The 57054-nt window shown below is 66.2% G+C and carries 55 protein-coding genes (2 of these 55 running past the window's edge); 27 read left to right on the top strand and 28 right to left on the bottom strand.

What is annotated here, in order from left to right:
* The 4 genes from fabF to fabD all read right to left on the bottom strand — a co-directional run.
* Window positions 1-683 carry the 5' portion of a beta-ketoacyl-ACP synthase II gene (gene fabF, locus QW861_RS02155; RefSeq protein ID WP_316192648.1) on the bottom strand. 583 nt of this gene lie to the left of the window's left edge, so 683 of the gene's 1266 nt are visible here — the first part of the coding sequence; the start codon lies at window positions 681-683; the stop codon falls past the left edge of the window.
* Window positions 684-904: 221 nt separating this feature from the next.
* Entirely contained in the window at window positions 905-1144 is a 240-nt protein-coding gene (locus tag QW861_RS02160; protein WP_006610957.1) for an acyl carrier protein, read from the bottom strand.
* A gap of 437 nt (window positions 1145-1581) precedes the next feature.
* Entirely contained in the window at window positions 1582-2319 is a 738-nt protein-coding gene (fabG, locus tag QW861_RS02165) for a 3-oxoacyl-[acyl-carrier-protein] reductase (RefSeq protein WP_172109347.1), read from the bottom strand.
* Window positions 2320-2353: 34 nt separating this feature from the next.
* Complete coding sequence (gene fabD / locus QW861_RS02170; RefSeq protein WP_315712421.1) at window positions 2354-3313, bottom strand: ACP S-malonyltransferase; 960 nt, start codon at window positions 3311-3313, stop codon at window positions 2354-2356.
* 372 nt (window positions 3314-3685) lie between these two features.
* Between fabD and rpsF the strand changes: the two genes are divergently transcribed.
* The 4 genes from rpsF to rplI all read left to right on the top strand — a co-directional run bounded on the left by rpsF (window position 3686) and on the right by rplI (window position 6118).
* A complete protein-coding gene (gene rpsF, locus QW861_RS02175) occupies window positions 3686-4147 on the top strand; it encodes a 30S ribosomal protein S6 (protein WP_315712423.1) in 462 nt (153 codons plus the stop codon).
* A 5-nt stretch (window positions 4148-4152) separates the two neighbouring features.
* Window positions 4153-4392: a 30S ribosomal protein S18 gene (rpsR, locus tag QW861_RS02180; protein WP_008963441.1), complete on the top strand. Its 240-nt coding sequence runs from the start codon at window positions 4153-4155 to the stop codon at window positions 4390-4392.
* Between the two features lie 132 nt (window positions 4393-4524).
* Entirely contained in the window at window positions 4525-5475 is a 951-nt protein-coding gene (locus QW861_RS02185) for a hypothetical protein (protein ID WP_315749948.1), read from the top strand.
* Between the two features lie 49 nt (window positions 5476-5524).
* Complete coding sequence (gene rplI, locus QW861_RS02190; protein ID WP_315826786.1) at window positions 5525-6118, top strand: 50S ribosomal protein L9; 594 nt, start codon at window positions 5525-5527, stop codon at window positions 6116-6118.
* Between the two features lie 60 nt (window positions 6119-6178).
* Here rplI and QW861_RS02195 read toward each other — a convergent pair whose 3' ends face one another.
* On the bottom strand, window positions 6179-6955 hold the full coding sequence (locus QW861_RS02195; RefSeq protein ID WP_316192649.1) for a hypothetical protein: 777 nt from the start codon (window positions 6953-6955) through the stop codon (window positions 6179-6181).
* 422 nt (window positions 6956-7377) lie between these two features.
* On the opposite strand from QW861_RS02195, the gene QW861_RS02200 reads away from it, so the two are divergent.
* The 4 genes from QW861_RS02200 to QW861_RS02215 all read left to right on the top strand — a co-directional run bounded on the left by QW861_RS02200 (window position 7378) and on the right by QW861_RS02215 (window position 13263).
* Entirely contained in the window at window positions 7378-8628 is a 1251-nt protein-coding gene (locus tag QW861_RS02200; RefSeq protein ID WP_316192650.1) for a cyclopropane-fatty-acyl-phospholipid synthase family protein, read from the top strand.
* Between the two features lie 641 nt (window positions 8629-9269).
* Complete coding sequence (locus tag QW861_RS02205; protein WP_315712432.1) at window positions 9270-10778, top strand: replicative DNA helicase; 1509 nt, start codon at window positions 9270-9272, stop codon at window positions 10776-10778.
* Window positions 10779-10823: 45 nt separating this feature from the next.
* A complete protein-coding gene (gene alr, locus QW861_RS02210; RefSeq protein ID WP_316192651.1) occupies window positions 10824-12008 on the top strand; it encodes an alanine racemase in 1185 nt (394 codons plus the stop codon).
* Window positions 12009-12735: 727 nt separating this feature from the next.
* Window positions 12736-13263, top strand: a complete 528-nt coding sequence (locus QW861_RS02215) for a hypothetical protein (protein ID WP_315712435.1) — start codon at window positions 12736-12738, stop codon at window positions 13261-13263.
* A 373-nt stretch (window positions 13264-13636) separates the two neighbouring features.
* Here QW861_RS02215 and QW861_RS02220 read toward each other — a convergent pair whose 3' ends face one another.
* Window positions 13637-14527, bottom strand: coding sequence for an SDR family oxidoreductase (locus QW861_RS02220; protein ID WP_316192652.1), 891 nt, complete (start codon window positions 14525-14527; stop codon window positions 13637-13639).
* 91 nt (window positions 14528-14618) lie between these two features.
* On the opposite strand from QW861_RS02220, the gene QW861_RS02225 reads away from it, so the two are divergent.
* Together QW861_RS02225 and xth are read left to right on the top strand one after the other, a co-directional pair.
* Complete coding sequence (locus QW861_RS02225; protein WP_315749944.1) at window positions 14619-15446, top strand: helix-turn-helix transcriptional regulator; 828 nt, start codon at window positions 14619-14621, stop codon at window positions 15444-15446.
* Window positions 15447-15602: 156 nt separating this feature from the next.
* Entirely contained in the window at window positions 15603-16373 is a 771-nt protein-coding gene (gene xth / locus QW861_RS02230; RefSeq protein ID WP_315749942.1) for an exodeoxyribonuclease III, read from the top strand.
* Between the two features lie 28 nt (window positions 16374-16401).
* On the opposite strand, the gene QW861_RS02235 is transcribed toward xth, so the two are convergent.
* Together QW861_RS02235 and QW861_RS02240 are read right to left on the bottom strand one after the other, a co-directional pair.
* The gene (locus tag QW861_RS02235) at window positions 16402-16905 is read right to left on the bottom strand and encodes a hypothetical protein (RefSeq protein WP_315749941.1); all 504 of its coding nucleotides are present in this window, start codon (window positions 16903-16905) and stop codon (window positions 16402-16404) included.
* 160 nt (window positions 16906-17065) lie between these two features.
* Entirely contained in the window at window positions 17066-17791 is a 726-nt protein-coding gene (locus tag QW861_RS02240) for an alpha/beta hydrolase (RefSeq protein WP_315749940.1), read from the bottom strand.
* Window positions 17792-17895: 104 nt separating this feature from the next.
* Between QW861_RS02240 and QW861_RS02245 the strand changes: the two genes are divergently transcribed.
* Window positions 17896-18882 carry a helix-turn-helix domain-containing protein gene (locus QW861_RS02245; RefSeq protein WP_315749939.1) on the top strand — a complete coding sequence of 329 codons (987 nt, stop codon included), beginning with the start codon at window positions 17896-17898 and terminating at the stop codon, window positions 18880-18882.
* Between the two features lie 13 nt (window positions 18883-18895).
* Here QW861_RS02245 and QW861_RS02250 read toward each other — a convergent pair whose 3' ends face one another.
* Complete coding sequence (locus QW861_RS02250) at window positions 18896-19189, bottom strand: GlsB/YeaQ/YmgE family stress response membrane protein (protein ID WP_315749938.1); 294 nt, start codon at window positions 19187-19189, stop codon at window positions 18896-18898.
* A 606-nt stretch (window positions 19190-19795) separates the two neighbouring features.
* Between QW861_RS02250 and QW861_RS02255 the strand changes: the two genes are divergently transcribed.
* The 5 genes from QW861_RS02255 to QW861_RS02275 all read left to right on the top strand — a co-directional run bounded on the left by QW861_RS02255 (window position 19796) and on the right by QW861_RS02275 (window position 27590).
* Complete coding sequence (locus QW861_RS02255) at window positions 19796-21481, top strand: amidohydrolase (protein ID WP_315749936.1); 1686 nt, start codon at window positions 19796-19798, stop codon at window positions 21479-21481.
* A gap of 79 nt (window positions 21482-21560) precedes the next feature.
* Window positions 21561-23057: an amidase gene (locus QW861_RS02260; protein WP_315749935.1), complete on the top strand. Its 1497-nt coding sequence runs from the start codon at window positions 21561-21563 to the stop codon at window positions 23055-23057.
* 95 nt (window positions 23058-23152) lie between these two features.
* Window positions 23153-23953, top strand: a complete 801-nt coding sequence (locus QW861_RS02265) for a hypothetical protein (protein WP_315749934.1) — start codon at window positions 23153-23155, stop codon at window positions 23951-23953.
* 247 nt (window positions 23954-24200) lie between these two features.
* On the top strand, window positions 24201-26012 hold the full coding sequence (locus QW861_RS02270; RefSeq protein WP_315749932.1) for an amidohydrolase: 1812 nt from the start codon (window positions 24201-24203) through the stop codon (window positions 26010-26012).
* Between the two features lie 72 nt (window positions 26013-26084).
* Window positions 26085-27590, top strand: coding sequence for an MFS transporter (locus QW861_RS02275; RefSeq protein ID WP_315749931.1), 1506 nt, complete (start codon window positions 26085-26087; stop codon window positions 27588-27590).
* A 14-nt stretch (window positions 27591-27604) separates the two neighbouring features.
* Here QW861_RS02275 and QW861_RS02280 read toward each other — a convergent pair whose 3' ends face one another.
* Window positions 27605-28423 (bottom strand): LssY C-terminal domain-containing protein, encoded by an 819-nt coding sequence (locus QW861_RS02280; RefSeq protein ID WP_315749930.1) that lies wholly within the window; start codon window positions 28421-28423, stop codon window positions 27605-27607.
* 199 nt (window positions 28424-28622) lie between these two features.
* A complete protein-coding gene (locus QW861_RS02285) occupies window positions 28623-28910 on the bottom strand; it encodes a hypothetical protein (RefSeq protein ID WP_409998620.1) in 288 nt (95 codons plus the stop codon).
* A gap of 270 nt (window positions 28911-29180) precedes the next feature.
* On the opposite strand from QW861_RS02285, the gene QW861_RS02290 reads away from it, so the two are divergent.
* The 5 genes from QW861_RS02290 (at window position 29181) to QW861_RS02310 (ending at window position 34799) form a co-directional block, all read left to right on the top strand.
* Window positions 29181-29906 carry a sulfite exporter TauE/SafE family protein gene (locus tag QW861_RS02290; RefSeq protein ID WP_315712457.1) on the top strand — a complete coding sequence of 242 codons (726 nt, stop codon included), beginning with the start codon at window positions 29181-29183 and terminating at the stop codon, window positions 29904-29906.
* A 19-nt stretch (window positions 29907-29925) separates the two neighbouring features.
* A complete protein-coding gene (gene radA / locus QW861_RS02295) occupies window positions 29926-31416 on the top strand; it encodes a DNA repair protein RadA (RefSeq protein ID WP_315749927.1) in 1491 nt (496 codons plus the stop codon).
* 174 nt (window positions 31417-31590) lie between these two features.
* Window positions 31591-32217 (top strand): CvpA family protein, encoded by a 627-nt coding sequence (locus tag QW861_RS02300; protein WP_315712460.1) that lies wholly within the window; start codon window positions 31591-31593, stop codon window positions 32215-32217.
* A gap of 23 nt (window positions 32218-32240) precedes the next feature.
* The gene (gene purF / locus QW861_RS02305; protein ID WP_315712462.1) at window positions 32241-33773 is read left to right on the top strand and encodes an amidophosphoribosyltransferase; all 1533 of its coding nucleotides are present in this window, start codon (window positions 32241-32243) and stop codon (window positions 33771-33773) included.
* A gap of 282 nt (window positions 33774-34055) precedes the next feature.
* Window positions 34056-34799: an SDR family NAD(P)-dependent oxidoreductase gene (locus tag QW861_RS02310; RefSeq protein WP_315750040.1), complete on the top strand. Its 744-nt coding sequence runs from the start codon at window positions 34056-34058 to the stop codon at window positions 34797-34799.
* Between the two features lie 42 nt (window positions 34800-34841).
* Here QW861_RS02310 and QW861_RS02315 read toward each other — a convergent pair whose 3' ends face one another.
* The 5 genes from QW861_RS02315 to QW861_RS02335 all read right to left on the bottom strand — a co-directional run bounded on the left by QW861_RS02315 (window position 34842) and on the right by QW861_RS02335 (window position 38784).
* On the bottom strand, window positions 34842-35231 hold the full coding sequence (locus QW861_RS02315) for a 4Fe-4S binding protein (RefSeq protein WP_316192653.1): 390 nt from the start codon (window positions 35229-35231) through the stop codon (window positions 34842-34844).
* 24 nt (window positions 35232-35255) lie between these two features.
* Entirely contained in the window at window positions 35256-36149 is an 894-nt protein-coding gene (locus QW861_RS02320; protein ID WP_316192654.1) for a VOC family protein, read from the bottom strand.
* A gap of 159 nt (window positions 36150-36308) precedes the next feature.
* Entirely contained in the window at window positions 36309-36605 is a 297-nt protein-coding gene (locus QW861_RS02325; protein ID WP_315749924.1) for a hypothetical protein, read from the bottom strand.
* 23 nt (window positions 36606-36628) lie between these two features.
* Window positions 36629-37870 (bottom strand): patatin-like phospholipase family protein, encoded by a 1242-nt coding sequence (locus tag QW861_RS02330; protein WP_316192655.1) that lies wholly within the window; start codon window positions 37868-37870, stop codon window positions 36629-36631.
* Window positions 37867-38784 (bottom strand): DUF3313 family protein, encoded by a 918-nt coding sequence (locus tag QW861_RS02335; protein WP_315712471.1) that lies wholly within the window; start codon window positions 38782-38784, stop codon window positions 37867-37869. The genes QW861_RS02330 and QW861_RS02335 overlap by 4 nt, the downstream gene beginning before the upstream one ends.
* A gap of 161 nt (window positions 38785-38945) precedes the next feature.
* On the opposite strand from QW861_RS02335, the gene QW861_RS02340 reads away from it, so the two are divergent.
* From QW861_RS02340 to QW861_RS02350, 3 genes are all read left to right on the top strand, one after another.
* Window positions 38946-39584, top strand: coding sequence for a TetR/AcrR family transcriptional regulator (locus QW861_RS02340; RefSeq protein WP_316192656.1), 639 nt, complete (start codon window positions 38946-38948; stop codon window positions 39582-39584).
* Window positions 39585-39685: 101 nt separating this feature from the next.
* On the top strand, window positions 39686-40825 hold the full coding sequence (locus QW861_RS02345; protein WP_316192657.1) for a hypothetical protein: 1140 nt from the start codon (window positions 39686-39688) through the stop codon (window positions 40823-40825).
* Between the two features lie 144 nt (window positions 40826-40969).
* The gene (locus QW861_RS02350) at window positions 40970-42196 is read left to right on the top strand and encodes an ABC transporter substrate-binding protein (protein WP_315712474.1); all 1227 of its coding nucleotides are present in this window, start codon (window positions 40970-40972) and stop codon (window positions 42194-42196) included.
* Between the two features lie 99 nt (window positions 42197-42295).
* Here the strand turns inward: QW861_RS02350 and QW861_RS02355 are convergent, their stop codons facing one another.
* The 9 genes from QW861_RS02355 to QW861_RS02395 all read right to left on the bottom strand — a co-directional run bounded on the left by QW861_RS02355 (window position 42296) and on the right by QW861_RS02395 (window position 51754).
* Window positions 42296-43516 (bottom strand): PLP-dependent aminotransferase family protein, encoded by a 1221-nt coding sequence (locus tag QW861_RS02355; protein WP_316192658.1) that lies wholly within the window; start codon window positions 43514-43516, stop codon window positions 42296-42298.
* A gap of 137 nt (window positions 43517-43653) precedes the next feature.
* On the bottom strand, window positions 43654-44907 hold the full coding sequence (locus tag QW861_RS02360; RefSeq protein WP_316192659.1) for a TCR/Tet family MFS transporter: 1254 nt from the start codon (window positions 44905-44907) through the stop codon (window positions 43654-43656).
* Window positions 44908-44936: 29 nt separating this feature from the next.
* The gene (gene der / locus QW861_RS02365) at window positions 44937-46307 is read right to left on the bottom strand and encodes a ribosome biogenesis GTPase Der (RefSeq protein WP_316192660.1); all 1371 of its coding nucleotides are present in this window, start codon (window positions 46305-46307) and stop codon (window positions 44937-44939) included.
* A gap of 82 nt (window positions 46308-46389) precedes the next feature.
* Complete coding sequence (locus QW861_RS02370) at window positions 46390-46920, bottom strand: hypothetical protein (protein WP_316173844.1); 531 nt, start codon at window positions 46918-46920, stop codon at window positions 46390-46392.
* A 45-nt stretch (window positions 46921-46965) separates the two neighbouring features.
* Entirely contained in the window at window positions 46966-47619 is a 654-nt protein-coding gene (locus tag QW861_RS02375; protein WP_316192661.1) for a tetratricopeptide repeat protein, read from the bottom strand.
* 177 nt (window positions 47620-47796) lie between these two features.
* Window positions 47797-49389, bottom strand: coding sequence for a class I adenylate-forming enzyme family protein (locus tag QW861_RS02380; RefSeq protein WP_315749909.1), 1593 nt, complete (start codon window positions 49387-49389; stop codon window positions 47797-47799).
* Window positions 49390-49556: 167 nt separating this feature from the next.
* The gene (panB, locus tag QW861_RS02385) at window positions 49557-50381 is read right to left on the bottom strand and encodes a 3-methyl-2-oxobutanoate hydroxymethyltransferase (protein WP_315749907.1); all 825 of its coding nucleotides are present in this window, start codon (window positions 50379-50381) and stop codon (window positions 49557-49559) included.
* Window positions 50382-50383: 2 nt separating this feature from the next.
* On the bottom strand, window positions 50384-50971 hold the full coding sequence (locus QW861_RS02390) for an NnrU family protein (RefSeq protein ID WP_315712484.1): 588 nt from the start codon (window positions 50969-50971) through the stop codon (window positions 50384-50386).
* A 189-nt stretch (window positions 50972-51160) separates the two neighbouring features.
* A complete protein-coding gene (locus QW861_RS02395) occupies window positions 51161-51754 on the bottom strand; it encodes a hypothetical protein (RefSeq protein WP_316192662.1) in 594 nt (197 codons plus the stop codon).
* A 161-nt stretch (window positions 51755-51915) separates the two neighbouring features.
* Between QW861_RS02395 and QW861_RS02400 the strand changes: the two genes are divergently transcribed.
* The 3 genes from QW861_RS02400 to QW861_RS02410 all read left to right on the top strand — a co-directional run bounded on the left by QW861_RS02400 (window position 51916) and on the right by QW861_RS02410 (window position 54015).
* Window positions 51916-52647: an aspartate/glutamate racemase family protein gene (locus QW861_RS02400; RefSeq protein ID WP_316173850.1), complete on the top strand. Its 732-nt coding sequence runs from the start codon at window positions 51916-51918 to the stop codon at window positions 52645-52647.
* Between the two features lie 97 nt (window positions 52648-52744).
* On the top strand, window positions 52745-53611 hold the full coding sequence (locus tag QW861_RS02405; protein ID WP_315712488.1) for a S1C family serine protease: 867 nt from the start codon (window positions 52745-52747) through the stop codon (window positions 53609-53611).
* Window positions 53608-54015, top strand: a complete 408-nt coding sequence (locus QW861_RS02410) for a helix-turn-helix transcriptional regulator (RefSeq protein ID WP_316173852.1) — start codon at window positions 53608-53610, stop codon at window positions 54013-54015. Before QW861_RS02405 ends, QW861_RS02410 begins: the two co-directional genes overlap by 4 nt.
* A gap of 42 nt (window positions 54016-54057) precedes the next feature.
* Here the strand turns inward: QW861_RS02410 and QW861_RS02415 are convergent, their stop codons facing one another.
* The 3 genes from QW861_RS02415 to QW861_RS02425 all read right to left on the bottom strand — a co-directional run.
* Window positions 54058-54525 carry a GDSL-type esterase/lipase family protein gene (locus QW861_RS02415; protein WP_316192663.1) on the bottom strand — a complete coding sequence of 156 codons (468 nt, stop codon included), beginning with the start codon at window positions 54523-54525 and terminating at the stop codon, window positions 54058-54060.
* Window positions 54526-54840: 315 nt separating this feature from the next.
* Window positions 54841-56460: a peptide chain release factor 3 gene (locus QW861_RS02420; protein WP_315749901.1), complete on the bottom strand. Its 1620-nt coding sequence runs from the start codon at window positions 56458-56460 to the stop codon at window positions 54841-54843.
* Between the two features lie 140 nt (window positions 56461-56600).
* Window positions 56601-57054: the 3' portion of an anion permease gene (locus QW861_RS02425; RefSeq protein ID WP_315749899.1), read on the bottom strand. Its footprint extends 554 nt past the window's final position; only the last 454 of its 1008 coding nucleotides appear in the window; its start codon lies beyond the right edge, outside the window; the stop codon is at window positions 56601-56603.

A 57054-nucleotide genomic window follows, 5' to 3' on the forward strand; every position in this document is an offset into this window, starting at 1 on the left:
CGCGACGCGCGCTCGGGCGTCTCGTTGAATCCGGTCGACAGCGCGCGCGCCGCGCAGAACCCGGCCATGCCAATTCGGCAAATCGGCGATTCGGTGCCGCCGGCGACCATGACATCGGCATCGCCGAGCGCGATCAGGCGGCTGGCGTCGCCGATCGCATGCGCGCCGGTCGAGCACGCAGTGACGACCGAATGATTGGGACCCTTGAGCCCGTGCTCGATCGAGACATAGCCCGAGGCGAGATTGATCAGACGTCCGGGAATGAAGAAGGGCGACACTTTGCGCGGACCGCGCTCCTTCAGGAGGATCGCAGTGTCGGCAATGCCCGAGAGGCCCCCGATGCCGGACCCGATCAGCGTGCCGGTGGCACAGCGGTCCTCTTCCGTCGCAGGATGCCAGTTGGCGTCATCGAGCGCCTGACGCGCCGCAGACATCGCGAAAATGATGAAATCGTCGACCTTGCGCTGGTCCTTCGGCTCCATCCACTGGTCGGCATTGAAGGTGCCGTCGGAGCCATCGCCGCGCGGCACCTGACAGGCCACCTTGGCGGGAAGATCGGAGACCTCGAACGACTCGATCAAGCGCGCACCGCTCTTGCCCTGAAGGATGCGCTGCCAGGTCGTTTCCACACCACAGCCAAGCGGCGAAACCATGCCAAGGCCAGTGACGACAACCCGCCTCATGTTCGTTTCTCCAGACCCGACCTTGAGCGCTTGTGCATCGGCTGACGGCCGTCGCCGCACCTCGGGTCAATTGTTCGAGTAACATGTTCTGGCCGGGCAGCGCGTCCGAATCGTCCATCGCCAGCCGCCAGATGACGGCTCATCACGACGCCGCCAACAGCAAGAAACCGGTCGACCGCACAAGACGGATCGGCCGGTTTCGCGCAACTCTCGCCGGAGCGTCAGCTCTTGGCGTTCTTCTCGAGGAACTTGGTGGCGTCGCCGACGGTCAGGATCGTCTCCGCGGCGTCGTCCGGAATCTCGCACCCGAACTCTTCCTCGAAGGCCATGACGAGCTCGACCGTATCGAGGCTGTCAGCACCGAGGTCGTCAATGAAGCTCGCGTTGTCGACCACTTTCTCGGGCTCGACACCAAGGTGTTCGACCACGATCTTCTTAACCCGCTCGCCAATCTCACTCATCGTTCAAACCTCGTGCTTGTTCCTTTAAGACCCGACCCCCGGATGATCCGCATCACCCCGGCCGCTAAACTTCCTTCGCGATCGCGCAAAACCAGATTTGCCCCGCAGCGCCCCTTTACCGAAATTTGGCGGACGACTTGCGGTCCGAAAACTTCGGAAACGGGGCCACTCACAAACTCCAATCCACACTCTCCATGAGGCCGGTACGCCTCCGATCCAGAGCGCTCAAACAGGAACCCGGATCAGCAGCACCAGCCGACGGAGGCCCGGCGAACGATGGCAGCTCGCCCCGCCAATATACAGGGTTTGGAAATCCTGCAATGGCGTTCTTCGTGCCCCGATCAGCTGCCCGGTTACCATACACGCGAATCATTGACCACACGGCCCGGTATAGTGGTCGCGACGTCTTTTCGCCGCATTCCGAGCCACGGCAGAGCCTAGATCATGGCCATGCCGCCATTGACGTGGATGGTCTGCCCCGTGACATACGCCGCCTCGTTGGAGGCGAGGTACACCGCAGCTGCAGCAATGTCCTCCGGCGTGCCCAACCGCGCCGCCGGCACCTTGGCGAGGATCGACTCGCGCTGCTTCTCGTTCAGAGCGTCGGTCATCGGTGTCTTGATGAAGCCGGGTGCGATGCAGTTGGCGGTCACGCCGCGTTTGGCATATTCGGCGCCGAGCGTCTTGATCATGCCGATGATGCCGGCCTTGGACGCCGTGTAATTGCCCTGCCCCGGATTGCCGGTGACGCCGACGATCGAGGTGATCGCGATGATGCGGCCGAAGCGCTTGCGCATCATCAGCTTGGTGGCGGCACGCGAGAGACGGAATGTCGCGGTCAGGTTGACCTTGATCACCTCGTCCCAATCCTCGTCGCGGAGCTGCACGAACAGGTTGTCGCGGGTGATGCCGGCGTTGGCGACGAGAATGTCGACCTGCCCCATCGCCTGCTCGGCGGCCGGCACCAGCGCCTCGACCTCGGCCGCGTCGGACAGGTTGCAAGGCAGCACATGCACACGGCTGCCCAGCTCGCCGGCGAGGGTCTCGAGCACCTCGCGCCGGGTGCCGGAAACGGCAACGGTCGCCCCCTGGGCATGCAAGGCCTTCGCGATCGCGTTGCCGATGCCGCCGGTCGCGCCGGTCACCAGCGCGGTCCTGCCACTCAGATCGAACATCCAACTCTCCTCAATGCCGCTTCCAAGCGGCCACTTACGACGTTTTCGCCGCGGCCAGCGCATCCTTCGCGGCCACGATATCCGACGGGCCGCCGACGGCGACGCCGACCGCACCATCCGCGATCCGCTTGACCAGGCCGCTGAGCACCTTGCCGGCGCCGATCTCGAAGAACCGTGTCACGCCCTGGCCCGCCATATATGCGATCGATTCGCGCCAGCGCACCGTACCCGTGACCTGCTCGACCAGGCGACGGCGAATCTCGTTGGGATCGCTGATCGGCGCCGCGAGTACGTTCGAGACCAGGGGCGAGGCCGGAGCCTTGATCGTGACCTTGGACAGCGCCTCCGCCATGACGTCCGCCGCCGGCTGCATCAGCTTGCAGTGGAACGGCGCGGAGACCGGCAGCAGCATGGCGCGCTTCGCGCCCTTGGCGCGGGCGATCTCGACGGCGCGATCGACGGCGGCCTTGTTGCCGGACACCACCACCTGGCCGCCGCCATTGTCGTTGGCGGCCTGGCAGACCTCGCCCTGGGCCGCCTCTTCGGCGACCGCTACAGCCGCCTCATAATCCATCCCCAGCAGCGCGGCCATGGCGCCGACGCCCACCGGAACGGCCTTCTGCATGGCAAGCCCACGGGTGCGCAGCAGGCGGGCAGTATCCGCAATCGTCAGGCTGCCGGCGGCGGCCAGCGCCGAGTATTCGCCCAATGAGTGACCTGCGACAAAGGCGGCGTCGCGTCCGACCGAGAATCCGGCTTCGGTTTCCAGCACCCGCAAGGTTGCCATCGAGACCGCCATCAGAGCGGGTTGGGCATTTTCGGTCAGCTGCAGGGTCTCGGCCGGACCTTCCCAAATGATGGTCGTCAGCTTCTCACCGAGGGCGGCATCGACCTCCTCGAACACCGAACGAGCCACCGGGAAGGAGTCGGCGAGCGCCTTGCCCATGCCGACGGCTTGGGACCCCTGCCCCGGAAAAGTGAATGCTGCCGTCATGGCCGCCCCCTGAACGTTCCAAAATCCCTGGAATTGAGTAACTTTGGCCGGAAAGACACTGGCCGGCCCTGTGATGTCAAGCACGTGACGGGCGCAATTCGACCACTTTCCCTTGCCTTGGCCCCGAAAATCGGTATAAGGCGCGCCATCCGTGGATCCCGAGCCGGGAGCTGAACGGACGGTCCCAGCAAACTCACCTTGCTCAACCTTGGGGATTTAACCTCTCCAAGCTGTCCTGGTGACTTTGATGTGGCAGGGCCAGTCGGCCCGTCGTCCCGTGTTCCCGCCTTCTGAGCTGACGTCTGCGAGTCCTTTCCACAAGGTCTCGAAGGGCTTGACGCCGGGATTTGCGCCAACTTGGAAAGGACAGCCATGCCGCTTTACGAGCATGTATTCCTCGCGCGTCAGGACGCGAGCACCCAGCAGGTGGAAGAACTGACGGCTCAGATGACCGGTATCGTCGAAGGTCTCGGCGGTAAGGTCACGAAGTCCGAGAATTGGGGCGTTCGCTCCCTCACCTACCGCATGAACAAGAACCGCAAGGCCCACTTCGTGCTGCTCAACATCGACGCGCCGTCCGCGGCGATCGCCGAGATCGAGCGCCAGGAGCGGATCAGCGAAGACGTGATCCGCTACCTCAGCGTCCGCGTCGACGAGCTCGAGGAAGGCCCGTCGGCGATGATGCGCAAGGCCGATCGCGACCGTGAGCGCGACGACCGCGGCGGTGGCTTCCGTGGTGAGCGCGATGGCGGCGGCTTCCGTGGCGATCGCGGTGACCGTGGCGATCGCGGCCCGCGCCGGCCCCGTGACGAAGAAACTGCGGACGAGGAGTAAGATCAATGGCTGAAGCCCCCGCACGTCGCCCGTTCTTCCGCCGCCGCAAGACCTGCCCGTTCTCCGGGCCGAACGCGCCGAAGATCGACTACAAGGACTCCAAGCTGCTGATGCGCTACGTCTCCGAGCGCGGCAAGATCGTGCCGAGCCGCATCACGGCCGTGTCCGCCAAGAAGCAGCGCGAACTCGCGCGCGCCATCAAGCGCGCCCGCTTCCTCGGCCTGCTGCCTTACGTCATCCGCTGATTGCGGACCTCGGACCGGCGGCCCCGCGCCGCCGGCTCCTTCCGTTGAATTCTCATAAGGCTTCCGGGTCGTCCGGTCGCCGATGGTTGGGGCGAAGGCGCCTCTAACCGCTCGAAGGGAGCGGGACAGCTGATGATCGGAACGCTTCTCATCGCGCTCGCGGCAGGCGCTGCCTCCGCGGTCATGTTCGCCTCGACCGGATCGGGCGTGATGACGGCGCTCGTGCTTGCGCTGCTCGCGCCCGTGCCGCTGCTCGTCGCTGCAATCGCCTGGGGCCGGCTTTGCGCCGTCATCGGCGGTCTCGTAGCAACCGCTTGCGTGCTGGCCATCTTCGGCTTCGATCGCGCTCTCGCCTTTGCCGTCTCCGTGACGCTGCCGGCCTGGTGGCTCGGCCACCTCGTCCTGCTCGGCCGTCCGACGACCAGCCCGTCCGGCCAGGATGGCATCGAATGGTATCCGCCCGGCAACATCCTGCTGTGGATCGCGGTGATCGCAGCGCTGATTGCCGCGTTCTCCTTCGGCACCGACATGACGGCCACCAATCAGGGTCTCAGGCGGCTGCTGTCGCGCGTGCTCAGCAATACCGTCACGTCGACCGATGCGGTCGACATTCCCCGGCTGGTCGAGATCCTGGTCTTCATGGCGCCGCCGATGGCCGCGGTGATCATGACCACGATCCTGTCGCTCAACGTCCTGGCGGCCGCAAAGATCACGGCGATCTCCGGCCGGCTGATGCGCCCATGGCCGCGCCTGCGCGACACCAAGCTGCCGCTGATGACGCTGCCGGCGCTGTTTGCGATCATCGCGTTCTGCTTCCCGGGCGGGCTGATCGGCATGCTGGCGCGAATCGCCGCCGCAGCGCTGCTGACCGCCTATGCGCTCACCGGCTTCGCGGTCCTGCATACGCTGACCTTGCCGCTGCGCACCCGGCCGCTTTGGCTCGGTCTCGCCTACGCGCTGATGCTGACCTTCATCTGGCCGATCCCCATGCTGGCGATGATCGTCCTCGGCCTCGCCGACGCCGCCTTCGACCTCCGTCACCGTTACGGCCCGCGGCAGCCGCCGCCTTTGCCGGTGCCGTAAAAGTTCAATCTCACACCAACCGCTTCCGAACATCACAAGGAGAACATCGATGGAAGTCATTCTGCTGGAACGTGTCGCCAAGCTCGGCCAGATGGGCGAGATCGTGAAGGTCAAGGACGGGTTCGCCCGCAACTTCCTGCTGAAGCGCAAGAAGGCGCTGCGGGCCACCGCCGAGAACAAGGCCAAGTATGAGGGCATGAAGGCCGAGCTCGAGGCCAACAACATCAAGGCCAAGGGCGAGGCGGCCAAGGTCGCCGAGAAGATCGACGGCCGCGACATCGTCATCATCCGCCAGGCCTCCGAATCCGGCCAGCTGTTCGGCTCGGTCTCGGTGCGCGACATCGTCGCCGCCCTCGCCGCCGACGGCATCACCGTGAGCCGGCCGCAGGTCTGGCTCGACGCCCCGATCAAGACGATCGGCAAGCAGACGATCACCATCGCGATCCACCCGGAGGTCGAGACCTCGGTGACCGTGACGGTCGCCCGCAGCGCCGACGAGGCCGAGCGCATCAAGCGCGGCGAGGACATCTCGACCCGCCAGGAGGACCGCGACGCCGCCGCCGAAGCGATTGCCGCCGCCGGCGAGTTCTTCGATCCGGAGGCCCAGGACGAGGGCGCTGCCGGCGAGCCTGCGCAGCAGTAAGCGCGCCAGCCCATTTGCGGAAAAGCCCGGCTCAACGAGCCGGGCTTTTTCATTGTCGTCTCACCGCGAGGGCGAGGACGGAACCGAGGGATCCGACGGCACCGACTGGGTCGTGGCCGGCGCCGGCGTCACCGGCGGGACCGGGTCGGCGCGCAGCGCCGGCGCGGCCTCGCTCGATCTTGCCGGCTCGACCCGCGGCGGCTCGGAGCCGGCAGCGCTGTCCTCGCGCGACGCCGACGGGCGGGTCGCACCGGTCGGCTCGCCGCGCGTCTCCTCCGCAGCCGAGCCCTCCTGGGCCGGCTTCTTGCGCTTGCCGAGCCGGCCCTTCTTCGCGGGCGCGCTGCCCTCGCCGTCGGCCGGCGCAGCGGCTGGATCTGCTGCCGCGTCGGGCTTCGCCTCGGCCGGCGCGGAGCGCTTGGAGTGATGACCCGAACGGCGGCGCGGCTCGCCTGGGCTCGCAGCAGCATCCGCGGCGGCCGGTTTCGCCTCGGGCGGCTCGGTGGCGGCCGACCGGGCGCGGCGCTCGGATCGCGTCTCCTTGCCGGAATGGCCCGTTGATCGCGCATCCGCAGCGCCGTTCGCAATCAGGTAGTTGGCGAGCACGCCGGCCATCTCGGGGCTCGTCGTGTAATGCTGGCGCAGAAACCCGGGCAGCGAGCTGGCCGAGGTGTTCTTGGCCAGGCCGCGCGGCGACTTGTGGCAGACCACGCAGGTCCCGTTGTAGATTTGCGCAGGACTCTTGCCCGCATCGAGATTTTCCTGCGCAACGGCGGCCCCCGCGAAGCCCATGCAGAACACCGCCACCACCGTCGCCAAATTGAGCGCTCGGCCCACCATTCTCATTCTCCAGCTATGGTTTCGCCCACACGGCGCCGCCCCGCGCGACATCCGCTGCCGTGTTTCCTCTCGCTATCAGCCGAACGTGACAGCGGACGTTGCGGTCGCTCCACGCCTTCGACGGCGATCCCTTCAGACCTCGTCCGGCGGTCAGATGCCGGACACCGGCCAAAAGGCCGGCGGCCGCGGCCTTTTTAACGGATTGCGGAGCGAATGAAAGCGCACAGATGTTCCTGCGCCGAGATGTCCATCGATCAATGACGGTTCGGAATATCGGCGTTGTGTTCATGGCAGTGGCGTCGGCTTGTGCCCGCTGGGTAACATAACAACGTGATGATAGGGAACCAATCGGTTCTCAAAGCGTCGAGTGCGACGGCCGGGAAAGTCAGCAACTCACGGGAATAGCTCGTTGGGTGGTGTGGATGGACCGTTTGCTGCGAAGTCTGTTGAGTAGCTTCATTCGCCGTGGGTCGATCAGCTTTACGACCGCCAGCGGCACGTCGTTCAGCTGCGGGGATGGAACCGGCGTCCCCGTGGCGGCACGATTTCTGACTCGTGAAGCCGAGCGCCGGATTCTGGCCAACCCCGAGCTCGCGCTCGGCGAGGTCTATATGGACGGCTCGTTCGTGGTCGAACGAGGAAAGATCGCGGACCTGCTGTCGATCGTGATGAGCCAGCCGGCCGTGGTGCCCGACTGGGCCAGGCCGCAATGGTGGCTGCGCTATCTGATCCGGCACCTGCGCCAGCTCAATATCCGGGCACGCGCTCGCCGCAACGTCGCCCATCATTACGATCTCGATGGGCGGCTGTATTCGCTGTTCCTCGATGCCGACCGGCAATATTCCTGCGCCTATTTCGAGACGCCGGACGCGACGCTGGACGATGCCCAGCTCGCCAAGAAACGTCATCTCGCGGCCAAGCTGCTGATCGGCCGCCGCCATCGCGTCCTCGACATCGGCTGCGGCTGGGGCGGGCTTGGACTTTACCTGGCCGAGATGTGTGATGCCGACGTGACCGGCGTGACCTTGTCGGCCGAGCAGTTGCAGGTTGCCGAGGCCCGCGCGGCCGAACGGCACCTCTCCGCCTCCGCCCGCTTCCTGCTGCAGGATTATCGCGACGTGCCCGGCACGTTCGATCGCATCGTCTCGGTCGGCATGTTCGAGCATGTCGGGGTCGCCTTCTACGACTCCTTCTTTCGCCGCAGCGCCGAGCTGCTCGCGGACGACGGCGTCATGCTGCTGCATTCGATCGCACGCTCCGTGGGCCCTGATGCGACCAATCCCTGGATCGCCAAATACATCTTCCCCGGCGGCTACGTCCCAGCCCTCTCGGAGGTTCTGCCGGCGATCGAGCGCGCCGGGCTCCTCGTCTGCGACATCGAGATCCTGCGCCTGCACTACGCGGAGACCCTGAAGGCGTGGCGCGAACGCTTCATGGCCCGGCGCGACGAGGCCGTGCAGCTCTATGACGAGCGCTTCGCGCGGATGTGGGAGTTCTACCTGGCGGCCGCGGAAATGGGGTTCCGCAAGCAGAACCTGATGAATGTCCAGATCCAGCTGACGAAGCGCCAGGGCGTCGTGCCGATGACGCGCGACTACGTCCACCGTGAGGAGACGCGGCTGCGGGCGCGCGAGCGCGGCAGCCGCCCGGCGCTGCAGATGGCGGGTGAGTAGCGCGCGCGGCCCGCGACGACAGCGGAGGGCGGCGCCAGTGCAATGGTCCTGCAGAGACGGACGGCCGCATTCCCTCGGCTGCGCCGCGCCGGTCTCGACTTCAATTCTGAGATGCTCGGTGGACGACTTACATCCCAAACGCGAGATTATGCCCATCCGACTCAAATTTTCAAACAAATCGTGCGGTCTGTGAACTGGCTCACAGACCCCGGGGAAGCCCGGCCGTAGTGTCCTGGCATGTCCCCGAGCCCCGCCAGAGCCATGTTGGAACCCCAGACCGACTTCAGCACCGACTACGCGCTGATCGCCGCGGGCGTGGGAGCATCCCTGATCGCCCTCCTGTATCTGCTGCTGGTCTGACGCCGGGCGCGGATCCACGCGCGGCCCTGGCACGCCCTGCCGTACCGGCTCTCGTTCCCGCCTCGCCGACGTGTCGAACGATCGCGCCGGTTGATTGCACCGGCGTGTCGCTCGCGCTCGCGCGGCGTTGAGTCCTGTCGGTTCCGTCAAGCGCGGCATCTGGCGAGTCCGGATTCATCCACCAGATTTACCAGACGGTGAATTGCGCTCAGCTTTCGCTTCCGCTTCGCGCGCGACTGGCGCTTTATCCCCTCCCCTTCAAAGCTGCTAAACACGCGGTCATGGCACTTACCGATTCGAACGTTCACAAGCTGGCGTCGGCTGACGCAGCAACGCCGGCCTATCGCAGCGCTCCTCACAACATCGAGGCGGAACAGGGTCTGCTCGGCGCGATCCTGGTCAACAACGACGCGTTCTATCGCGTGTCGGACTTCCTCGAGCCGAAGCATTTCTTCGAGCCGCTGCACCAGACCGTGTTCGAGACCGCGTCCAGCCTGATCCGGATGGGCAAGGTCGCGACGCCCGTGACCTTGAAGACGTTCCTGCCGGCCGACGTCGACATCGGCGGCATGACCGTCGGGCAGTATCTGGCACGGCTCGCGGCCGAAGCGACCACGATCATCAACGCCCAGGACTATGGCCGCACCATCTACGACCTGTCGTTGCGCCGCGACCTGATCGGCATCGGCGAGGACATGGTCAACGTCGCCTATGACGCGCCGGTGGACTTCGCGCCGCGCAACCAGATCGAGGACGCCGAGCGCCGGCTGTACGAGCTCGCGGAGTCCGGCCGCTATGACGGCGGGTTCCAGAAATTCTCCCAGGCGCTGACGACCGCGCTCGACATGGCCGCCAAGGCCTTTCAGCGCGACGGCAAGCTGTCCGGTATCTCCACTGGCCTGCGCGATCTCGACGCCAAGATGGGCGGCCTGCAGCACTCGGACTTGATCATCCTCGCCGGCCGTCCCGGCATGGGCAAGACCTCGCTCGCCACCAACATCGCCTACAACGTCGCCCAGGCCTATGTTCCCGAATTGCAGCCCGATGGCACCTATCGCGCCGCGCAGGGCGGCGTGGTCGGGTTCTTCTCCTGCGAAATGAGCGGCGAGCAGCTCGCCACCCGTATCATCGCCGAGCGCTCCGGCATTCCCTCCAGCCACATCCGCCGTGGCGGCATCACGGAGGCCGATTTCGAGAAGCTGCGCGAATGCTCGATCGAGCTGCAGTCGCTGCCGTTCTATGTCGACGAAACCGGCGGCATCTCGATCGCGCAGGTGATGGCGCGCGCCCGCCGGCTGAAGCGCCAGAAGGGCCTCGACCTGCTGGTGATCGACTACATCCAGCTGCTGTCGGGCTCGGGCAAGCGCGGCAACGACAACCGCGTCCAGGAAATCACCGAGATCACCACCAGCCTGAAGGCGCTGGCGAAGGAGCTCAGCGTTCCGATCATCGCGCTGTCGCAGCTGTCGCGCCAGGTCGAGAACCGCGAGGACAAGCGGCCGCAACTGTCGGACCTGCGTGAATCCGGCTCGATCGAGCAGGACGCCGACGTGGTGCTGTTCGTGTATCGCGGCGAGTATTATCTGGCCGCCAAGGAGCCGCGTCCCGGCACCGAGGAGCACCAGAAGTGGCAGATGGAAATGGATCTGGCGCTCGGCAAGGCCGAGGTGATCATCGGCAAGCAGCGCCACGGCCCGACCGGCACGGTCGAGCTGCACTTCGACGCCTCGGTCACCCGCTTCGGCGACCTCGCCCATGACGGCCTGCCGCCGCAGCACCACGACTATTGACCTGACGCGGTTGAACCGTGACGCCGCGGCGCGTAAAAGCGCCACATGAGTGTTCCCGAACAGAAACCCGCCGAGCAACCTGTCTCGGCGGTCGACGACGCTGTCCCGGCCAGCGCCACCGGCGTGCTGACCATCGATCTCGACGCGCTCGCCGCCAATTGGCGCAAGCTGGAAAAGACCGCAGTGCCGGCCGAATGCGCCGGGGTGATCAAGGCCGACGCCTATGGCTGCGGCATTCCCCAGGTGGCGCGCACGCTCGCCGCGGCCGGCTGCAAGACCTTCTTCGTCGCGACGCTCGCCGAGGCCAAGATCGCCCGCGCGGCCCTGCCCGACACGGCCGCGCTCTACGTGCTCGACGGCTTCTTCCAGAACACCGGCGACGACTACGCCGCGATCAACTGCCGCCCGGTCATCGGCGAGCTCAACGAGCTCGCCGAATGGGACATGTTCTGCCGCCGCACCGGCTGGAAGGGCGGCGCCGCCATCCATGTCGACACCGGCATGAACCGGCTCGGCCTCAGCCCGATCGATGCGCAGGGCATGATCCCGCGCATCCAGACCGGCGACCATGGCATCACGCTGGTGATGAGCCATCTGGCCTCCGCCGAGCAGATCAACAGCCCGACGAACGCGCGCCAGCTCACTGCGTTCCGCGAGGTCGCCAGCGTGTTCATCGGCGTGCCTGCCGCGCTTGCCGCCTCCTCCGGCATCTTCCTCGGCGCCGCCTTCCAGTTCGACATGGTGCGGCCCGGTGCCGCGCTCTACGGCGTCAATCCGACGCCGGAGGCCGACAATCCGATGCAGCCGGTGGCCGAGATCAAGGCGCGCATCGTGCAACTGCGCGATCTCGCGCGCGGCGACACGGTCGGCTATGGCGGCACCTGGACGGCGCGCCGCCCGACAAAGATCGCGATCCTCTCCGCCGGCTATGCCGACGGCTACTTCCGCGCCGCCTCTTCCAACGACGGCACCCGCGGCGCCGACGTCATCATCGCCGGCCAGCGCTGCCCGATCGCAGGGCGCATCTCGATGGACCTGATCGCCGTCGACGTCACCGACCTGCCGCCGAAGGCCGCCCGCCGCGGCCACTTCGCAACCCTGCTCGGCGAAGGCATCACCGTCGACGAGCTCGCGCATCATTTCGGCACCATCGGCTACGAAGTCCTGACCAATCTCGGCCGGCGCTATCATCGCATCTACAAGGGCGGTGCGGCGGCCGCGGAAAGCTGATCGCGCGCAGCAACGCTCTCTGTCTGACGTGCATACAGCTGCTTCCACATCGTCATTGCGAGCGCAGCAATCCAGAGTCCCGCACACCACCCTGAATTGCTTCCGCCTTCGCTCTTCGAGCTACGGCGGACAAGTCGCTGCGCTCGCAATGATGGTGAACTGACATGAGCCATCGGTCTCGCGGCATACAACGCCCGAGGCTTGCATCTCTTTTTCACCCTCTTCGAAAGACGAGGGCGCAGGGAATGCCGGGTGAAGGCCTCACCCATGGCCCGCCTGCAGAAAAAAAGCAGGCGGCAGTCACCACAGGTTCAGCCGGTCAACCGGCATTCCCCGCGCGATGGCTTTACGCCTTATGCGTACTCTCCCCGGGGATCGGCTGTCTTGCCCCCGTGACCGGCGGATCATCACCGCCAGCGTAGCATCAGCGTCGAGATGCCAGGACCATACGTCTTCGACGTGCGTCTCGTGCCGTTCGTCCGCACGGCCTCAAGCCATGCTGCGACCCCAAGCGCCCACCACATCCCACCCCGCGTGTCATGACGATCGCGATACGCCCCTCGTGCCGAGGCGGGACGGAGGGAGTGAAGCATGTTTTTCTGATAAACGGAAGTACAATATTTTTCGCCGAAGGACTGGACAGGGTGAGTCGCGTTGAGATCGTTGATGAATTCCGCGTTTCGGCGCGCCCGTTAGGGCCAAGCTACGCTGGCTAGGGTGCCTGGTCATGACGGATGTCGTTGGCGCGCTTCATCTCTCGCGCCAGATCGTCGACAACCTGCGCCAGGGAGCGGCCATCACTCGCAGTGAGCGACTTCCGCAGCTGCCGCGAACTCCAGAGAATTGCGGCAACGAATATGATGAAGGGAAGCCAGGAGACAATCAGGCTTACATACCATGGAACATCATTAGTCATACCCAGCTTCTTCCCTGCAAATATCTACGAGACCGCCCGGCTCGTTCAGATGAGTCGCGCGACCGGCTACAATCTTCTGTCATTCGCCCGCTTCATCTCATCCGCCAGATCACCGACGATCTGCGCCAGCGAGCGACCATCGCCGGCCGTCAGAGACGTCTGAATCCGACGGGTGCTCCATGCAACGGCCAAGACGAACATGATCAGTGGCAACCAGGCTATGATCAGACTTACGTACCAAGGCACATCGTCATTCACACCCAACCTCCACGCATGGTCTCCGCTCGGCGGACCAGGGGCGAGGCTATGATCTTAATCATTAAAAAGTCGGCTGGATGACAACGAGAATCTGCACAATGAGCACATGTAGCTAGGGGCCATACTTTGGTGAGAGGAAGCGCCTCCGCCTCAGGCGCCCGAGCGCGCGCCACATCGTCATTACGAGCGCAGCGGCGAATCGACGCAATCCAGAATCCCACATGCCACCCTGGATTGCTTCGCTGCGCTCGCAATGACGGGCTGATGGATATCGGCACACGGCTGCGACAGCGCCCGCTGCTGTAGCCCGGATGAGCGCAGCGATATCCGGGGGTCTCACGTGCCGTATCGGAAAACCCGGATGTCGCCGCGCTCATCCGGGCTGCGGGGCTGGTCGCGCAAGAGCGCCATCATTCGATCAAGATGGGCGCTGCGGGTCGGTCGCGGCCGGCGCTCACGCCTTGAAGTAGTCCGGCTGGCCAATGTCGGCGATCAAACCGATCCCGTCCGGTCTCCAGCCCAGGCGCTGCTGTGTCAGGACGCTGGAGGCCGGCATGTCCAGCCCTGCGAACATCGCCAGTGGACCGTAGTAGTCGCCCGCCTCCTCCTTGCTGATCGACACGACCGGCACGTTCAGCGCGCGGCCGATCACCTCGATGACCTCGCGCATGGGGACGCCCTCCTCGCCGACGGCGTGGTAGATCGCGTCTGCAATGCCCTTCTCCAGGGCGAGCCGGTAGAGGCGGGCGACATCCGATCGATGCGCCGCGGCCCAGCGCTCGGTGCCTTCGCCGACATAGGCGGCGCGGCCCTTCTGTCGCGCGAGCTCCACCAGATAGGAGATCAGCCCGGCCCTTCCGGGGGCGCCGTGAACCTGCGGCAGGCGGATCACCATTGCGCGCACGCCGCGCGACGCATAGGCGAGACCCGTCTGCTCGCACACGCGCGGGACATGCGCTGACGACTCGCGCCGCATGTCTTCGGTGACCACCACATTGGCCGCAACGAGCCCCGTTCCGGAGGTGACGATGAACGGCTTGTTCGTGCCCACCAGCACCTCGCCCATGGCGTCGATGGCGGCCTTGTCGATGGCGCCGTTCTCCGCGAATTTCGCGAAGTCGTGGATGAAGGCGAGATGGATCACGCCGTCGGCATCCCTCGCGCCGCGCTTCAGGCTGTCGAGGTCCTGCAGCGAGCCGCGATGAACCTGCGCGCCCAGTTGCTCGAGCGTGCGGACGTTCTCGGCGGAGCGCGCGAGGCCGATGACCTGATGCCCGGCGGCGATCAGCTCCCTGGTGGTTTCAGAGCCGATGAATCCGGCGGCGCCGGTGACGAATACGCGCATGAGACACACTCCCTGTTCAGACCGCCGGGATATTGCTAGGCTGCTCATGCGGGTAAAGTTGTGACTTTATACGGGTATAATCGCTAACAGGATGACGGACGCCAACCCTCTCGGGACCTATCTCAGGGATCGCCGCGCCAAGCTCGATCCGACCACCTTCGGCCTGCCGCTGCAGCGGCGGCGAACGCCGGGGCTTCGGCGCGAAGAGGTGGCGCAACGCGCCAATGTGAGCGCCACCTGGTACACCTGGCTCGAGCAAGGGCGCGGCGGCGCGCCCTCCGCCGACGTGCTGGACCGCATCGCTCGCGCCATGATGCTGACCGACGCCGAGCGCGAGCATCTGTTCCTGCTCGGTCTCGGCCGGCCACCCGAAGCCCGCTATCACGCGATCGACGGCATCTCACCCCGTCTCCAACGCGTGCTCGATACGCTGGAATACAGTCCCGCCTTCGTTCGCACGGCGACATGGGACATCCTCGCCTGGAACAGGGCGGCTGCGGCTGTCCTCACCGACTACAGCACCCTGCCGGAGGGCCAGCGCAATGTTCTGCGCATGATGTTCCACGACAGCCGTGTCCGCGCAGCACAGCCCAACTGGCAGGCCGTGGCGCGCTATGTGGTCGCGTCCTTCCGCGCCGACGTGGCCCGCGCCGGCGCGGCCCGCAATGTCCAATCGCTGGTCGACGAGCTCTGCGCGACGAGCCCGGAATTCGCGGCGATGTGGCGCGACAACGATGTGCAAGGGCGGCACGGTGACGGCGTGAAGGCTCTGGAGCATCCCGTCGCCGGATCGCTCTCGATAGAATTTTCGGGCTTCGCCGTCGATGGCCGGCCCGACCTCACCATGGTGATCTACAATCCCGCGACGCCGGAGGATGCCGACAAGATCCGTGCGCTGGTGACGTCGCGACCGAAGTAGATGCGTGCGCCTCTCGACTCGCGCCGCCGAGAAGCGCGTGGGTTGCCTGACAGGCCGGGCTTTCGTAGGCAGCCTTGGCTGCATCGACGCTGCCGCGTGAACAAAAAGCCGATTGCGAGCTTGGTCATCCGGACCATCCCCACGGCGACGGGCCTCATGAAGATCGCGACCTTCAACATCAACAATGTCCGGCGGCGGCTCCCCAATCTGCTGCGCTGGCTGCGCGCGGCCAAGCCCGACATCGTCTGCCTGCAGGAGCTGAAATGCACCCAGGCCGATTTCCCCGTCGATGCGATCGCCAAGGCCGGCTATGGCGCGGTGTGGCAGGGTCAGAAGACCTGGAACGGCGTCGCGATCCTTGCGCGCAAGGCCGAGCCGGTGCTGACCCGCACCGCCCTGCCCGGCAATCCCAGAGACGAGGAGGCGCGCTACATCGAGGCCGCGGTGCGCGGCCTCGTCGTCGGCTGCCTCTATTTGCCGAACGGCAATCCGCAGCCGGGGCCGAAATTCGACTATAAGCTCGCCTGGTTCAAACGCCTGCAGAAGCACGCGGCTGATTTCATCAAGGACGACCTGCCGGCCGTGCTCGCCGGCGACTACAATGTGGCGCCTGCTACGCTCGACATCTATCCGACGCGATCCTGGGACAAGGACGCGCTGATCCAGCCGAAGAGCCGCGCCGCCTTCAAGGCGCTGGTCGATCAAGGCTGGTGCGACGCGATCCGGATGCTGCATCCGGACGCGCCGATGTTCACGTTCTGGGACTACAAGCGCAACCGCTGGCCGCGCGATGCCGGCCTGCGGCTCGACCACCTGCTGCTGAGCCCGCAACTCGCGCCGCGCCTTGCCAAGGCCGGCGTCGACCGCGCCATCCGCGGCGAGGACGGCGCCAGCGACCACGCGCCGGCCTGGATCGTGCTGAAATAATCCGAAGTCGCGTGTCCGCGTCGGAGCCTCAGCCGCGGTCGGGCCAGGTCTGCTGCAGATTGGTCGCGCGCTCGGGCAGGCCCTCAGTCAGCACCGCCATGCCGCCGCACACCGGCAGATGCACGACGAGGCTCGCGGCATCCGGCACGTTCGGGCGCGGCGTCACGTTCCACAGCATGATCTCCTGGCGCGTGCGGCGGATCTCCTTGAACTCGTAACTATACGTCTCCGAGCCGCGCGGATATTCGCGCCAGAGCTGGCCTTCCTTGCGGAAGCTGCTCTGCGTGCCGTCATAGCGATCGGAATAGGACAGGCAGGCCGGCACGTTCAGCGCCTCGAGCACGGCCGCGCCGACGTTCGACGCCGCGGGAAGGACGCTGTTCACCGCGCCGATCGCGGCGAACACGGTCGTGATCGCGCCGGCGGCCATCGCGAGCCAGCCGGCCTTGGTCGCGGCCGGGCGCGCGGGCGCATTCGCGGCGGACACCTTGGATGCAAGTCCGCGAGGGGACGTCAGATGGAGCTGGGCCATGACGCGTTCTCCGATGGTGCGGCGAGGATGGATGCCCCGCCGGGCTGCATTCATCGGAGATCAGTCTGGCCGATCGCGCTCCCGGCGAATGTGACGCCGATCACAACCTGGAATGATGACCGCCCGGCGCCACACCGGGAGCGCGTGGCGACACGCGCCGTCAATCGCGTCCCGCATCCATGATCGCCTGCGCGAGCCGGCCGGGATCGGAGAAGCACAGCTCATGGCTGCCGGGCACCTGGACCAGCCGGAACAGGCCGAGCTTGCCGGACAGCCGCGGATGCCATGGCAGGCTGTGCGGCAGCGCCGTGTCCTCGGTGCAGTTGATGTAGGATTTCGCGATTGCCATCTCGGCGGGATTGGCGCGCAGCTTGATCTTGTCGGTGAAGGTCTTGTTGGGATGCGGATTGAGCATCTCATAGGTGCGCGTCGCGGTGGCGAGATCGGCGTCGTTGATGAAGGCCTCGCGCCAGACCGGGAACGGCAGCACCACCGAACCGTCGCCGCGCTCCGCAGCGACCGCGTCGAACAGCGCAACATAGTGCGGTGGCACCATGTCGTTGAGGCACTCGCCGTCGTTGGGCACGAACGCATTCCAGTAGACCAGGCGGCGGATGCGCTGAGCGATGCGGTCGGCGACGCCGGTGATGACCATGCCGCCATAGGAGTGCCCCATCAGCACGGCGTCGGTGATGTCATGCTCGGTGAAGTAGTCGCAGATCGAGGCGATCGCCTCGTCGAGTCCGGTGGTCCTTGCGTCGCCGGGGCGGTTGCCGCGGATGGTCGGCAGATGGACGGTGTGGCCGGCGGAGCGAATATGCGCGGCGACCGGCTCGAGCTCGGCGCCGGTATGCCAGGCGCCATGGACCAGGACGTAGGTTGACATGATCACGTTCCTTTGCACGATGGAAGGCGGTGCAAGGACTATGGGCCGGACCGCGCCCGCGGCGCTTGGCTGCAACTGAACCCGATTGGTCTCGGAGTGAACCGATGGGCGCCGAGCCGGAACGGCAGCGGAGCTGGAATACGGCGGCGGTGCGGCCGGAGGAGCAGTTCTCGTATTACCGCGAGGCGATCTGCCAGGCCTTCATGAACTTGACGCCGGAGCCGGCGCGCGGCATCGGATTCGCTGCGGAGGTGCAAAGCATCAGCCTTGGGAGCGGCGCCATCAACCGCGTCAGCTTTCCCGAGCACATCGTACGCCGCTCGCGCACGGACATCGCCGCTTCCACCCAGCGCTGCTTCTATCTCAACCTCAAGCTGGCCGGCCGCTGCACCATCCTGCAGGACGAATGCGATGTCAGCCTGTCCGCCGGTCAGGTCGGCATCTTCGACAGCGATCGCACCTTCGTGCTGCAGCACGATCGCGGGCCGTCGCTCGGCGTGATCTCGTTCCGCGTCCCCGCCGATGCGCTGTGCAGCCGCCTGCCGGCCGAGCCGGACATCGCGCCGACGCGGCTGTCCGACGATCCATGCGTCGGCGCACTGATCGTGGAGACGGCGCGCTCCCTCAACGCCAATGCGCTGCGGCTCGCGCCCGACGATGCGTCGGCGCTGTTCGGCGTGCTGCTCGATCTGGTGGCGCTGAGCCTGGCGCGCCGCGGCCGCCGCGAGACGCATGCGACCACCTCATTTGCCGATGCGACGACCTTGGCGCTACGCCGCGCCATTCACGAGCGGGTGCGCGAGCCCGGCCTGACGGTGGCGACCATCGCATCTGTCGTCGGGATCAGCGAGCGCTATGTGCACAAGCTGCTGGCCCGCGCCGGGACCAGCTTCTCCGACCTGGTGATGGAGCGCCGGCTCGATGGCGCAGCGCGCGATCTGCGCGATCCCGCCCGATGCGGCCGCGACATCGGCCGCATCGCCTTCGACTGGGGCTTTTCGGATCTGTCGCACTTCACGCGCCGCTTCAAGCAGCGCTTCGGCATGCGCCCGCGCGACTGGCGCGCGGAGACCGCGCGTCACTCCGGCTGACCACCGCCTGCGGTCAGCGCGGACTCGGTTCGCGGGCTGCGCCCCACAACCAGATTGCCGCCAGCAGGACCAGCGAGCCGACGAACGCCGCGACGACATCGCGCAGCGAAATGACGATGCTGCCCATGCCTGGAAACAACCCGAACAGGTTGAACAAGACACCACCGATGAGGGCGCCGACGCATCCCAATCCGATGTTGGTGAGGAGCCCGAAACCGGCTCGGCGGCGCTTCACCAGGATTCCGGCAAGGCCGCCACCAATCAAGCCGACGACGAGCCAAGTCCCTGCATGTGCCAGTGTGAACATTCTTCACTCCGTCGGTCTGCCGTCACCCCTCAGCTGGAGCATCACGGCCAGCAAGCAAGATCATGAGAACACATTGCCGAGCGAAGCGAGACCGCCAGTTGCTACACGAAAGCAGCCAGATCAGGGGTCTTGCTCGCAGAGCCACACGAATCGCACGCTTGCAGGTTACATCGATTTCGTTGCCATGAGCTGAACTCTGCACATCGGATGAGTTCGCAACCCACTCGCAAACTGGCGCAGGCCGGCGTCCATGACAAGGTGATGCGGCCCCTGCTTGCTTCGAATTGGCCATTCCGCTTCGGACGTCGCGTACTTCCTCCCGAAATGACAGTCATTCGAATCTAATCGTCTCGAACACGTACGGCTCATGCGAACGCTTCGCACGCGAAGGGCTACGTAGTTCCCCCGAGTTCATATGATCCGCGGAATCAAGAAGAATGCGTTTCCCGCAGAGCGTGTAAGGATGAATGCATGTGCATCGCATGCAACTGGGCAAGATTCCGTGGTTTGCTCCAGCTTGATTTTGGCTCCGTCAACGAGGCCGAGCCGTCACGACGCAGGCTCCTGCAGGCAGGCGCGGCGTTCGCCGCAGCCGGCGTTGCTTCGGTGTCCGCTCCGACGAACGCCGAGGCGCGAACCGGCGGCGGCAAGGCCGACATCGTGTTTCGCAACGGCCCGGTCTACACCGTGAACGGCGGCCGGGAATGGGCCCGCGCGGTCGCCGTCAAGCAAAAGCACATCGTCTATGTCGGCGATGACGCGGGCGTCCGGTCCTTCATCGGCCCGAAGACCCGCGTCGTCGATCTCGCCGGCAGGATGCTGCTGCCCGGCTTCGTGGAAGGACACATCCATCCGATAGCGGGCGCTGTCGTGACTCGGGGTGTCGATCTTCAGTACGACACAAGGGAGGAGATGCTCGACGCCCTGAAGGCCTATCGCGCCAAGCTGGGCCAGGCCGGCATCGTCCGCGGCTTCGGCTGGCGCTATAACGCTTTTCCGCCGACCGGCCCTCGCAAGGAGGATCTCGATCAGATCTGGCCGGACACGCCCGTCTTTCTCGTCGGGATCGATGGCCATTCCGCCTGGGTCAATTCCAAGACGCTGGCGATTGCCAAGGTGACCAAGGCGACCAAGGATCCGTTGCCCGGCTACAGCTACTTCGAGCGGGACCCGGCCTCGGGAGAGCCGACCGGCTATCTGGTCGAGCCACCGGCGATGTTTCCGGTCCTCAACGCGATCTCGCCGTTCACGACCGGCTATATTGCGGACTCGCTCGCACAGTGGCTGCCGAAGGCGTCGGCGGCCGGCATCACCAGCGTGTTCGATGCCGGACTGCTCGTTCTGCCCGAGGAGACAGGCTACGAACTCTATCAGGATCTGGAGCGCAAAGGAAAACTGCCGTTCCGTGTGGTCGGATCGACCTACCACAACAATCCGGCGATCGACCCCGTGCCGATCGCGATGGCCCTGCGTCGACGCTTCAATTCCGAACTGGTGCAGGCGCCCGTTCTCAAGCTCAACATCGACGGCGGCGAAGCCCAACGGACCGCCGCATTGCTGGCCCCCTATAGCGACGATCCGAGCACGAGCGGCGAGACGCTGGTCCCGCCGGAGCAGTTCAAGGACATCGTCCGCCGCGCCGACAGGGCGGGCCTCAATATTCACATCCATTCCTACGGTGATCGCGCCAACCGCCTGTCGCTGGACGCGTTCGAAGCCGCGATCAAGGCCAATCCGCCGCGCGATCGCCGGCACACGCTGGCGCATCTCATATTTGTTTCACCTGACGATCTGCCGCGCTTCGCCAAGCTCGGCGTCACCGCGCAGTTCTCCGCCCAATGGTCGGTGGCGGATGCCTATTGGCAGGGCGTGATGCGGCCGCGCGTCGGCGCGCGCGCCGAGCAGGCGTTTCGCACCGGCTCGATCCTGCGTCACGGCGCCAACATCTCGCTCGGCACCGATTGGCCGGCCGCCGGCTATTACAGCACCTACAAGCCGCTGGATGCGATCGAGATCGCGACCACGCGGCGGGAGTTGAACAAGCCGGATCAGCCGGCTTTGGTGCCGCTCGACGAGCGGATCAGCCTCGAAGAGGCGATCCGCGCCGCCACCATGGGCCCGGCCTATCAGCTCGGGCTCGACCAGAAGGTCGGTTCGATCGAGGTCGGCAAGCTCGCCGATCTGATCGTGCTTGAAAGAAACCTGTTCGAAGTCGCCCCGCACGACATCCACAACACAAAGGTGCTGATGACCGTCATGAACGGTCAGGTCAGGCACGAACAGCGAAGCTGACTCCGGCGACGTCTCGGACCGACACCTTCAGGACCACATCGACATACTCAGACCGATTCCCGGACATGCGGAGGCGTATATGATCAACAGAAGAATGCTCATCAAAGGCGCGGGAGCGGCGTTGGTCGCGTCCGAACTCGGTTTGCCGGCCGCGCGGGCCGAGTCTGCCGATCCGCTCTGCTACGCGTCGGTCGCCGATCTCATCGCCATGTTCCGGGCCCGCAAGGCGTCGCCGGTCGATCTCTTGAAGGCGCAGATCAAGCGGATCGAAGCCTACAACACGAAGGTCAATTGCATCACCTACGAGCATTTCGATCAGGCGCTCAAGGAGGCCAAGCTGTCCGAGGACCGCTATCGGCGCGGCAACCAGAGGCCGCTCGAAGGGATCACGGTAGCCATCAAGGACGAATTCTCCAGGCCGGGCTGGCGGACCACACAGGGCTCGCTCATCTACAAGGACTCGCCGCCGGCAACGGAAAACTCGGCCATCACCGACTTGCTCGAGGCAGCCGGCGCCGTCATGCCGTTCCAGACGACCGTGCCGGAATTCTACCTCTTCCTCGGCGCGTCCACCCGCGCCTGGGGCACGACACGCAATCCATGGAATCTCGAATACTCTCCGGGCGGGTCGTCGGCGGGATCGGGCGCGGCGCTGGCCGCAGGCTTCACGACGCTCGCCATGGGCTCGGACATGGGCGGCTCGATCCGAATTCCCGCCTCGCAATGTGGTCTCTATGGCTTCAGGCCGCCGTTCGGACGCGTGGCCGGTGGGGAAATCCCGTTCGCGACCTCGGGCCCGATGGCGCGGCGCTTCGACGACCTCGTCCGCCTCCAGAACGCGATCGTCGGTCCGTCCGAGCGGATGATGGCCGCGATGCGCCCTCGCCTCGACTATCCCACCCGTTATCCGCGCCTTTCCGGGTGGCGCATCGCCGTGGATTGGGGCGCCGGCATTGCGGACGTCATACCGTCCGTGAAGGCTGCGATGCTGAGAGGCATCGAGGCTCTGCGCGCCGCGGGTTGCACGGTGGACGAAGTCGATTGCGGCTTCACGAAGGCCCACAAGATGGTCTTCATCCGCGGGCTGATGTCGACGTCCATCGGCACTGCGATCGAGATCTCGAATGCGCATCGCGATCAGCTCTCGCCCTACATGACCGAAATGCTCGACCAGGTCGGCCCGGTCGGACCGCGCCAGGCCGAAGAAGCCGAAGAGCTGCTGCAGCGGCTGCACCGCCAGGTCCAGCAGCGCGTGTTCGGCAAGGGGTACCGCATCCTGCTCATGCCGACCATGGCAACGCCTCTTGTCGGGGCCGACATGTTCAAGAGCAAGGAAAACAAGGTGGACCCGTGGGTAGGCACCGGTCTGGGCTTGGCGCTGACGTGGCACTGGAATCTGCTCAACCGCTATCCGGTCGTCGATGTCCCGCTCGGCTTGGTCGAGGACCGCATGCCCTCGGGCATGCAGGTGATCGGCCAGACCTACACCGATCTCGACACGTTCCAGTTCGCGTCCAACTGGTCTCGTCTCCGGCGGTCCCTGTTCGCGGGCGAGCGTTTTCCGACCTTCACGTGATGCAGCGGGGCCACACGGTGCGGGCGCGAGACAGTGGCTGCAAGAGCGGCGCTTCGACAGCGAGGTCGACAAGGACGCCGAGAGCCTTCCGACACGTGGTTCTGTTGCTCCTGATCTCGGCACTCTGCCATGACTCCGGCGCCCTGGCACAGCAGGCCAAGACGCCGTCGCTCGAAGATCTGGCCAAGGCGGCGCAGAACCCGATCGCGGACACGATCAGCGTCGGCCTTGAGAATATCGCTATGCCGAATACGGGCCCGTACCGGCAGACGGCCGACGTCTTCAAGATCGAGCCGGTCATCCCGTTCCAGCTCAATGCCGACTGGAATCTGGTGACGCGCACGACCATTCCCGGCATCGCCCAGATCCGCTTTTCCCCCGAGCAAGGCCGGATCGGCGGGGTCGGCGACATCAACCAGATCTTCGCGCTCACCCCGTCCCATTCGGGCGCCCTCATCTGGGGTGTCGGCCCGACCTTTTCCTATCCGTCGGCGACCGATCCCGCCCTCGGTTCGGGAAAATGGAGCGCAGGTCCGACCATTGTCGCGCTGACCATGCCGGGTCCATGGGTGCTGGGGGTGCTCGCCAGCAACATCTGGTCGTTTGCAGGTCCGAGCGACCGCGCGCCGGTGAACCAGATGATGCTGCAGTACTTCGTGACCTACAACTTCTCCGACGGATCCTACATCAGCTCGAGTCCCATCATCACGGCGAACTGGCTCGCGAAGGGCAATGATCGCTGGGTCGTCCCGATCGGCGTCGGCGTGGGCAAGCTCTTCATGGTCGACAAGCAGCCGATCAATGCCGAGGTGGGCGCGTACTACAATCTGCTGAAACCGGACCAGGCATCGCATTGGCAGTTTCGGGCCAGCCTGGCTTTCCTGTTTCCAAAATGACGCTGCTTGGAACGAGCGGCCTCCGTGGCCGTGAGCAGCAATCCGGTCTGCAATCCTGTCTGAAGGCATTCGATTTGAATTTTCACCATCAGCAAGCATCCAGAGCATCAGTCTGCGTGCGTACGCTCGACGCCTTTGAGGCCGATTTGATCGCGGTCAATCCTGGCGGCCGCGGAGGAACGTAGTTTAGCGTTCGATCAGGGAAGGATGCGGCTCACGCGGAACGCGGGCTTTTCGGAGCAGGACAATGTGCATCGCATGCGGCTCAGCCATCGGTTCGCTGTTCGCGGCGTCGAAGCCGGAGGGCGGCGGACTGACCCGTCGCCAGATGGTTGCAACAACGGCTGCCGCCGCAGCATTCGCGGCCGCGGGCTCGGCTCCGGCTTTTGCCGCCCCCAATCGCACGACCGTGTTTCGCGGCGGGCGCGTCTACACGGTGGAAGACTCGCAGCCCTGGGCGGCGGCCGTCGTCGTCAAGGGCGACAAGATCGTCTATGTCGGCGACGATGCCGGAGCGATGAAGTTTGCCGGACGGGGGGCTGAGGTCATCGACCTCAAGGGCCGCATGCTGATGCCGGGCTTCGTCGAGGCGCATTGGCATCTTTGCACTCTGGCATTTGCCCGCGGCGCCTGGGTCAACGAGGAAGATCCTGAGCGCATCTCCGAGATCCTGCGCGATTACGCCAAGACGCATTCCGACGAGAAGTTCATTCTCGGCTTCGGATGGATCGCGGGCGCGTTTCCCGCCTCGGGTCCCCGCAAGGAACCGCTGGACGCGATCTTCCCCGACCGGCCGGTCCTGCTCGTCAGTTGCGATCTGCACAGCTACTGGGTCAATTCCAAGCTGCTGGAGATGGCCGGCATCACGAGGGACACCCCACGCGACGTCGTGCCCGGCTCCTCCTGGTACGAAAAGGATCCCAATGGCGAGCCGACTGGCTTCATTTCGGAAGTACCCGCGCTGTTCGCGGTACTGAAGACGCTCGAAAAGCACGGCATCGAACCGTTCGGCCTCAAGTCGGCCGCCGCCGCCATCGAGGAATGGCAGCCCAAGCTCGCAGCCGCCGGCATCACCACCCTCTTCGATGCCGGCTTCAGCGCCTGGCCGACCGAGCAGCATCACGGTTTCGACATGCTGGTCGACCTCGAGAGCCGCGGCAAGCTGCTGCAACGCGTGATCGGCAGCCTCTATCACAACGACCCCAACGTCGATCCGCTGCCGATCATTCGGGCCTATCGGAAGCGCTATCGCACTCCGCTGGTCAAGGCCGAGGTGCTCAAGCTGATCGTCGATGGCACCGAGCTGAGCCGCACCGCCTATCTGCTGGATCCCTATGCCGGAAGGCAGGATTGGCGCGGCGAACCATTGTTGCCATCGCCCGTGTTGAATCGAATCCTGCGCGAAGCCCATGCGGAGGGAATCGATACGCACCTTCACGCCGTCGGCGACGCCGCAGTTCGCATGAGCCTGGATGGATACGAAGCCGCGTTCGGCAGGCAGGGCCCCGGCAACCGCCGCCATACCATCTGCCACGCGTTCCTCACCGCGCCCTCGGACATTGCGCGCTTCAGAAAGCTCGGCCTGATTGCGAACACCCAGATCCAGTGGGGCGTGCCGGATACGAGCCAGCGCCGCATCCGCGAGATCTACGGCGAAGAGCGCTGGAGCCGCATGTACAGCTTCAAGACGTTCATCGACCAAGGCGTCACGGTGTCGTTCGGAATGGATGCCCTGGCGACCGGCTCCAAGGTCGTGGTCAAGCCGCTCGAGGCGGTGCAGGCCGGCCATACGCGCCAGGAGCCCGGCAAGCCCGACGGCCTGGTCCATCCGCCCGCTGCCGAACGCCTGAGCCTGCCGCAGCTCATCCGAGGCTACACAATCAACGGAGCTTACCAGATGCGCATGGAGGATAAGATCGGCTCCATCAAGGTCGGGAAGCTGGCCGATCTGATCGTGCTGGAGAAGAACCTGTTCGATGTCGGGCCGCACGAGATCGGCAAGGTGAACGTTCAGTTGACGATGATGAACGGCCGGATCACGCATCGCGACAGACTCTGAACGGGAATGAGGACGGTGCACGAGATGGCGAATGCGCGGACTGAACAGAATCTTGCGCCGGCGGATTCGCCGATGTCGAAACGTAATCGCTGGCTGATCCTCCTGACCGTCTCCAGCGCGCTGGCGCTCGTCGTCATCGACATGACGGTGCTCTATACCGCGCTGCCCAGCCTGACCCATGAGCTCGGAGCAACCGCCTCGGAGAAATTGTGGATCGTCATGGCCTACGGGCTCGTCGTCGCCGGCCTGCTTCCAGGCTTCGGCTCGCTCGGCGATCGCGTCGGGCACAAGAGGACATTCGTCGCCGGCCTCATCGTCTTCGGACTGGCCTCGGTCGTCGCCGCCTATTCGCCGACCGCCACGATCCTGGTTGGCGGACGCGTCCTGCTCGCGATCGGCGCCGCTCTGATGATGCCGGCGACGCTGTCGATCATTCGCATCACCTTCTCCGATGACCACGAACGGGCGCTCGCCATCGCGATCTGGGGAGCCGTTGCGTCCAGCGGGGCGGCAGTCGGCCCCTTGGTCGGCGGTGTCCTGCTGGAATATTTCTGGTGGGGCTCGGTCTTTCTGATCAACGTGCCGCTCGTCGTCCTGGCGCTGGTCGCCGGCCTGCTGCTGATTCCTGCACCGGCCGATCGTGCTGAGCGCGACTGGGACCTCCTCGGTTCAGTGCAGGTGATGGCCGGGCTGATCGGCTTCGCCTACGTCGTCGAGGAGCTCGGCAGTCGCCAGTCTTCCTATGTCGTCCTTGCCGGCACGGCTGTCGCGACGGTCATCATGTTGACGGTGTTCGTACGCCGTCAATTGCGTCTCGAGGATCCTTTGCTCGACTTCACCCTGTTCCGAAACGTCGAGTTCACGCTCAGCGTGATCACCGCGATCGTGGCTTCGCTTGCCATTGCGGGGACGGAGCTCGCGATCAGCCAGCGCCTGCAACTCGTCCTCGGCTACTCGCCGCTGCAGGCGGCATTGTACATCCTGCCGGCCCCGCTCGGTGCATTCATCGGCGGGCCGCTCGCGAGCCTCATGCTCCGTCGCGTGGGAGCCGCCACCACGATGTCCGGCGCGCTGTTGATCGCCGGCATCGGCGCGGCCGGTTACCTGCTCTGCTACAACGCCAATCTGGCCCTGCAATTGGTCTGCATCGCGATCAACGGGCTCGGGCTCGGAGCATCCATTGCCGCCGCCTCCAACTCCGTGATGAATCACGCGCCTGAAGGCCGCGAAGGCATGGCCGCGTCGATCGAGGAGGTGTCGTTCGAGCTCGGCGGCACGATCGGCATCAGCATTTTCGGCAGCATCCTGTCCGGAGTCTATACGGCGTTCATGGTTCTGCCCGACGGCCTCGGCATTCCCGCCGTTGCGCGCGATAGCATCGACGAGGCGCTGATCGCCGCCGAGCGGCTGCCAACCGAACTCGCTGCCATCGTCACCTCGCACGCTCACCGCGCCTTCGATCAGGCGTTCCTGACGGTCGTCTGCGTTGCGATGGTCGTCCTGCTCGGCACCGCCTTCCTGGTCCGGCCCCGAGCAGAGCGAACGACATCGAAAGAGGCTCGTCAGCATGTCCATTAGACAGACGACGGCAATCATGTGCCGTCGTCCGTGGTGGAGACCAACATGCTCGCCAACGCAATGTCACCGTCCGTCACGTAGTGATTGACCCGCTCAGGGAGGCTCTGACCAGCTTTGTACAGCTCCACGATCTCGATCGATCGTGTCCTGATCAGTTCGGCCATGATGTAGTCCCGCTCGGCGTTGACATCCGGGTCGGTGGCGTGCGTGACCTGAAACGTCAATCGAGTGAACGATAGGCCGGTGTCCTTCGTGCCGGCTCCGACCCACAGAGCGGATTCATCGACCGCCGGCCGATCGGCGTTGGACCAGAAATCGCCTGCATTCCAGGTTTGCTCTGCGTGTGCCAGGCCAACAGCCCAGAACCTGACGTGATGGCGCTGTCGCGGGCTGTTGCCGATGGCTTTCTGAAAGCCGATATCCTGGCCGCGTCCGAACAGATAGAGCGTGCTGAACGGAGCGGTGGGGTAAGGCGTATCGAGGACGAAGGCGCGGATCATGGCCCAAGAGCTCGTCAGGCCCAATCGGTCCGCTTCAGACCACCCCACCGCAGCAAAGCTTGCGCGAAGCTGTTGGAGCGTCCCGACCAGGGCGAGATTGACGGGGTCGCCGGGCAATCCATCACCCGTGATCGTGTAGCTGGGCACTCGCCGCTTCTGAAGAATCCTGAGACTCAACCGGATCACGCGTGGCAGAACGACATAGGCCGCGAACGCGTAGCTGACGCCGACTGCGACAATCCAGGGCAGCCTGCGGTTCGCGGTCTCGAACACCACGAAGACGATCAGCCAGACCGTGAAGATCCCCAGCCCGGCGACCAGCACGCGTTGCATGAGGCGTATGAGCAGTCGCACTGGATCGGTCCGGCGAAAGGAAGTGAACAGCAGTCGGTGTTTTCGGGAAGGTGTCCGATCTTCATCGCGATGGCAACACCGCACCTGGACGCATGAAACCGCCCGGTCGGCGGCGTTTCGACCAGCTCGTCTGCGTTGCTCGACATCCGCAGTCCAACGCAATCGGACTGCGCGGGGCTTACGCCGACAGCCGCTCGGCGTTGGCCGCGACATAATCCCGATAGAGATCGACGACCGCCGCCGGGCTGGCGCCGGCCATCAGCTTCGCCGTCGCCTCCAGGGCTGCGGCGAGCTTTTCGCTGACCATCAGCTCCGCCTCCTCGCCCGCATCGGCTTCGCCGCGCGCGAACTTTTCCAGCCGGAGCCGGATGACCTCGCCGGCTTCCATGGCCAGCATCGCGGCCGCGAACCAGGGGAACTCCGCCTCGGCGGTTGCCGTCATGGACGGCCGCATCTGCAAGGACATTAGCGTTTTGCTCATCGTCATCGTCCGAGAACATCGGCGGACGTGCGAGGAATACGCTTCAACTTTTAATGATGCGGACGCACAATCATCGCCGATTTCGAGTCGGCTCGAACCACCCGTTAACCACCTGGGCCCTGCTTCTCTCATCCGTCATTGCGAGGAGCGAAGCGGCGAAGCAATCCAGAGTCATGCGCGCGACTCTGGATTGATTCGCTTCGCTCGCAATGACGGGAGAGAGATCTTGCCCGCCATCACGAAGGCGCGAAAATCTTGGGCTTCCTCTTCGTCCTCGCGGTCGGCCTCGTGGCCGGTACCTTGTCCGGCATCGTCGGCACCGGCTCGTCGATCATGCTGATGCCGGTGCTGGCCTACGAGTACGGCCCGAAGGAGGCCGTGCCGATCATGGCGGTCGCTGCGGTCATGGCGAACCTGTCGCGCATCCTGGCGTGGTGGCGCGAGGTCGACTGGCGCGCCTGCGCGGCCTATTCGGTCACCGGCATTCCGGCCGCCGCACTCGGCGCGCGCACCTTGCTGATCCTGCCGTCGCAGGCGGTCGATATCACGATCGGGCTGTTCCTGATGGCGATGGTGCCGGTACGGCATTGGCTGACGCGGCACGACCTCAAGGCCAACCTCTGGCATCTCGCGCTCGGCGGCGCGATCATCGGTTTCCTCACCGGCATCGTGGTCTCGACCGGACCGCTGAGCGTGCCGCTGTTCCTGTTCTACGGGCTGTCGAAGGGCGCGTTCCTCGCCACCGAGGCCGCGAGCTCGCTCGGGCTCTACGTCTCGAAATCCATCACCTTCCAGCGTTTCGGCGCGCTGACGCCGGACATTCTGCTCAAGGGCCTGATCGCCGGCGGCTCGCTGATGGCTGGCGCCTTCGTCGCCAAGCGCTTCGTGCTGCACATGAAGCCCGATGTGTTCCGCGTGGTGATGGATGGCATCATGCTGGCCGCGGGCCTAAGTATGTTATGGAACGCCACCCACTCCTGACCGCACCGATTCTCACCTCATGGCCAAGACCACGCTCTCCTTCGTCTGCCAGAACTGCGGCGCGGCCTATTCGCGCTGGCAGGGCAAGTGCGAGGCCTGCGGCGAGTGGAACACGCTGGCCGAGGAAGACACGACGGGCGCGACCTCCGCGCCGGTCTCGCTGCGCTCCAAGCGCAAGGGCCGCACCTTCCAGTTGGAATCGCTGACCGGCAAGACCATCGACGCGCCGCGGCTGTCGTCGGGCATGACCGAGCTCGACCGCGTCACCGGCGGCGGCTTCGTCCGCGGCTCGGTGCTCTTGGTCGGCGGCGATCCCGGCATCGGCAAATCGACGTTGCTGACCCAGGCGACCTCGATGCTGGCGCGCGCCGGCCATCGCGCGGTCTACATTTCCGGCGAGGAAGCTGTCGCCCAGGTGCGGCTGCGCGCCGAGCGCCTCGGGCTTGCGGATGCGCCGGTACAACTGGCGGCTGAGACGTCGGTGGAGGACATCATCGCGACCCTGTCCGAAGGCGGCGTGCCGCGACTGATCGTGATCGATTCGATCCAGACGATGTGGACCGACACCGTCGAATCGGCGCCGGGCACGGTGACGCAAGTGCGCGCCTCGGCGCAGAAGCTGATCAGGTTCGCCAAGAAATCCGGCGCCGCGATCATCCTGGTCGGCCACGTCACCAAGGACGGCCAGATCGCCGGGCCCCGCGTCGTCGAGCACATGGTCGACGCGGTGCTGTCGTTCGAGGGCGAGGGCTCGCAGCAGTTCCGCATCCTGCGCGCGGTCAAGAACCGGTTCGGCCCGACCGACGAGATCGGCGTGTTCGAAATGACCGGATTGGGTCTGCGCGAGGTCACCAACCCCTCCGAGCTGTTCCTGTCCGAGCGCGATCTCGGCAGCCCCGGCACGGCGGTCTTTGCCGGGATCGAGGGCACGCGCCCCGTGCTGGTCGAAATCCAGGCCCTGGTGGCGCCGACCTCCCTCGGCACGCCGCGCCGCGCCGTGGTCGGCTGGGATCCGAGCCGGCTGTCGATGGTGCTGGCCGTGCTGGAGGCGCATTGCGGCGTCAAGCTGTCGGGCCACGACGTCTATCTCAACGTCGCCGGCGGCCTGCGCATCAACGAGCCTGCGGCGGATCTCGCCGCGGCCGCGGCTCTGGTCTCCTCGCTGGTCAACGCTCCGCTGCCGCCCGATGCGGTCTATTTCGGCGAAATCTCGCTGTCGGGCGCGGTCCGACCGGTGGCGCAGACCTCGGCTCGGCTGAAGGAGGCTGCCAAGCTCGGCTTCGGCCGCGTGGTACTGCCGGAGCGCGCCCGCGGCGAGGCCGGCGGCGACGCCGGGCTCAGCCTCAATACCGTCGGCGGATTGACCAGCCTGGTGGCCGACATCGCCGCGCGCGGCACGCCTCGTGCCCGACACGACAGCAGCCGCGAAGACGGCGACCAGGGCCGCCGCAGCCCCAGCCATGCCGAAAAAAATGCCACACCGGCGAGATTCCGCCGCCAGGACGGCTAGCCGGACCGTGACGTTCGCGTGACTCGCCGCTATACAACGCCGCAACCGGTCGCCCACACGGGATCGTGCAGCCGTCCGGACTTGCCGGGGAACCTCGCTGTCCTCCTCCCGGAGGGGCGGTCCTCCGTCGACTCGAAGCGAACCTTGGACCTGTGAAGCGGACCTGAGCAGCCGATGCCGATAACGATCCTCGATCTCATCCTGCTCGGCGTGATGCTGGTGTCGGGGCTGCTCGCGATGGTCCGGGGCTTCATGCGCGAGGTGCTGTCGATCGCGGCCTGGGGCGCGGCCGCCCTGGTCACGCTTTATTCATTCTCCAAGCTGCTGCCGACCGCCAAGACCTATTTCAACAACGATACCGTCGCGAGCGTGGTCGTCGTCGCCGGTACTTTCGTGGGCACCCTGCTGATCGTCTCGGTGATCACGGTCAAAATCTCCGACATGATTCTCGATTCGCGCATCGGCGCGCTCGACCGCACCCTCGGATTCCTGTTCGGACTGGGCCGCGGCCTGCTGATCGTGGTCGTCGCCTTCCTGTTCTTCAGCTGGCTGGTGCCGGACAAGCAGCGCCCGGACTGGGTCACCGGTGCCAAATCCCGTGTGGTCCTGCAGGGAACCGGGGATTGGCTGATGTCGCTCTTGCCTGATGATCCTGAGAACACCATTTTAAAGAAATTCAAGAAGAACAAGCCGGACGACGACCAGACTGACACCGAGTCGCCCGGAGCGGGCGGCGATGGGTATAGCAAGCCTGCCCGCGACAGCTTGAAGAAGCTGATCGAGAAACCCGCGGCCAAGTGAGCTCAGCCCAGAAGAGAGGCGCGATGGACCTGCACCACGATTCTTCCGGCGAAGCCCAAGCGGATACTCACGCGGATCTGGACTTCGGACCTCAAGCCTACCTCAGAGACCCAGACCTTGACGGAGACACGCTGCGCGAAGAGTGCGGCGTGTTCGGCATTTATGGGCACAATGATGCCGCCGCGATCACCGCGCTCGGCCTGCACGCGCTCCAGCATCGCGGCCAGGAAGCCGCCGGCATCGTCTCCTATGACGGCACGCGCTTCCACAGCGAGCGCCGCCTGGGCCTCGTCGGCGACACCTTCTCCCGCCGCGAGGTGATCGAGCGCCTGCCCGGCAATGCCGCGATCGGTCACGTGCGCTACGCGACCACCGGCGCCACGATCCTGCGCAACGTGCAGCCGCTGTTCGCCGAGCTCAATGCCGGCGGCTTCGCTGTCGGCCACAACGGCAACCTCACCAACGGGCTCACGCTCCGCCGCGAGCTGGTGCGCGCCGGCGCCATCATGCAGTCGACCACCGACACCGAGGTGATCCTGCATCTGGTCGCGCATTCCCGCCGCACCAATTTCATCGACCGCTTCATCGAGGCGCTGCGCGCGCTCGAAGGCGCCTACTCGCTGGTCTGCATGACCAACAAGAAGCTGATCGGCGCCCGCGATCCCCTCGGCATCCGCCCGCTGGTGTATGGCGAGCTCGAGGGCTGCCCGATCCTGGCCTCGGAGACCTGCGCGCTCGACATGATCGGCGCGCGCTACATCCGCGACATCGAGCCGGGCGAGGTCGTGATCTTCGATGAAAACGGCGCCCACAGCCACAAGCCGTTCCCGCCGAAGCCGGCGCGTCCCTGCGTCTTCGAATACATCTACTTCGCCCGGCCCGACTCAGTGGTCGGCGGCCGCTCGGTCTACGAGGTCCGCAAGGCATTCGGCGCGCAGCTCGCGCGCGAGAGCCATCCCGACGTCGACGTCGTCGTGCCGGTGCCCGATTCCGGCGTGCCGGCGGCGATCGGCTACAGCCAGCATTCGGGCGTGCCGTTCGAGCTCGGCATCATCCGCAATCACTATGTCGGCCGCACCTTCATCCAGCCGACGCAGGCGATCCGCGAATCCGGCGTGCGCATGAAGCACTCGGCCAACCGCGCCGCGATCGAAGGCAAGCGCATCATCCTGATCGACGACTCGCTGGTGCGCGGCACCACTTCGCGCAAGATCGTGCGCATGATGCGCGACGCCGGCGCCACGGAGGTGCATTTCCGCCTCGCCTCACCGCCGATCCTCTACCCCGACTATTACGGCATCGACCTGCCGGACCGCGGCGGCCTGCTGGCGGCGACGCATTCGCTCGAGGAGATGCGCGAGCTGATCGGCGCCGACTCGCTGGCGTTCCTGTCGATCGACGGCATGTACCGCGCCATGGGCGAGCCGGCCCGCGACCCCGCCGCGCCGAAATACGCCGACCACTGCTTCACCGGCAGCTATCCGACCCACCTCACCGACCAGTCGCTGGTCGAGCCGACCCAGCAGCAATTGTCGCTCCTGGCGGAGGCGAGCTGAGGCTCTTTCCACATGGTGTCATTCCGGGGTGATGCGCAGCATCGAACCCGGAATCTCGAAATTGTTTTGTGCGCCTGACCTCTAGATTCCGGGTTCGAGGCCTAACGGCCTCGCCCCGGAATGACGGCGTTCGATCGGCCGTCGTCCCGGCACATGCCGGAGGCCCTGACCACCGGCCGTCGTTTGTCGGGCAGGACTAGCCACAGCCACCCAACTCCATCATAACCGCCGCGGAATATGGATCCCGGCGTTCGCCGGGACGACGGCTGAGAGATGATCGTGATGACCCTTCCCCTCGCCAATCGTATTGCCCTCGTCACCGGCGCCTCGCGCGGCATCGGCCATGCGACCGCCCGCGCGCTCGCGCGCGCCGGTGCGCATGTCGTCGCCGTCGCCCGCACCCAGGGCGGGCTGGAGGAGCTCGACGACGAGATCCGGAAAGAGACCGGCAGCGGCGCCACCCTGGTGCCGCTCAGCATGACCGACAGCGACGGCATCGCCCGGCTCGGCGCCGCGCTGCATGAGCGCCATGGCAAGCTCGACATCCTCGTCGGCAATGCCGCCGTGCCCGGCCCCTCCTCACCGCTCGGCCATATCGACCTCAAGCCGTGGAACGACGTCGTCGCGGTCAACCTCACCGCCAACTTCCAGCTGATCCGCTGCATGGAGCCGCTGCTGAAGGCCTCCGACGCCGGCCGCGCGGTGTTCCTCACCTCAGGCGCCGCTCACAAGGCGCAGGCCTATCTCGGCCCCTACGCCGTCACCAAGGCGGCGCTGGAAACGCTGGCTCGGGTGTGGGCGCACGAGACCGAGCGCACGCCGCTGCGCGTCAACCTGTTCAGCCCGGGCCCGATCCGCACCCGCATGCGCGCCACGGTGTTCCCAGGTGAAGACCCGATGACGCTCGAGACACCCGAGCAGGTCGCCGAATTCATCGTGCCGATGTGCCTGCCGTCCTGGACAGAGACCGGCAAGCTCTACGAGTACAAGACCCGCGCGCTGAAGAGCTTTCAGCCACCGGCGTAGACTATCGCGTCGACGGCACCAGGTCGGTCGCAGGCTCCATTCCTACGTCGCACTGTCACCCGCCGCGACCTCCACGAGATCAATGGCGCGCTCCGGGCAAGCCACCACGCACAGGCCGCAGGCAAGGCAGAGATAGCTCTTCGGCGTGTAGGCCGTCTTCATGCCGTGAAAGCGCACACGCATCCTGCCGAGGAAGGACAGCGCGCGGAAATCGTCGTTGCTGATCGGCGCAACGTCGAACACGTTGTAGGGGCACACCTCGACGCAGTCGCCCTTGGCCTCGCATCGGTTGCGGTCGACGACCGGCACGAAGCTGCCCGGCTCGGCCTTGCAGCCGGCGCCCGGACGTTTCGGATGCTGCGCGGCCTTGCGCACCTTGGCAGCCTTGGTGCGCTTCGAGAGCGGTGGTGTCGGCTCGGTCTGGTCGGTCACGTGTCGGCTCCATGGGCGGATGAATCAGGCTTCGGCGGTCAGCATCAGCGTGGTGCCGGCGGGATCGCGCAGCACGTACTGATCGCCCCGCACGATCACCTCGTCGTGGCCGCGCAGCGCGGCGTCGAGGCGCGCGCGGGTGTCGAAGCGGATCGAGAAGCCGCGCAGCCGCGCCACGCCTGCGGGTGCTGGCGGCGCATCGATCCCCTGCCAGACGTTCAGTGCGATACGGTGGGTGTAGGCGCCGCCGGCGCCGAGATCGGCAAACCCCAGCTGTGGCGCGAATGCGCCGGGCAGGAAGCCAAGCCGCGTGTAGAACGTGCGCGCAGCCTCGATGCGCGGGACGTGCAGATGCAGATGGCCGATCCGCGCGGCGTCGGCGAGCGGCGCCGACAGCGGCGGTCCTTTCGCCTGCGCCAGCTCATGGCGCACGTCGAGCGGGCTCCTGCCACTGCAGGGCCGGCCTTCGGCATCGAACACGGTGAAATCGGTCTCGAACGTGCCGTAGCCGCCGAACCGCTCCGGCGTCTCCAGCGTGAACTCGATGCCGAGCCCGTCAGGATCGTTGAGATAGATCGCCTTGGACATCACGTGATCGACCGGCGAGATCGGCGTGCGGCTGGCGATCAGCCGGCGCAGCATCCGCGAGAATTCCGCCTGGTCGGGCACATGGATGGCGAGATGATAGAGGCCGGAGAAGCCGCGCAGCGCCGGGCGTTTCGCACCGGGATGCAGCACCACGAGCGTCTCGCCCGCCGTGCCGAGCTCGGCCGCGCCGTTGCGCTTGCACAGGCGCAGACCTGCGGTCTCGCACCAGAAATCGATCGCGCGCTCGAGATGCGTGACCTCCAGATGCACCGGCCCGAAGGTCGCGATCTCGCTGGATGCGCCGGTTCGCGGCAAGGTCAGATGGTCCATGTGCGATCTCCGATTGGTCCGTCGTTGCGGCCGCGCCCGATGCGGCGGGGCCACGTTAGACGGCCGACGCGTCCTGATCGCCGGGCGCCCCGTTGAGGCTCGCATTCTCCGGGGTGAATGATCCGGGCCGGACAGCGCCGCTCCGCCCGCGGCCGGCGCCTATCTCGGTCCGGCAGGATCTGCCGCGGCGGGTTTGGCGGCTGCCGACTTGCCCGCAGCCGCCTTCGCCACAGCCGGCGCCTGGCGATCGCGCACCGCCATCAGCTCCTTACGCAGCTTCTCCTGCTGCTCGACCGACAACACCGGACGCTGGTCGTCATGCGGCACGTCGTTGACGGGGAGATAGTTGTAGGTGTTGTGGAACTGCGTGGTGGCGTCGGGCGGCGGCGTGGACGACGTCGCGCAGCCGCCGAGCAGCAATGGTATCAGCAGCACGGCGCGCGCAGCGGAGCTCACGACAGACCTGCAGATTCGCCAGATCATCGCGCGGCCGCCGCCATCGTGCGCGCCGGGATCTGCGCCGTGATGCCGTGCTCGTTGGACTGCAGCCCCGGCAGGCTCTTCACCCAGGGATAGCCCCGCCGTCCCATGTCGTGGCCGCGATCGAACAGCGCGGTCATGTAGGTGCGGTCGAACGGACCGTCGGCCTTGGCCTGGAAATCGGCCGGCACGCTGGCGAGGTTGAAGTCGATGCCGTTGAACTTCGCCACCGAGTAGATGCGGTAGATATCGCCGATGCCCTGGTTCTTGATCAGGGTCGACAGCGAGCGTTGCGTCACCGAGAGCACGTCGGCGCCGACGCTGTCCCATTGCGGATCGATGCGGGCGTTGCGGATGACGTAGAGATGCGCGCCGCTCACGCTCCGGCGCGGGCCGCGGCAGGAGACGAGACGCAGCACCGACGGACCGATGAACACCTGCCGCGTCACGCCGCCGTCGACATGGAGCTCGTCGTAGTCCTTGTCGCCGATCCGCACCTTGATGCGAACCGGAGCGAAGGCGCCCGGCACGGTCGCGGACGCCAGCAGCACCTGGCGGAACAGCGCGATCGCCTCGGGCGTATCGGCGGCTGCGATGCGGCCCATGTCCCACAGCACCGGACGCTGCGCATCGAGATTGGTGGTGCCGACCAGAAGCACCCGGCCCTTGCTGCTCTCGCGCGCGACGTCGCGGAGAAACTCGCGATCGACATACTTCTCGATCAGCCGCGACAGCGGCGTGTTGTCGGCCAGCGCCGAGCCCTGCAGCAGGCCGGGAATGTTGACCGTGAAGATGTCCTTGCGCTCATAGGCGGTGAAGATCTCGCGCAGCTTGTCATCATGCTCGCGCCCCAGGAAGACGAACGGCGCGATCAGCGCGCCGGAGCTGACGCCCGTCACCATGTCGAACGACGGCCGGTTGCCGGCCTCGCCCCAGCCGGCCAGCAGCCCGGCGCCGAACGCGCCGTTCTCGGCGCCACCGGAGATCGCGAGGAAATTCAGCGGACGCGAGATCGGGAGTTCGGCCGACGCGCGTGACATCGCGGCCTCGGCAAAGCGCGGCGCCGGCTCGTCACCCCAGTAGCGGACGTTGCGGAAGCCGACCGGGTCGGCGCTGACAGCCGCCGCCTCCGGCAGCGCGTTGCGTGGCATGACGGCTGCGCACGCCGCCAGCAGCAGCGACGCGGCGCACGCGAGCAGGACACGCGGGACAAGCACGCGGAAGGGGGCGGCGGACTTCATCGCGACGCTTGCTGCTCCACGCTTGCGATCTCCGGCGACGGCTGCGGCGCGTCCGGCCTGGCTTCCTCGGCGCCCTTGTCGGTCCAGCCCGGCGGCAGGCCCAGACCGGCACCGACGAAGCCCTTCAGGCCGGGGAAACGTCCGTACTGCTCACATGCGGCATATTTGGGAGCAGCGCCGAGCTTGGCCGGCACGCTCGACACCGAAGGCAGCGAGGCCAGCGACGGGACGCCTGAGAACGGCGACTCGCCCGTCGACACCAGCTTCGCGAAGTCGGCGCCGAACTCGGAAGCGAGGTCGTAGGCGTCGCCGTCATTGGCCATACGGGCAGTCGAGACCGAGTTGGCGCCGCGCGCCCACACCATTGCGGCCTTCTGGAACCCTGCGAAGTCGCGCGCCTCGGCCTCGACGGACAGCGTGCCAAGCCCGACCGGCAGCCGCGGCACCGGCACCGGGACGCCGGGTAGCGCGACACTCTTGGCGATCGACGCCGCCTGCGAGGCGGCTGAGGCGGTCGCGTTGGTCGCCGTGGCATGGGTGACGGTCGCCTTGACCGTCAGATCGGCCTCCTCGCGGGGTCCGACGATCTGGAATCGCTCGCTCAGCCGCAGGCACATTTCCCGGCTGATGACGTTGGCCACCAGCTTGCGCTCGCTCTCGTCGAGGGCGATGTCGGGACGCGGCGGAAACGCGGTCGGCTCGATCCGGATCGTCTTGGCCTCGAGCAGCTCCTTCTTGTTGGCCTTGATCTGCGCGCGCGTCACCAGGCCGTTGGCTTCGGCGAGATGATCGTAGTTCTTGAGCGAGCCGGCCCGCTCGAGCGGGGCGGTGGCGCAGCCGGCCGTTGCCAGCGCCAGGGAAACCAGGGTCATCGACTTCAGCGGAGCGAGACGCATCGAAACGGTCAGACCCATTGATAGACAACTCACTCTAATTAAGTCTCACAAGCCGTAGCGCTTGTCCAACGAAACTAGATCAAATTCTCTAGATTAGAGCGGCGAGAAATATTATTTTATATTACAAGCAGTTGGCGGAAACGACGAATGTGGCGAGAGTTGGCCCGGCAGGACACGCGATGAGAAAGGTCGATCCGGTCAAGCACGAGCAGAAGCGCCGGGAGATTCTCCAGGCCGCCCTGTCGTGCTTCGTCAGGAACGGATTTCACGGCGCCAGCACCACCGACATCTGCGCCGCCGCCAAGATCAGCCCGGGCCACCTCTACCATTACTTCCCCAGCAAGGAGGCGATGATCCAGGCGCTGGTCGAGCAGAATCTGAGCCACGCTGCATCGCGCCTCCAGGCAATCCTGGCCTCGCCCGACGTGATCGACGCCCTGGTGCAGGAGCTCGAGAGCACCAGCATTCACCAGCCGCAGGCCCAGGTCCTCAGCGCCGAGGCTTTGGCTGAGGCCTGCCGCAATGCCGACTTTGCAGCCATCGTCCATGCCCATGCGCGCGCGATGCGGGCGCTGCTGGTCGACTTCCTCACCAAGGCACAGGACCGCGGCGAGGTCGATCCCGGCCTCGATCCGGAGGCGACCGCGAACATCCTGTTCGTGATCGTCGACGGCGCACGCGCGCTGCCGATCCGCAATCCGAACGTCGACATCAAGAAGAGCAGTGAGCATCTGCGGCTCATGCTGACGCGCTTTCTGCGGCCGCCCACGTTGCGGACGCCGCCGAAAAAGGAAGCGGTGGAGCAGGCGCCGGTCTGAGCCTGCCGATCGGCGTCCCCCCGCGCGATTGACACTCCGCCATGCCCGCGATTGACTGCGTTCATAAGCGGATGACCGCAGCACATATCGGGGAGGACGGCATGACGCGAGCACGACGCGGACACGCGACAAGGCCTGCCCTAGTCATTCTGCTGTTCGCCGTTGCGGCCGGCAACGTCCTCTTCTCTCGCAGCACCAGCGCCGCAGCAGAGGTGCCCGCGTTCGCCGTCGAGCCGTCCTGGCCGAAGCAGCTCCCCAACAACTGGATCCTCGGCCAGGTCGGCGGCATCACGGTTGATCACCAGGGCCACATCTGGGTCATTCACCGGCCGCGCTCGCTGACCGACGACGAGAAAGGCGCTACGCTCAATCCGCCGCGATCGAAATGCTGCATTCCGGCGCCCCCGGTGCTCGAATTCGATACCGACGGCAATCTCTTGCGCGCCTGGGGCGGCCCGGGCCCGGGCTATGAATGGGTCGGCCGCGAGCATGGCATCGAGGTCGACGAACGCGGCTTCGTCTGGATCGGCGGCAATGCCGACAATGACAACGCCATCCTGAAGTTCACGCTCGATGGCAAGTTCGTCGCTCAGATCGGAACGATGGCGCCGAGCAAGGGCTCCAACGACACCACCCAGCTCGGCAAGCCCGCGGAGACAGCGATCGACAAGGAGGCGAACGAGATCTACGTCGCCGACGGCTACGGCAACCGCCGCGTCATCGTGTTCGATGCCACCACCCTCGCCTACAAGCGGCATTGGGGCGCCTATGGCCATCTCCCTGACGATGCCAAGCAGCCGCCGTATGATCCCAAGGCACCGGTCGCCCAGCAGTTCGGCAATCCCGTGCACTGCGTGAAGATCGCCGACGATGGTCTCGTCTATGTCTGCGACCGCATCAACGACCGCATCCAGGTGTTCAGGAAGGACGGGACATTCGTGACCGAATGGTTCTTCGAAAAGAACACGCTCGGCAATGGCGCGGTGTGGGACATCGCGATCTGGCCGGATCCGAAGCAGACCTACCTGCTGTCTGCCGATGGCGAGAACAACGAGATCCGCATCATCAGGCGGGATGACGGCAGCGTGATCGGCAGCTTCGGCCACAATGGCCGCAATGCCGGCCAATTCCATTGGGTGCACGCGATGGCTGTCGACCGGCAGGGCAACGTTTATACCGCCGAGGTCGACACCGGTAAGCGCATCCAGAAATTCCGGCTGACCTCGGACGCCCTGCGTTAACGCTCAAGCGAAACGCACAAACCTTGGGCGCGTCTCGCGCCTTTTGGCGCATTGCCGCAACTCACAAGACCGGCTATCCAGGGAGACCGACGGCAAAGGGCGCCCAAGAAGCCCCGCCGTGACACGACACCAGGGAGGACTTTGATGACGACGTCTCATGCGCGGCGGATGGCTGCGCTGCTTGCCGCCACCACGCTCAGCTTTGCCGGCTCCGCCTTCGCCGACGACAAGGTCGTCAAGATCGGCGTGCTCAACGACATGTCCAGCCTCTACGCCGACATCGGCGGTCCCAACTCGGTCGCAGCCGTCAACATGGCGGTCGAGGATTCCGGCCTGAAGGCCAAGGGCTGGACCATCGAGGTCATCAGCGGCGACCACCAGAACAAGCCCGACGTCGGGGTCAATATCGGCCGGCAGTGGATCGACACGCAGAAGGTCGACGTGATCATGGACACGCCGAACTCGGGCGTGGCGCTGGCCGTCTCCAACCTGGTCAAGGAAAAGAACTCGATCCTGTTGAACTCCGGTGCCGCCACGGCGGACCTGACTGGCAAAGCGTGCAACGCAAACACCATCTCCTTCACCTACGACACCTATATGCTCGCGAACGGCACCGGCAAGGCGCTGACCAAGGCCGGCGGCGACACCTGGTTCTTCCTGACCGCCGACTATGCCTTCGGTCACGCGCTGGAGCGCGACACCTCGGCCGTGGTGACCAGCAGCGGCGGCAAGGTGCTGGGCTCGGTGAAGCACCCGCTCAACACCGCCGACTTCTCGTCCTTCCTGCTGCAGGCGCAGTCGTCGAAGGCGAAGGTCATCGGGCTTGCCAATGCCGGCGGCGACACCACCAACTCGATCAAGCAGGCCTCGGAATTCGGCATCGTCCAGGGCGGCCAGAAGCTCGCCGCACTCCTGCTGTTCGTCAACGACGTGCATGCGCTGGGGCTGAAGGTGGCGCAGGGCCTGACCTTCACCGAGTCGTTCTACTGGGATCTGAACGACCAGACCCGCGAATGGTCCAAGCGTTTCCAGAAGCTGTCGCCGAAGGGCACGATGCCGTCGATGACGGTGGCGGGCAACTATGCCGGCACGCTGCATTACCTCAAGACGCTGGAAGCGCTCGGCGGCAATCCGCATGACGGCGCCAAGGTCGTGGCCAAGATGAAGGAGATCCCGACCGACGATCCGCTGTTCGGCAAGGGCCCGCTGCGCGCCGACGGACGCCGCCTGATCCCGGCCTATCTGTTCGAGGTCAAGAAGCCCGAAGAGTCCAAATACCCGTGGGACTACTACAAGCTGATCGCCAAGATCGCGCCTGAGGATGCCGCCAAGCCGCTCGAGGCCAGCGACTGTCCGCTGGTGAAGAAGTAAGCCGATAGCCCCGATGCGGGATGCGGTGGATTAGCATCGCGTCCCGCCAGTGCCGCTGCGCAGACGATGCGACATTCGCTGCGCCGAATCACGTCATCGTCAGCGCAGCAGGCTCGCGAGGCGGCCGATGCCTTCCTCGATCACGGCCTCCTCGGGCAGCGAATAAGACAGGCGGATCGTGTTGGTGCCGCTGCCGTCGTGGAAGAAAGCTGCCCCGGGAACGAACGCCACCTGGGCCTGATTCATGGCCCGGTCGAGCAAGGCGGCACCGGACACGCCGTCCGGCAAGGTGAGCCAGACGAAGAACCCGCCGTCGGGCCGCGTCCACCTCGCTTCTGACGGCATCTGTGCCTCGAGTGCCCTCAGCATCGCATCGCGCTTGAGCCGATAATGCGCGCGCGCCCGTGCAATCAGCCCGGCATGCCCTCCGTCTGTCACGAGCCTGTGCATCACGATCTGATTGATCGCTGACACGTTGAGGTCGCTCGCCTGCTTGATGAGGACGAGACGGCTGATGATGGCGCGCGATGCACAAACCCAGCCGATGCGCAGGCCCGGCGCGACCGTCTTCGAGAACGTTCCGAGATGGATGACGCGGGAAGCATCGAGCGAGCCGCGGCGACGGACGTCCAACGACTGCAGCGACGGCATCTCGTCGCCGTCGAAACGCAAGGCAGAATAGGCGCTGTCCTCCAACACCGGCACGTCCAGCTCGCCGGCGAGATCCAGGACATCGGCGCGCGCCGAACGCGACAGCGTCTCACCGGTCGGATTGGCAAAGTCCGGCACGACATAGACGAACTTCACGCGCGCCCCCGCAGCTTCTTTCGCGGCTTCGTCCGCGTAGGAGGCCGGGGTGCGGTTCGCAGCGCGTGGACCGATCGAATCGTAACGCGGCTCGTAGGCCGAAAAGGCCTGCAGCGCGCCAAGATAGGTGGGAACGGTGACGAGCGCCGTATCCGCGGGCGTGAGCAGCAGCTTGCCGAGAAAATCGAGCGCCTGTTGCGATCCCGCGGTGACGAGGATGTTGTCTGGCGAGGCCGCTATGCCCTGAGCGGTCATGTGCTCGGCGATCCACTGGCGAAGCGGACCGTAGCCCTCGCTGACGGCATATTGCAGAGCAGCGGAAGCCACGTTGGGCGATGCCAGCGCATCGGCATAGACCTGCGCCGCCGCTGCTGCAGGAAACAGCGCGGGATCGGGGATGCCGCCGGCGAACGAAATCATGCCGGGCCGCTCCAGCACCTTGAGCAGCTCGCGAATCTCCGATGCCTTCATGCGATCCGCGCGGCGCGCGTAGACGGGCTTCCAGCTCACCAATATTCCTCCCCTGATCCGGATATTTATGTCAGCATTATTGACCTATTATGAAGCGTGTGCAATCCCCGTCCGCGCGAGAGCGCGAGAGCTTCATCGGTGGGGTCAGCGGATGAGAACCTTCAGGCCGGCGCGCTAGTCTAGCTGTTCTTTGCCGAGGACAGCGTCCGCACCGCAATCAGGAGAGCGACGATCAGCAACGCCGACGCCAGCAGGAACGGCGCGCCGGGTAGATGCGCCGGCGCGGCCGTTCCGATGAAATAGGCAAAGGTCAGCGTGAACAGGAAGGGACCCGCGAGCTGGGCCACGCTCTGCACGCTCGACGTCGCGCCCTGTAGCTGGCCCTGCTTGTCCGGTGGGACGAGGCGGGTCATCAAAGCCTGCATGGCCGCGCCCGACACGCCCCATAGCGCCATCACGGGGATGCCGAGCCAGCTCAGCGGTCCCGTCGGCGCCACACCGAAAATGAAGAAGCCGACCATGCCCGCCGACAGGCCGAGCATCAACGCGCCGCGCTCGCCGAACAGGCGGACGATCAGCCCGACCGCGCCGCCCTGCACGATCATCGCGCAGACGCCGACCATCGCCAATGTGAGGCCGACGGTGCGGGTGTCCCAGCCGTAGCGGTAGGTCGCATACAGCACGAAGGTCGACGGCAGCACGACATGGGCAAGCTGGGTGATGAAGTTCACGGTCGACAGCCCCGCCAGGATGCGGTCCGATGCCAGCAGCCGCAGCGCACCGAGCGGGTTCGCCGTCCGCCACCGGAATGGACTGCGCCGTTCCGGCTTCAGCGACTCCGGCAGCACCAGGAAGCCATAGAGCGCGTTGGCGAAGCTGAGCCCCGCAGCCGCCCAGAACGGCAGCCGCGGATCGATGTCACCCAACAGTCCGCCGGTGGCGGGACCGAGCACGAACCCCGCACCGAACGCTGCGCCGATGCGGCCGAAGATCGCGGCCCGCCGATCCGGCGGCGTCAGATCGGCGATGTAGGCAAAGGCGGTGGAGATGCTGGCCGAGGTGACGCCGGAGACCAGGCGCCCAACGAACAGCCAGGCGAGCGACGGCGCCAGCGCCATCAGCACGTAGTCGGCGGCGAGGCCGAAGTTCGACAGCAGGATCACCGGTCGTCGGCCGAAGCGATCGGACAGGCTGCCGAGCACCGGCGAGAACACGAACTGCATCAGCGCCCAGGCGGTGCCGAACAGGCCGAAGATGCGGGCCGCCTGCGCGGTGTCGTTGCCGACGAAGCTCTCGATCAGCTTCGGCAGGATCGGCATGATCAGCCCGAGCGCGAGCATGTCGAGCAGGATGGTGACGAAGATGAAGGCGACCGCGCCGCGGCGCGGGGCCGGCGCATTTTCGGTCGCGACGCTCGGCGGACTTGCTTCCATGGCCGGACCGCTTCCGCTACCGCAACTGATCAGTTCGGCCGCTTGCGCTTGTGCGCGAACGGATTGGCCTTCTCGCGCAGAGTGATGCGCACCGGCGTGCCGGGCAGCTCGAAGGTCTCGCGCATCGAGTTGGTGAGATAGCGCAAGTAGGATTGCGGGATCGCGTCGGCACGCGAGCAGAACAGCACGAAACTCGGCGGCCGCGCCTTGGTTTGGGTGATGTAGTTCAGCTTGAGCCGGCGGCCCGACACCGCCGGCGGCGGATTGTCGGCGATCGCCCCCTCGAACCAGCGGTTCAGCGCCGCCGTCGGCACGCGCCGGTTCCAGACCGCGTAGGCTTCGACGATCGCCTGCATCAGCCGGTCGATGCCCTCGCCCATCAGGCCCGACACCGCCACGATCGGCGCGCCCGCGACCTGCGGCAGCCAGTGGTCGGCATCGCGGCGGAGCATCGAGATCTGGCCGGGGTTGCCGTCCATCAGGTCCCATTTGTTGACGGCGATGACCAGGGCACGCCCCTCGCGCTCGATCAGGTCGGCGATGCGCAGATCCTGCTCCTCGAAGCGGTTCTGCGCATCCATCATCAGCACGACCACCTCGGCGAAGCGCACCGCGCGCAGCGCGTCCGCCACCGACAGCTTCTCCAGCTTCTCCTCGATGCGCGAGCGCCGGCGCAGACCTGCGGTGTCGAAGATGCGGAAGCCGCGGCCCTTCCACTCGATTTCGACCGCGATCGAATCGCGCGTCGTCCCGGCCTCGGGACTCGTGAGCAGCCGCTCCTCGCCGAGCAGATGGTTGATCAGGGTCGACTTGCCGGCGTTGGGACGGCCGACGATCGCAACCCGGATCGGCCTGTTGGCGCGCTCCTCGTCGGTCTCCTCGTGCTCGTCCTCCTCATCGTCCGTGGGCGGCACGAGCTTGCTGACGGCGTCATAGAGCTCGCCCATGCCCTCGCCGTGCTCGGCCGAGATCTGGATGGGATCACCGAGGCCGAGCGCGTAAGATTCCATGGCGCCGAGCTCGCCATGCTTGCCCTCGCTCTTGTTGGCGAGCAACAGCACCGGCTTGTCGGCGCGGCGGGCGAAATCGGCGAAGGCGCGGTCGGCGGGCGTCAGGCCGATGCGGGCATCGATCACGAAGAACAGCGCGTCGGCGAGCGCGATCGCGGTTTCCGTCTGCTCCTGCATGCGCGCGGTCAGCGAGCCCTTGGGGCCCTCGTCGAGGCCGGCGGTGTCGATGATCGTGAAGTTGAGATCGAACAGCTTCGCTTCGCCCTCGCGGCGGTCGCGCGTGACGCCCGGCACGTCGTCGACGAGCGCCAGCTTCTGCCCGACCAGACGGTTGAACAGGGTCGACTTGCCGACGTTGGGCCGGCCGATGATGGCGATGGTGAAGGGCATGATGATCCGTGCGCGTGAGCGCGCAGCTTTAGCGCATTCGGCCGCAAAACCGAACGGGCGATCCGCCGATTCGCAGGTGAGATTAACGGCTGAAGGAGCCGCTCGGCATCGGCGCCGGGAAGCCGCCGCCGGATCGCTGGGCCGCCGGCTGCTGCGCCGGGGCAGCATCATCCGGCGGTGGTGCCGTGGTGCGGCGGCGCACGATCTTCTTGGGCTTCGGTGCCGGCGGAACGGCGGCAGCGCCCTCCTCGACCGCGGCAGCCTCGCCATCCTGCGGATCGGCCGTCGTCGGGTTGTTCACGGCCGCCTGCCGCCGGCCCTTTTTACCCTTGGGCTCCTCCACCGGAGGCGCCGGCGGCGTAGCCGCCTGAGCGCCTGGGTCGGTCACCGGCTGCTGCTGGGCACCCTTGTAGAGTTCCTTCGGCACGCCCTGCTCGAGACCCGGCACGCCCTCCGGGAACACCGGCTTGCGGTCACCCGGCAGCTTCTTCTTGGTGTCCAGGAAGTCGAGCATGTCCGAGGGGTCGAAACTTCCCCCGCTCGCGCAGCCGCCCAGCACGCCGGAAAGCGCAACGAGGACCGTGAGGGCAATGACACGTTGGGGGCGGCGCATGATCGTCGTTCCAATCAACTCGGTTCGCCGTCGCGAGGTTCGCGATCAGCTCTTGGCGACTGCAGGCAATAGCGCCTGCAGCGCTTCGGCGCGCGAGCGCAGGCCCGGCGGGGTCTCACCATCCAGCGCAATCATGTCGAGCCATTGACGGGCCGCCGCGGCATCATTGGCCTTCCACGCCGACAGCGCCAGCAATTCGCGGGCGGCGTGGCGGAACGGCGCGCCAGGCGCCGTTTCGCCTTCGAGGCGCTGCTTGAGGTCGGCGTAAGGCGCCGTATCGGCCAGCAGGCCTGCCGCGCGCAGCCGCGCCATCGACTGCGGCTCGGCCCCGATGCTGTGGTCGGCAGCAAGCTCGTCGTAGATCTTCACGGCAGCCGCCTTGTCGCGCATGGCGGCCTCGGCAGCCTGGTGGAAGCGGGCCAGCATGCGGTATCCCGATGGGGCCCTGGCCGCGACATCGGCAAAGGCCTTCTCCGCATCGGCATGCTTGTTCTGCTCGGAGAGTTCGAGGGCCTTGTTGAAGGCTGAGCCCGCCTCGGCGGCCTTCTGGCCCTCGAGATACTGGTAGCCGCGCCAGCCGCCGACGCCGGCGATGATCAGCACGGCAAGGGCGATGATAAAGATCGAGTAGCGGTCCCACAGCTTCTTGAGCTGTTCCCGACGGACCTCCTCGTCTACTTCATCAATAAATTCAGACACCTAAGGACATCCCGTCAGGTTCGCTGCGAGCGCGCGCGCATGCGTTTGAAGTGCCGCGCGAGCGGCCCGTTGCCCGCGCGCCGGCGCCGATACCGCATCGGCATGGCGGTGGCAAGGCGAGTCCAGCCGAATCAAGGCGTTACTCCCCGGTTCTGCCACAGCGTCCGAACGCGGCTATCACGCCGTCAAGGCTTCGCGCAACTGCCGTTTCATCACCTTGCCGTTGGCGTTGCGCGGCAGGGGGTCCGCGGTCACGGTCAGGGTTTCCGGAACCTTGTAATCCGAGACCCGCTCGGCACACCAGCTGCGCAGCGCTTCGGCGCTCATCGGCTCGCGGGTCACGACCACCGCGTGCACGCGCTCGCCGAGCACCGGACATGGCCGGGCGATGATCGCGCTCTCGACCACCGCCGGGTGGCTCGCCAGCACCGATTCGACCTCGGCCGAGTAGATCTTCAGCCCGCCACGGTTGATCATGTCCTTCTGCCGGTCGAACACCCGGACGAAATTGTCGGCGTCGACGGAGCCGAGGTCGCCGGAATGCCAATAGCCGGCGGTGAAGCTCTCGCCGGTGGCCTTGGGATTGTTCCAGTAGCCCTTGATGACCTGGCCGCCGCCGATCCAGATCTCGCCGATCTCACCGCGCGGCAGCTCCCGCCCCTGCCCGTCCATCACCAGGATGCTGGCGCCCGGACACGGCAGCCCGACGCTGTCGATATGGCGCGCGGTCAGATCCGAGGGCATCAACGTCGCCGGCGAGGTGGTCTCAGTCGAGCCATAGGCGTTGACCAGCCGGAGGCCCGGGATCTTGGCGGCCAGCCGCTCGATGGTGGCGACCGGCATCGGCGCGCCGCCGAAGCCGCCGATCCGCCAGCACGAGAGATCATGACTGTCGAAGTCGCGCTGCAACAGGCAGAGATTGTACATCGCGGGGACCATGACCGTGTAGGTCACGCGCTCGCGCGCGGCGAGCTTCAGATATTCGCCGGCCTTGAACTCCGGCATGATGATCAAGGTGCCGGCGCAGCGCGCCATGCTGGTGATGTTGGCGACGACGCCGGTGACATGGCCGAGCGGCACGGCGGCGATCGAGCGGTCGGCCCGCGTCAGCCCCAGGCAGGTCTCGTAGACCATCGAGGAGTGGATGATGTTGCAATGGGCGAGCATCGCGCCTTTCGGCCGGCCGGTGGTTCCGGAGGTGTAGAGGATCATCGCGGTGTCCTCTTCGGCCACCTCGACGTGATTTTCGTGCGCGGCATGATCGGCCAGCGCTGCAAAATCCGACCGCGCCGGACGATCGTCGACGGCAATGCGCCCCGCCAGCTCCGGCGTTTCCGCAGCGGCCGGCAACCGGTCCGCCAACGCAGCCTCGTGCAGCAGCAGCCGGGCGCCGCAATCCTTCAGCACATAGGCGATTTCCGGCGTCTGCTGTCGCGTCGACAGGAGCACCGTGATCAGCCCGAGCTTGGCTGCGGCAAACAACGTGAGCACGAATTCGATGCGGTTGCCGAGCAGCAGCGCCAGCCGGTCGCCCTTGCGCAAGCCCCTCGCCTGCAGCCCGCCGGCGATCCGCGCGGCGGTCGCGGCGACCTCGCGCCACGACAGCCGCACGGCCCCGCAGACCAGCGCCTCGCCGTCGCCGTTGCGCTCCACCGCTTCTTCGACCATGGCCCAGAGGTTCGCGGGCCGCTCCGTGAACAACGGAACCACGCGATCGCCGAAACGGGCTTCGCGCCGCATCGGCGGCGTTACATAGGTCGACCAGTCCATGGAGTTTCCCCGAGCTTGGCTTCTTGTCGTTGTTCGCCGCGACGCGGACCAGCCTGAAACATAACCAAGGGATGACGCGCTTGGCTATCTCCGCCAGCGCCGGAGATTCATCCCGTGACGCCGCGCGCACCACGACGCCAACGGGCCGATCAAGCGAGAGGCGCCCGTCAGGTCTTTGACTTCATTCCGTAGACATGTTCCGCCGCCGGAAACGCACGGGTACGCACGTCGGCCGCGTAGCGTTCGATCGCCTCGTCGATCGCCGGACCCAGATTGCCGTAGCGGCGGACGAATTTCGGCGCCCGCGGCGACAGGCCGAGCATGTCCTCCAAAACCAGCACCTGACCGTCGCAGGCGGCGCTGGCACCGATGCCGATGGTGGGGATCGCGATCTGCTGCGTGATCTTGCGCGCCAGCGGCTCGGCCACGGCCTCGATCACCACCGAGAACGCACCGGCCTGTGCGATCGCCGCAGCGTCGTTCTCGATCGCGGCCCAATCCGCCTCGTCGCGGCCCTGCGCCCGGAACGAGCCGAGCGTGTTGATCGATTGCGGCGTCAGGCCGACATGGCCCATCACCGGGATGCCGCGCTCGCTGAGGAAGGCGACCGTCTCGGCCATCCGCGCCCCGCCCTCGAGCTTGACCGCTCCGCATTGCGTCTCCTTGAGGATCCGCACCGCCGCATGAAACGCCTGCTCCTTCGTGGCCTCGTAGCAGCCGAACGGCATGTCGACCACCACCAGCGCCTGGCGCGAGCCGCGCATCACGGCGCAGCCCTGCAGGATCATCATCTCCAGGGTCACCGGCACGGTGGTCTCGAAGCCGTGCATCACATTCCCGAGGGAATCGCCGACCAGGATCACATCGCAATGGCGATCCACCAGCGCCGCGGTATGGGCGTGGTAGGACGTCAGCATCACGATCGGCTCGCCGCCCTTGCGGGCGCGGATCTCGGGAGCCGTCTTGCGGCGGACGGTCGATTGCACCGACATCGCTACCCCCCGATCACGGGAATGCCGAGCACGACAGGATGGAACGCGAAGGCCAGCGCGAGATAGACGACGATGCCGACCACCACCGCGATCACGTCATTGCCAACGCCGCCGACGGGGATCGGCGGGCCGCCGGCGTCGGCGCGGCGCTTCAGCGAGATGCGGTCGAACACCGCCCATGCCAGGATCGAGCCGAACAGGATGATGCCGCCGAGATCGCCATTGGCGAGCAGATGCCCGAACGCCCACAGCTTCACGCCGGCCAGCATCGGATGCTTCAGCACGGTGTAGATGCGGCCGCGGATGTAGGCGGCGACGATCATGATCACCGCCGGCAGCATCAAGGCGAGATTGATGTGCTTGAGCGCCTTCGGCGGCGTCCAGACCTGGATCCAGCCGCCGTCGTGGCGGTACGCGGCAAAACCCCAGACGATCAGGGCGAGGCCGGCAAGGGCCACGACAGTATAGACGAGCTTATACGTGCCCTCGCCCAGCCGCGCGATGACCTTCGCGCGCGCCTCGCGCCGGGTCGTGAACACATGGGCGCCGAGAAACAGCACCAGCCCCACCACCATCACCAGAAGTCCCACGGCGTCCCCCTTCGCTTGCACGCGACCTGTGCGTGCGCATCGGTATCATTTCCGGGGGCCGCCTCGCAACGTGGCGCATTTCAACGTCGGGCACTCCCGCCCGCTCGCCGTCGTACCGGGGCGGCTCGAAAAGCCGAAGTGGCATGACGGGCTATGCGGTCGGGAGGTGGAGCACAGCGGACGACGCCATCACCGTTCCGACGTGTTCTTCAGATCGCGATTCTCGACATAGCGGATCGCGATCGGCCGGCCGGCGAGCGCACCGCCGAGCCCCTTTGTGAACTTCAGCGGCAGGCAACCGTCGAGCGAGGCATTGATCGTCTTCAGATAGGTCGCGCGCGTATCGGCCGGGGCGCCTGATGTCGCGAAGGTCACGCGTGGCGGCGCGATCATCTCGCCGGTCCGCTTGAAGCTGAAGCGCACCGTCATCTGCATCCCGGCGCGGGCGCTGTCCTCCGGCGGCGGCGTCCAGCACGCGCGCAGCGCTGAGAACAGATCGCCGATCGTGTCGAGATCGTGATCCGGCTTCTGATATTTGGCTTCCTGATCCCTGGCGGGCCGGCTCTCGATCGTGAGTTGCAGGTTCTGGCCATAGGGATAGTTCATCTCGGGAATACACGGCCACGGCCCGAAGACGCTGCAGAACGACGGCGTGCACGGCTGCTCGTCGAGCACGCTGCACGGCGTGTGCGCGAACGGCACCGGATTGATCTGCTGGCGGCGCGCGTCGGCGGCGGCCGGAGCGGCCACCATCAGCAGGAGGAGCACGACGACACGGAGCATGGGAATCTCGGGCTGGGATGGACTCCAAGCTGGATCCGATCGCGGAATTCGCAAGCTCAATCCCGTTCACGTCTGCGCGTTCCGCGCCGCGAACGGCTCTCGACCGTAACAGCGGAACTCGGCTAGAACACGGCGGGATGCGACAGCAGACGGACGCGACAATGAGCCGCCACAGCGAGACCGTGATCAACGTCATCAACCCGAACATGACGGCGACGATGACCGAATTGATCGCCAAGGCGGCCCAGGCGAGCGCAAGCCCGTCGACGCGGATCGTCGGCCGCACCGCGCGGTTCGGCGCCGCCTCGATCGAGGGCCATTACGACGAGGCGATTGCCACGGTCGGCATGCTCAAGGAGGTCGAGGCCGGAGACGCAGAAGGCTGCCACGCCCATGTGATCGCCTGCTTCGGTGATCCCGGCCTGCTCGCCGCGCGCGAATTGTCGGCTGTGCCGGTGCTCGGCATCGCGGAAGCTGCGATGCATGCGGCGAGCTTCGTCGCCACCCATTTCAGCATCGTGACCACGCTGTCGCGCACCAAGGTGATCGCCGAGCACCTCGTGCGCAATTACGGCATGGAGCAGCATTGCCGCAGGGTGCGCGCGGTCGACGTTGCCGTGCTCGACCTCGACAAGCCCGAAGCCAATGTCCGCGGCACGCTGCTCGGCGAATGCCGGGCGGCGCTGCGCGAGGACGGTATCGGCGCCATCGTGCTCGGCTGCGCCGGCATGGCCGATCTCGCGCACGACCTCTCCACCGAGCTCGGAATTCCCGTGATCGACGGCGTCGCCGCAGCGGTGCGCTTCGCCGAGGCGCTGATCGGACTGGGGCTGAAGACGTCGAAGCACGGCGATCTCGCCTTTCCGCTGCCGAAGGCGCGGACGACGCTCTGACTTCAACTTGTAGCCCGGATGAGCGCAGCCTGCCCACCTGGGGAGTTCCGCAACGACCATCGACGCGCCACATTGGGATCAACCCATGGAGCCGTCGATGCCCGATCTGTCCACCCTCTCCTCACTGTCCTCCGCGCTGGCCGCCGCTGTTGCCGCCGCAGCGCCATCACTGGTCTCGGTCCATTCGCACCGCTCGCGCGCCACCGGCTTCGTCTGGAAGCCGGGCCTCGTCGTCACGGCGGACGAGACGCTTGCCGAGGAGGGCGAGATCGTGCTCGCCTTCGCCGACGGCACGACCCGCCCCGTCACGATCGCCGGGCGTGATCACACCACCGACATCGCCTTGCTCCGCGTCCAAGGCAAGGATGTCGCGGCCGCCTCGCTTGCCGGCGGCGTGCCGCCGCTCGGTGCTCTGGCCATCCTCGTCGCCGCCGATCAGGGCAAGCCGGCCGCGGCGTTGGCGATGGTCTCGCAATCGGCGGGCGCCTGGCGCAGCCTGCGCGGCGGCGACATCGATGCGCGCATCGAGCTCGACACCAGGCTGCGGCACAGCGCCGAAGGCGGTCTCGTGCTCGACGCTGCGGGCCACGCGATCGGAATGGCCGTGCGCGGCCCGCGCCGGACGCTCGTGATACCCGCGGCCACGATCGAACGGGTCGCCAGCAAGCTCGAGACGCATGGTCGCATCGCTCGCGGCTATCTCGGCGCCGGCCTGCAGCCGGTCCGGCTCGACGATGGACTCGGTGCGATGATCATGAGCCTCGACAAGAGCGGCCCGGCCGCGGCCGCCGGCCTGCGCCAGGGTGACGTCATCACCGCTCTTAACAAGGAGCCGTTCAGGGGCATGCGCGCGATGATGCGCGAACTCGGTTCGGACAGCGTCGGCGCCGTCGTCGAGGTCGCAGCGCTGCGTGCCGGCGAGCCGGTGCAGTTCGCCCTGACCATCGGCGAGAGGCCGGCGTGAGCGAGGAGGCGCGCGCGCCGATCAGGATCGCGATCGCGGTCGACGATGCCGAGCTGGCCGACCGGCTGGCGGCGCTGCTCGGCGATGTCACGGGCCTGACGCTGGTCGCGCCCGGCGAGAGCGCCGACGTCGCCGTCGCGCCGTTGCATGGCAGTGATGAGGCGCGCAGCGGCGACGACAGGATCGACGGCCAGACGATCGATGATTTTCAGCTCACCGCGCGCGAGCGCGACGTCCTGGCGCTGATGGCCGAGGGCTGCTCCAACAAGGAGATCGCGCGCAGCCTCGGCATCTCCGTACATACGGCGAAGTTCCACGTCGGCTCGCTGCTCGACAAGCTCGATGCAACGGGCCGGACGGATGCGGTAGCGCATGCGGCGCGACGGGGAATCATCGAGCTGTGAGACCGCAGGCCGGCGCGGCGCGCTTCACGACCTCACGGCGAGCTACTTCCGCAAGCCGCTCATCACGCGCGGCAGCAGCGATGCGGCCAGCATGCGATAGCCCTCCGGGGTCAGATGCACACCGTCGACCTGATGCGGCAGGCCACGGAACATGCCGTTCTCGACCATCACGACCTTGATGCGGCGCTGCGCGGCCTTGGCCAACAAGGCGCTGATGCTGCTGGCGCGCTGGTCGCCGACCCCTTTGCGGGCGTCGTTGCCGCCGGGCTGCAACACCAGCACGCGGGTTGATCCATCGACCGCGCTGTCGAAGCGGGACAGCATCCCGGCGGTGGTATCACCGTTGATGCCGGCGTTGGCGACGCTGACCCGAACGCCCTTGCCGTGGAGCATGGCCTCGAGCTGGGCCGGAAAATCCTCGCCGCGATTGACGCCCTTGCCATAGGTGTTGCTGGCGCCCAGCGCGACCACCTCGGCGGCGTCTGCCGCTCCGATCGCCGCTAACGCCAAGCCACAGCTAACAGTGCCACCATCTGGCGCCGGACAAGGCGGCCCAAAGATCCCGCTGGCATTTTCTTTTCCCCCCGCTTGGTGTGAGAGGAAGCGTAGCTCACCAGTCGTCTGGTGAAAAGCGCGCGGCGCTACGGGTCTCATCACGCAGCATGCGCCAAGTCGACTGTGGAAGAGTCCTGTTTCTCTCTACGCGTCATTCCGGGGCGCCCGCAGGGCGAGCCCGGAATCCATTGAGCGACAGTACAAGAGGCAAAATGGATTCCGGGCTCATCGCTTCGCGATGCCCCGGAATGACGAGAGATTGTCGGGCGGCTACGCCTTCTTCTTCACGTCCTTGACGTTGGAGAACACGATGCCTTCCGCGCGTTCCTTGGTGTAGCCGAGATAGAACTCGTTCTTGGCCAGGAACACCGGATCGCCGTCGACGTCGTCGGCGACGCCGGAATTGTTGGCGGCGATGAACGCCTCGAGCTTCTTCTTGTCGTCGCACGAGATCCAGCGCGCCAGCGAGAACTCGGAGATCTCGAATTCGACCGGCAGCGAGTACTCGGCATCGAGCCGCGCCTTGAGCACGTCGAGCTGCAGCGGTCCCACCACGCCGACCAGCGCCGGCGCACCGTCACGCGGGCGGAACACCTGCACGACGCCCTCCTCCGACATCTGCTGCAAGGCTTCCTTCAGCTTCTTGGCCTTCATCGCATCGGTGAGGCGGACGCGGCGGACGATTTCCGGGGCAAAGCTCGGCACGCCGACGAAGGTGAGATCCTCGCCCTCGGTCAGGGTGTCGCCGATACGAAGCGAGCCGTGGTTGGGAATGCCGACGACGTCACCCGCAAAGGCTTCGTCCGCGACCGAGCGGTCCTGGGCGAAGAAGAATTGCGGGCTCGACAGCGGCATGGTCTTGCCGGTGCGTACCAGCTTCGCCTTCATGCCGCGGTTGAGCTTGCCCGAGCACAGCCGCGCGAACGCGATGCGGTCGCGGTGGTTGGGGTCCATATTCGCCTGGATCTTGAACACGAAGGCGCTCATGCGCGGCTCGGCGGCGTCGACCTTGCGCAGGTTCGACTCCTGCGCGCGCGGCGACGGCGCGTAGCGGCCGAGGCCTTCGAGCAGATCGCCGACGCCGAAATTGCGCAGCGCGCTACCGAAATACACCGGCGTCAGGTGGCCCTCGCGAAATGCCTCGAGGTCGAACGGCTTGCAGGCCTCCTTGACCAGCTCCAGCTCGTCGGTGATCTGGCTCATGTCGAGATTGGCGTTGATCTTGCCGAGCTCGGCGATGTCGATCTGCTGCGCCGCGCCGGTCTTGGCGCCGCCGCCTTCGAGCAGGCGCACGCCGCCGTCGCGGATGTCATAGGTGCCGATGAAGTCGCGGCCGCGCCCCACGGGCCAGGTCATCGGCGTGGTGTCGAGCGCCAGCGTCTTCTCGATCTCGTCCAGGAGATCGAAGGTGTCGCGGCTCTCGCGGTCCATCTTGTTGATGAAGGTGATGATCGGGATGTCGCGGAGGCGGCAGACCTCGAACAGCTTGCGCGTGCGCGCCTCAATGCCCTTGGCGGCGTCGATCACCATGACGGCCGAGTCGACCGCGGTCAGCGTGCGATAGGTGTCTTCGGAAAAGTCCTCGTGGCCCGGCGTGTCCAGCAGGTTGAACACCAGCCCTTCGAACTCGAAGGTCATCACCGAGGTGACGACCGAGATGCCGCGCTCGCGCTCGATCTTCATCCAGTCCGAGCGGGTGTTGCGGCGCTCGCCCTTGGCCTTGACCTGACCGGCGAGGTTGATGGCGCCGCCGAACAGCAGCAGCTTCTCGGTCAGCGTCGTCTTGCCGGCGTCCGGGTGCGAGATGATGGCGAAGGTGCGCCGGCGCGCGACCTCGTCGGAGAGCGCGGAGCGGGACGGCTGTTCGGTCGTCAAACTTGTATCGGACATGAGGCGGCGGACGTCGTTTCGGGGCCAGAGAGCGGGCGATTTGATGGGAAAGGCGCGGGATCACGGCCGCCGCGCGCCCTCCATATAGGCGTTTTGCACCGCAACTCCAACCGGCGAGTTGCCCCCTCGCCCGCCCCGGATCAGTGCCGGAGCACCGACACCAGCCAGAACGTCAGCGCCGAGACGATGGCAGAGGCCGGAATCGTGAAGATCCAGGCGTAGACGATCGATCCGGCCACGTTCCAGCGCACCGCCGAGGCGCGGCGGGCGGCGCCGACGCCGACGATCGCGCCGGTGATGGTGTGGGTGGTCGACACCGGCACGCCGAGGAACGTCGCCAGGAACAGCGTGATGGCGCCGCCGGTCTCGGCGCAGAAGCCCTGCATCGGGTTGAGCTTGGTGATGCGCAGGCCCATGGTGCGGACGATGCGCCAGCCGCCCATCAGGGTGCCAAGCGCCATCGCGGCCTGGCACGACAGCACGACCCAGAACGGCACCGTGAACTGCTCGCCGAGACGGCCCTGCGAGTACAACAGCACGGCGATGATGCCCATCGTCTTCTGCGCGTCGTTGCCGCCATGGCCGAGCGAATAG

It is taken from the genome of Bradyrhizobium sp. SZCCHNRI1029, from assembly GCF_032487555.1.
Classification (GTDB): domain Bacteria; phylum Pseudomonadota; class Alphaproteobacteria; order Rhizobiales; family Xanthobacteraceae; genus Bradyrhizobium.

Coding starts and splice junctions, on each gene's coding strand:
- QW861_RS02160 (WP_006610957.1), bottom strand. CDS start 1,144: ATGAGTGAGATTGGCGAGCGGGTTAAGAAGATCGTGGTCGAACACCTT.
- fabG (WP_172109347.1), bottom strand. CDS start 2,319: ATGTTCGATCTGAGTGGCAGGACCGCGCTGGTGACCGGCGCGACCGGC.
- fabD (WP_315712421.1), bottom strand. CDS start 3,313: ATGACGGCAGCATTCACTTTTCCGGGGCAGGGGTCCCAAGCCGTCGGC.
- rpsF (WP_315712423.1), top strand. CDS start 3,686: ATGCCGCTTTACGAGCATGTATTCCTCGCGCGTCAGGACGCGAGCACC.
- rpsR (WP_008963441.1), top strand. CDS start 4,153: ATGGCTGAAGCCCCCGCACGTCGCCCGTTCTTCCGCCGCCGCAAGACC.
- QW861_RS02185 (WP_315749948.1), top strand. CDS start 4,525: ATGATCGGAACGCTTCTCATCGCGCTCGCGGCAGGCGCTGCCTCCGCG.
- rplI (WP_315826786.1), top strand. CDS start 5,525: ATGGAAGTCATTCTGCTGGAACGTGTCGCCAAGCTCGGCCAGATGGGC.
- QW861_RS02195 (WP_316192649.1), bottom strand. CDS start 6,955: ATGGTGGGCCGAGCGCTCAATTTGGCGACGGTGGTGGCGGTGTTCTGC.
- QW861_RS02200 (WP_316192650.1), top strand. CDS start 7,378: ATGGACCGTTTGCTGCGAAGTCTGTTGAGTAGCTTCATTCGCCGTGGG.
- QW861_RS02205 (WP_315712432.1), top strand. CDS start 9,270: ATGGCACTTACCGATTCGAACGTTCACAAGCTGGCGTCGGCTGACGCA.
- alr (WP_316192651.1), top strand. CDS start 10,824: ATGAGTGTTCCCGAACAGAAACCCGCCGAGCAACCTGTCTCGGCGGTC.
- QW861_RS02215 (WP_315712435.1), top strand. CDS start 12,736: ATGACGGATGTCGTTGGCGCGCTTCATCTCTCGCGCCAGATCGTCGAC.
- QW861_RS02220 (WP_316192652.1), bottom strand. CDS start 14,527: ATGCGCGTATTCGTCACCGGCGCCGCCGGATTCATCGGCTCTGAAACC.
- QW861_RS02225 (WP_315749944.1), top strand. CDS start 14,619: ATGACGGACGCCAACCCTCTCGGGACCTATCTCAGGGATCGCCGCGCC.
- xth (WP_315749942.1), top strand. CDS start 15,603: ATGAAGATCGCGACCTTCAACATCAACAATGTCCGGCGGCGGCTCCCC.
- QW861_RS02235 (WP_315749941.1), bottom strand. CDS start 16,905: ATGGCCCAGCTCCATCTGACGTCCCCTCGCGGACTTGCATCCAAGGTG.
- QW861_RS02240 (WP_315749940.1), bottom strand. CDS start 17,791: ATGTCAACCTACGTCCTGGTCCATGGCGCCTGGCATACCGGCGCCGAG.
- QW861_RS02245 (WP_315749939.1), top strand. CDS start 17,896: ATGGGCGCCGAGCCGGAACGGCAGCGGAGCTGGAATACGGCGGCGGTG.
- QW861_RS02250 (WP_315749938.1), bottom strand. CDS start 19,189: ATGTTCACACTGGCACATGCAGGGACTTGGCTCGTCGTCGGCTTGATT.
- QW861_RS02260 (WP_315749935.1), top strand. CDS start 21,561: ATGATCAACAGAAGAATGCTCATCAAAGGCGCGGGAGCGGCGTTGGTC.
- QW861_RS02270 (WP_315749932.1), top strand. CDS start 24,201: ATGTGCATCGCATGCGGCTCAGCCATCGGTTCGCTGTTCGCGGCGTCG.
- QW861_RS02275 (WP_315749931.1), top strand. CDS start 26,085: ATGTCGAAACGTAATCGCTGGCTGATCCTCCTGACCGTCTCCAGCGCG.
- QW861_RS02280 (WP_315749930.1), bottom strand. CDS start 28,423: ATGCAACGCGTGCTGGTCGCCGGGCTGGGGATCTTCACGGTCTGGCTG.
- QW861_RS02285 (WP_409998620.1), bottom strand. CDS start 28,910: ATGTCCTTGCAGATGCGGCCGTCCATGACGGCAACCGCCGAGGCGGAG.
- radA (WP_315749927.1), top strand. CDS start 29,926: ATGGCCAAGACCACGCTCTCCTTCGTCTGCCAGAACTGCGGCGCGGCC.
- QW861_RS02300 (WP_315712460.1), top strand. CDS start 31,591: ATGCCGATAACGATCCTCGATCTCATCCTGCTCGGCGTGATGCTGGTG.
- purF (WP_315712462.1), top strand. CDS start 32,241: ATGGACCTGCACCACGATTCTTCCGGCGAAGCCCAAGCGGATACTCAC.
- QW861_RS02310 (WP_315750040.1), top strand. CDS start 34,056: ATGACCCTTCCCCTCGCCAATCGTATTGCCCTCGTCACCGGCGCCTCG.
- QW861_RS02320 (WP_316192654.1), bottom strand. CDS start 36,149: ATGGACCATCTGACCTTGCCGCGAACCGGCGCATCCAGCGAGATCGCG.
- QW861_RS02330 (WP_316192655.1), bottom strand. CDS start 37,870: ATGAAGTCCGCCGCCCCCTTCCGCGTGCTTGTCCCGCGTGTCCTGCTC.
- QW861_RS02335 (WP_315712471.1), bottom strand. CDS start 38,784: ATGGGTCTGACCGTTTCGATGCGTCTCGCTCCGCTGAAGTCGATGACC.
- QW861_RS02340 (WP_316192656.1), top strand. CDS start 38,946: ATGAGAAAGGTCGATCCGGTCAAGCACGAGCAGAAGCGCCGGGAGATT.
- QW861_RS02345 (WP_316192657.1), top strand. CDS start 39,686: ATGACGCGAGCACGACGCGGACACGCGACAAGGCCTGCCCTAGTCATT.
- QW861_RS02350 (WP_315712474.1), top strand. CDS start 40,970: ATGACGACGTCTCATGCGCGGCGGATGGCTGCGCTGCTTGCCGCCACC.
- QW861_RS02360 (WP_316192659.1), bottom strand. CDS start 44,907: ATGGAAGCAAGTCCGCCGAGCGTCGCGACCGAAAATGCGCCGGCCCCG.
- der (WP_316192660.1), bottom strand. CDS start 46,307: ATGCCCTTCACCATCGCCATCATCGGCCGGCCCAACGTCGGCAAGTCG.
- QW861_RS02370 (WP_316173844.1), bottom strand. CDS start 46,920: ATGCGCCGCCCCCAACGTGTCATTGCCCTCACGGTCCTCGTTGCGCTT.
- QW861_RS02380 (WP_315749909.1), bottom strand. CDS start 49,389: ATGGACTGGTCGACCTATGTAACGCCGCCGATGCGGCGCGAAGCCCGT.
- panB (WP_315749907.1), bottom strand. CDS start 50,381: ATGTCGGTGCAATCGACCGTCCGCCGCAAGACGGCTCCCGAGATCCGC.
- QW861_RS02395 (WP_316192662.1), bottom strand. CDS start 51,754: ATGCTCCGTGTCGTCGTGCTCCTCCTGCTGATGGTGGCCGCTCCGGCC.
- QW861_RS02400 (WP_316173850.1), top strand. CDS start 51,916: ATGAGCCGCCACAGCGAGACCGTGATCAACGTCATCAACCCGAACATG.
- QW861_RS02405 (WP_315712488.1), top strand. CDS start 52,745: ATGCCCGATCTGTCCACCCTCTCCTCACTGTCCTCCGCGCTGGCCGCC.
- QW861_RS02420 (WP_315749901.1), bottom strand. CDS start 56,460: ATGTCCGATACAAGTTTGACGACCGAACAGCCGTCCCGCTCCGCGCTC.